Below are 57,671 nucleotides of genomic sequence, written 5' to 3'. Positions count from 1 at the left end.
ACGGCATGATGCGCCAGGTGATTTTTCGCAGCGCGCTGGCTTCGATGGCAGCGTCCTGGGAAGACCCGGTGTGGGCGGTCACACGCAACTCGGCTGACGGCGGGGCGGGGTTCATGGGCGCCTCATTCGACGATAGGTAACGCATGCACGCGGTAAGCGTGGCGCAGCGTGCGGTTCAGCACTGGGTCGTGCAGTTCGAGTTCGAGCGCGTCGCCGTCGACCATGCCGACGATGCCGCCTTCGACCGCAAGCGTGCCGCAGAACATGGCGGCACCCGCTGCGAGCGGGGCACGCTCGAGCAGGTCCGATGCCGCCAGCAACGAGGCGACGCTGCCTTGCTGATAGATCCTGCGCACACCGTTGGCAACCGCAAAGGCGCGCAATTGCAACTGGTCCCAATGGCCGGCGACGTCGTCGAAGCGCCACGCGTCGCGGGCGAGCGGCTTCGGACACACCTGCTTCGACACCGTCACGCCGTAGGCCTCGACCTCACGGTCGGTGTGATCCGAGCCGACGGTGACAAGGAGGCCGGCCGCCGACTGCACCAGCACGCACTCGGCCTCGCCGCTTGAACGGCTGCCAACCACGTCGATCTGTTCGGCCTGCGTCAGCAATTCCGCGCCGAGGCGGTAGAAGCAGGGCGTGGTCGAGGGCCGCTGCACGCCCAGTTCGGCGAGTTCGGCGATGTGATGTTCGATGGCCGCACGGTCGCGTCCCGCCCACCCGGCGATGGTCAAACGGTTCACCTCGATCATCAGCGGCGCGCTGGCTTCCACGCGGCCACCTATGTTGGATACGTTGAACGATAACTGCGTCATTACTGCACTCCGTCGTCTGAATATTCGACAAATATTATTGTGATATTTCACAGGAGTCCAGCATGTCAAAAACAATCCGCAGGGTTCTCGGGCAGCGCACAACAGGTGCGGTGTCGCCAAGCTGCGTTACTATCAGATTTTTCGACAGCTATTTGTAAGGAAATCTGTCCATGCACCACGGAATTGGCTTCATTCAGGACCTGGCGGTGATCATGGCGCTCGCGGGCGTCGTCACCGTGCTGTTCCATCGCCTGAAACAGCCGGTGGTGCTTGGGTATATCGCCGCGGGAGTGATCATCGGACCGTACACCCCGCCGTTCCAGTTGATCCACGACGAGCAGACCATCCAGACGCTCGGCGAGCTCGGCGTCGTGTTCCTGATGTTTTCGCTGGGACTGGAATTCAGCCTGCGCAAGCTGTTTCAGGTCGGCGCCACAGCGATTGTCGCGGCGCTCTCCGAGATCGTGCTGATGCTGTGGCTCGGTTACGAGATCGGCAGCGCGTTCGGCTGGAGTTCGATGGATTCGCTGTTTCTCGGCGCGATCCTCGCTATCTCGTCGACGACGATCATCGTCAAGGCGCTATCGGAACTCGGCCTCAAGCGTGAGCGCTTTGCACAACTCGTGTTCGGGATTCTGATCGTCGAGGACATCCTCGCCATCGCGATGCTCGTGTTGCTGTCGGGCATAGCGCAGACGGGCCAGTTGAGCGCGGGTATCGCACTCGTCACGCTAGGCAAACTGCTGCTGTTCATGACGGTATCGCTGGTGGTGGGGGTACTCGTCGTGCCGCGTGCGCTCAATTACGTGGCGCGCTCGGGGAGCGACGAGATGCTGCTTGTGTCCGTGCTCGGCTTCTGCTTTGGCTTTTGCCTTTTGGTCGTCAAGCTCGATTACAGCATCGCGCTCGGCGCGTTTCTGATCGGTGCAATCATGGCCGAGTCGCGCCATCTGCGTCGTATCGAGCATCTGATTGCACCGCTGCGCGATGCGTTTTCGGCCATCTTCTTCGTCACCATCGGGCTGATGCTCAACCCACATGTGCTGGTCGACTACGCGTGGCCGATTGCGGTCATTACGGTCGCGGTGATCGTCGGCAAGATCGTCTCCTGCGGCCTCGGCACGTTCCTCGCCGGCAAGGACGGACGCACCGCGATGCGGGTCGGCATGACGGTGTCGCAGATTGGCGAGTTCTCCTTCATCATTGCCTCGCTCGGTCTCACGCTGAAGGTGACGAGCGCGTTTCTTTATCCGATTGCGGTTGCCGTGTCGGCGCTGACCACCTTGTTCACACCGTACCTGATCCGCGCCGCCGATCCGCTGACGCAGCGCCTCGGACGTGCGATGCCACGTCCCGTCGCCAACGTGTTCGGCATGTACTCGCAATGGCTCGAGAGCCTGCGGCCGGCCGGCGGCGGGCCGACACCGTTCAGCATCACACGTCGGATCGTTCTGCAGATTGCGGTGAACCTCGCGCTGGTGGTGGCGATCTTTCTCGCGGTGACGTACGGCGCGTCCTACGCGAACCCGTTACTCGACCGTTGGCTGCCCTCTGAGCCACTGCAACGCGTGGTGCTTTGGAGCGCGGCGTTGCTTCTGTCGCTGCCGTTTCTGGTCGCCGTGTATCGCAAGACCAAATCGCTCGCGTTGCTGCTTGCCGAACTCAGCGTCCAGCCGGCGAAAGCCGGGCGTTTCACGCGTGCGATCCGCTCGGCGATTTCCGATCTTGTGCCGATCGTCTCGATGGTCGGCGTGTTTCTGCTGCTGGCGGCACTCTCAGGCGGCATCCTGCCGCCCACCGGGTTGCTGGTGGTGGTGCTGGTATGTGCAGCGCTTCTGGTCACGCTGCTCTGGCGCTGGTGCGTGAAGATCCACGCGGCCCTGCAGATCGCATTGCGCGAAACTTTCGACGAACAACCTGATCCATAAATAAGTGACGTTATCGGGCGCGACGATCTGTGTTGCGTAACAATGTGAGCAATTGTGTGCAGGTTTGCCGCACATCGCCCGGTAGCGGATAATCAGGTCATACTCATTCGTTCGCGTGGAAGGCGCCCGTCCGACAGTCATGAGCGAAAACAAGCCAGAGAATGCCGGTACGCCCGGCACCCCGTCCCCGTCCGGCACGCCGGCTGAGGTTTCGAAGCCCGGCGTTGCAAAGCCCGACGTGTCAACGGCCGAGACTGCGCCCGCATCCCCGAAGGTCAGCTTGCCCACCTCACACGAGGATGCGATCCAGTCGCCGCTCAAAGATTTGCCTGCTGATTCGACGGCTGGTGTGCCACCGGGATTGCCTCCGACGGGGTCACCGCCGAACATTTCTGCTGCGTCAGCCGAACCCTCCCTTGCGGCCGAAGAGGCCGCGGAGCGTTCTTCGACCGACGATCCGATCAGCGCGTCATCCGTGACCCCTGCCGACCCTGTCACTGCCCAGCAACGAGATGCCGCCGAAGCCCGCGCATCCGCTGCCGAGTCGACTGCGCAGCAGGAGGCCCAGGTGAAGCAGAAGCGCGATGCCGCCCAGGCCAAACACGGCACGCCGTCCAGTTCGCGTGCCCCGCAGCCTGCAGCGTCCTCGGAGACTGCCTCAGCGGATGCTGCGGATAGTGGGTCGTCAACGGCATCCGCTCCTCGCGGCGCCACCAGTTCCGTGCCGCCCGGTTTTGGCGCCGCCCCGGACTTCACCGCAACGAATCCTCCTCCGCCGAATGCATTGCCACCGGCACCACCGCGCTATCTGAAGCAGACTGATTCGGCGTGGTCGGTTTTTGGCCGCATCATCGCGGCGCGGGCTCGCCAGATCTTCGACAGGGCGGGTCAACGGATTACGCAACGGACGTTGCGCATTGGCGTGTCGGCCCGCATTTTCCATCCGGAGCCGGGCGCCAAAGGCCTGCGCGGGAAGACGCTGCAATATCTCGAAGAGTCTATTGCGCACTGGGTGATGTCGCGCGACGTGCTGGTGTTCATGATTCCAACCGTCGGCCATCAGGGCATGCTGCATCCGAGCAATATCCGTCTGCGCGATTACGCCAAGCACCTCGATGGCCTGTTGTTGCAAGGTGGCGCGGATGTCTCGCCGCAGTCCTATGCCGAACAGGCGACGAGCCCCGAGTGGCCCGGCGACCGTGTGCGCGATATGTATGAGCTGGAGCTGTTGCATGAATTCATCGAGTCCGGCAAGCCGGTGCTGGGCGTATGCCGCGGCTGTCAGCTGATCAACGTGGCGTTTGGCGGGACTCTTTATCAAGATATCGCCACAGATGTGCCGACCGCGGGCGTGCACGTCAACGAACACTACGACCAGCATCGCCATGGCATCCATTTTCCGGACGGCTCGACGCTCGCCAACATGTTTCCGGGCCGGCGCGACGCAATCGTCAATTCGATTCACCACCAGGCCGTGAAGACGATTGGGCGCGATCTCAATATCGAGGCGGTATCGGCCTCGGACGGCATCATCGAAGCGATTCGCTATCGACGCGCGCCGTTCGTGATGGGCGTGCAGTGGCATCCGGAGTTTCATCGCGCGGGTGGACCGGAGTTACTGGATTGCACGCCGCTGCTGGATACCTTTCTGCGCGTGGCCCGCGAAACGCGCTTCTAGGCGTGCGTTTTCTGTAAAGAATTGTTGGGCTCCGTGCGTGGGCCGAAGACGTGAAAAGCGGTTCCGTTTTCCAACGGAGCCGCTTTTTTTCGTCCGTTAAACAGGATGCTTTTTCGCGATGCGCGAGACAATTCGATGGAATCTTAAGATTACTATCTATCTCGATTTAAAGTGCCGTCGCGGCACATACGAACGCTTCGCTTGGGCACAAATACGCGCGATAATCCAAAGCTATTTTGAATCCGCATGGAGCATGCACGTATGAAGTACCTCTTGACTGTACGGCGCGCAATGCTGCTCGCGACCACGTGTGCGTTGCTGCAGCATGGTGGTTTCGCGCTGGCAGAAGAGGGCGCCGGTTCAATGGATTCGGTGCCGGTTGTCGGAACGCGTCCGGCGATGAATTCGTTGACGCCTCAACCCGTTTCCGCCGCGTTGCAGGCGGCCGTCGCCACGAGCGCGGACGCACGCGCTGCAGCGGGCGGCGATGCACAAGGCAATGTTGCGGAACTGATGCAGCTGATCCACGACTCCCAACTGACCGAGTTGCGCACCACCTACAACGGCAGCTACGGCGCGAGTCTGTTTTTCTATCCACAAGAAATGACGTACTACGTAGCGTTATTTCAAGACAAGCATTTCTGGCGGGTCATCAAATCGCAAGACGACACGCGCGCCGAGGCCGTCTACACCGGCTTTGTGCAGCAGACCGCGCAACTGGCCGACGTGGAAATTCGCCGCACGCAATTGCAGGCGCAGAAGGCATTCATTGAAGATGTGATTGCGCAGTCGGAAGATCGCGCGAAGCGCTTGCAGGCCGATCTGGATGTGGCCCGTACCCAGCAGGCCAGGGTCAACGACTATCAACGCCAGACGCAGACGGAAGCAGCCGCACTGCGCGCCCAGAAGGAACAGGCGCAGGCCGAGTTGCGCCAGGTGCAGAACCAGGTGCTGCAGTTGCAGCGCCAGAGCGAGTCGGGACTGCCAGAGTCCAGATAAGCGGGCGCCGGCAGCAGTGTTTAATCCAACTGGTACACGTAGCGCAACGCGGTGATGTCCACGCCGCCCATGTGATCGGGCTCCGCGCCCGCGAACTTCCAGCCTTGCCGCTCGTAAAAGCCGATGGCCGGCGTATTGCCCTCGAGCACATAGAGATACAGCCGGCTTTCGCCTTGAGCGCGTGTCCAGTCGACGGCGGCTTGCATCAGCAGTTTGCCGACACCGATTCCCTGATGGCCAGGCAGCGCATGCAGGTTATCGAGCAGCACGCCCCACGCCGAGTCGGGTTGGCGCTCGACGCACGCAAAACCGATCGGTTCGCCCGCGCGTTCTGCAATCACCACGTTGCGCCGTTCGGCGCCCGGCGCGTTCAGGCGCGCCTGCCAGTACGCCGCGCGTTCGCGCGTCACCTCGCCGTCGAGAAACGCATCGGGCAGCAGACCCCGGTAGGTGGCTTGCCAGCTGGCGGCATGAATCGACGCGATCAGATCGGCGTCGAGTGTGGTCGCGGGGCGCAAAGAAAGAGCGCTGGCGTTGGACATCAATGGGACGGTCATGTAAGGGCTGGAAAGCTCAAAGTGTACTGCGAGCAAGGCTAAGGGCGCGATCATTGCCCATCTTGACTGCAAGTTCGAGCGAGGAACGGTAACATTCGAATCAGCTTGCAGTGCGCCGGCAACCTAAGGTTTACCCTTATACCGTCGCAATGTATGCAGCATCAAAATGCAGCGCCCCTGGCGCGTTCGTTTATTCCAGAAAAGTCTCCCTCGCCAGTGGCATCTGCTCGCCGACGCGGTGAAGTGTTTGCAACTGCCCAATCATGCCGGATCGGCTCCGGCGCCGGGCTATTTTGAGAGTGTCATGTCAACTGCGTCTCATGCAACTTCCAGTGAATCGAAAGTCCGGACAGTTTTCCGCGTCGTCAGCGGCAACTTCCTGGAGATGTACGATTTCATGGTCTACGGCTATTACGCTTCGGCGATTGCCAAGACCTATTTCCCGGGTGGCAGCGACTTCGCGTCGCTGATGCTGTCTCTGTCGGTATTCGGCGCGGGCTTCCTGATGCGGCCGCTCGGCGCCATCGTGCTCGGCGCCTACATCGACCACCACGGCCGCCGCAAGGGTCTGATGTTGACGCTTGGCCTAATGGCGCTCGGCACACTGACGGTCGCGGCCATTCCGGGCTATGCGACGATCGGCATCCTCGCGCCAGTGCTCGTCCTGCTAGGACGCCTGTTGCAAGGCTTCTCTGCGGGCGTGGAACTGGGCGGCGTGTCGGTCTACCTCTCGGAAATCGCTACCAAGGGCAACAAGGGCTTCTACTGTTCGTGGCAATCGGGTAGCCAGCAGGTCGCTGTCGTGTTTGCGGCGCTGATCGGCGTGGTCCTGCACCAGATCCTGCCGGTCGAGCAGATGAGCGCATGGGGCTGGCGTGTGCCGTTCCTGATCGGCTGTCTGATCGTGCCGTTCCTGTTCCTGATCCGCCGTTCGCTGCAGGAAACCGAGGAATTTGCCGCGCGCAAGCATCGTCCGGGCATGGGCGAGATCATGAAGTCGATGCTCGAAAACTGGGGCGTCGTGCTCGCGGGCATGGGCATGGTGATCATGACGACGGTGTCGTTCTACATGATCACCGCTTATACGCCGACGTTCGGCAAGGAAGTGCTCAAGCTGTCGGCGATCGACGCACTGGTTGTCACGGTCTGTATCGGCCTGTCGAATCTCGTCTGGCTGCCGCTGGCGGGCGCGATATCGGACCGCATCGGGCGTCGTCCGGTGCTGCTGGTGTTCACGATTCTGACCATCCTCACAGCGTATCCGGCGGTGCAATGGCTGGTGGCGGATCCCTCGTTCGCGCGCCTGCTGGCTGTCGAACTGTGGCTCTCGTTCCTGTACGGCAGCTACAACGGCGCGATGGTGGTGGCGTTGACCGAAGTGATGCCGGTCGAAGTCCGTACCGCAGGGTTCTCGCTGGCGTACAGCCTTGCCACGACCATCGGCGGTTTCACGCCGGCGATCTCGACGTTGCTGATTCATTCGACGGGCAACAAGGCTGCGCCTGGCCTGTGGCTCGGTCTCGCTGCAATCTGCGGTTTGATCGCGACGCTGGTTCTGTATCGCACGCCTGAGTCGCGCAATCAGTACCGCGCGGCCTAGAGCGGCAGGGTTCTGAAAAGGAAAAACCCCACGCTTGCAAAAGCGTGGGGTTTTTCTTTGTAGACCCTTTGTCGACCTTGTTGAATCGTTACGCGTCGCGAAGCTCGCGTGCGACCTTGTCGACCACTTCCGCCCACGCACCCGGTTGCGGCTGACGGACCAGATGGACGCCCGGGTACCAGGGGCTGCGCGGTTCGTCGACGAACCAGCGCCAGTCGGCGGCAAACGGCAGCATCAGCCACAGCGGTTTGCGCAAGGCGCCGCTCAGGTGGGCGATCGACGTGTCGATCGAGACGACGGCGTCGAGCCGTTCGATGATCGCAGCCGTGTCGGCGAAATCGCCGATGCGCTGGTCGAAGCGATGAATGTTGCCGGCACGCGCATGGCTCTCCAGCGTAGCGCATTCCGCCGCGCTGAGATCGGGCTGCAGGATGATCCAGTCGATTCCTTCGAGCGCGAACAGCGGTTCGAGCGCCGCGAGCGGCATCGTGCGGTTTTCATGTTGCTGGATGCGGCCTGACCACGCGAGGCCGATTTTGCGTTTGGCGTGACCGCCGAGCGAACCGCGCCATTTGCGCCGGTACGAGGGGGGCACGCTGAGGTAGGGCGTGCGCGCTGGGATCGTCTCACGGCTGATGCCGAGCGCGAGGGGCAGACTCAACAGCGGACATTGCAGATCAGCAGGCGGGCGTGGTGTCCCTTGGGCGATCAGTTTCACACGCCATTCGAGCGCGGCCGGCGCGAGGATCGGCACGAGTTGGGGCTGAACTTCGAGCACGACGCGCGCCGCGCGCTGCGCAGCAATCGGCACGAAGCGCGCGAATTGCAGCGTGTCGCCGAAACCTTGTTCGGCGTGCACGAACAGCGTGCGCTCTTCGATCGGCTCGCCTTGCCAGCGGGGCAATGTCTGCGGCTCACGTTGCGCCATGGCCTTGAGGCGCCATTCGTATTCGGGCAGCCCGCGTTCGAAATCGCCGAGCGTGAGCCAGGCGACCGCGCGGTTCATATGAGCCGACGCCAGATCGGGCCGTAGCCGCAACGCCTGGTCGAAGGCGCGTACAGCCGCCGCATGACCCCCAAGCGCGTGATGCGTGGTGCCGAGGCTTAGCCAGGCGAGGGCAAACTTCGGATCGAGGCCCACGACCCGCTCGAAGCGCAACAGTGCCTCCTTGTGACGCCCTAATGCTGCGAGCGTATTGCCCAGGCCAAACAGCGCCGGCGGCAGTTGTGGCTCCAGTGCGAGCACGGCCTCGAACGCAACGAGCGCCTGTTCGTGCTGGCCAGTGGCGTCGAGCGTGTTGGCCAGATTGAAGTGCGCCGCGACGAAGCGTGGTTGCGCCGAGATTGCCTCACGAAATTGAAGCACGGCCTCGTTGGACTTTCCGAGTGCATTGAGCGCCATGCCCAGATTGTTGTGCGCTCCCGCGTGACCTGGGTGTAGTTCGAGCGCCCGCTGGAACGAAGCGATCGCTTCTTCGTGGTGTCCGAGCGCGTGCAGCGCGTTGCCCAGATTGTTGTGCGCCGACGCGTTGTCCGGCTGCAGGCGCAGCGACTTCTGGAACGCATCCGCCGCGTCCGCGTGACGCCCCGCCGCGGCATAGGCGTTGCCGAGGTTGTAGTGCGCCAGTGGAAAAGCGGGTGCGAGCGTGAGCGCGTTGCGAAAGCGCTCGATTGCCCCATCGATTTGCCCCAGTGCCTTCAGCGCGTTGCCGAGATTCAGCTGCAAGGCGGCATCTTGCGGACGCAGATGTGCCGCGCGGCCGACCAGGTCGGCCGCTTCGGCGTGCTGACCAAGCTGATGCCGTAGCACGCCGAGCAGGTGGAGTGCATCGACGTTCGCGGGATCGCTATCCAGCGCGGCGCGATAGCCGCGCTCGGCGTCATCGAGGCGGCCGTCACGATGCGCCGCGTAGGCGCTTTCAAACAGGGGTTCCATGACGGGGAAGGGCAGATCTTGTAAGGCAAATGTCGCATTTTCCCACACTCGTGACCCCGCACCGACGGTTTGACCTTTAAGAGATAAATCTATAACATATGAATACTTGTTCATATGTATGCGGACCATGTTGCCCCTATCCACTGACGACCGCGACGACCCTGTAGTGCCGCTTGCCGACCTGTTCCGTTTGCTCGGAGATCCAACGCGCTTGCGTATCGTGCTGGCGTGTGTCGACGAGCAGCGCGCGGTGGGGGCGATTGCGGAATCGCTGGGGCTGTCGCAATCGCTGGTAAGCCATCACCTGCGCCTGTTGCGCGCGGCGCGCATTGTGCGCGCGGAGCGCCAGGGCAAGCAGGTGTTCTACCTCGCGGCGGACCGTCACATTAGCGGCATGCTCGCGGGCATGCTCGAGCACGTGGCCGAACCGCTGAGCGAATTTTCCCTGGATCAGTCATGACGAAACCACCCGTCCCTGACAGGCCCGCAGAGGAGCGCGAGGATGATCACGCGCCGATGTGGCTTTATGGGTTAGATGCAGACGATGCGGACGCCGGTGAGCCGGCGCGTAAAGCCGCGCGTGGAGAACACGACGGACACGATCACGCAGGGCATGGCGACGTTGGTCACGATCACGCGCATGACCACGGCACAGACGACGATTGTTCCAACGCCAAGGGCCACTCTCACGCCCACAATCACAGCCACGGCGGCCACCACCATCATCACGCGCCGGCCGCGGGCAACGGGCGCGCCTTCGCCATCGCGGTCGCCCTGAACGTCCTGATCGTCCTTGTGCAGGCCATTTACGGCGTGATCGCTCACTCGACTGCGCTGCTCGCCGACGCCGGCCACAACCTGTCGGACGTGCTCGGCCTGTTGCTGGCCTGGGGCGCTATGTGGCTCACCACGCGACGGCCCTCGGCGCGCTACACCTTCGGCTATGGCAGCACGTCGATTCTCGCCTCGCTGGTGAATGCGGGCTTGCTGCTGTTCGCGTGCGGCGTGATCGTCGCGGAAGCGGTCAACCGCCTGCTGAACCCGGCACCGGTCGCGGGGCTGACGGTGTTTGTCGTCGCCACCGTCGGCATGCTCGTCAACGGTTTCTCGGCGTGGCTTTTCATGCGCGGCCAGAAGGAAGACCTCAATATTCGCGGTGCTTTCCTGCACATGGCGAGCGACGCATTGATCTCGGCTGCCGTCGCGGTGAGCGGCCTCATCATTATCGCTACCCGCTGGAGCTGGCTCGATCCCTTGATGAGCCTCGTCGTCGTCGCCGTAGTCGTGTACGGCACGTGGGGACTGCTGCGCGATTCCGTGCGGCTTGCGCTCGATGCCGTTCCGCCCGGCGTCGACCTGCCGGGCATCCGCGAGTACCTGGCCGGTCAACCGGGCGTCACGGATGTGCACGATCTGCACGTATGGGCCCTGTCCACCACCGGCAACGCGCTCAGTGCGCATCTGGTTATTCCAGCTGGCCACCCGGGCGACGCGGTCGTCGATGCCATCGTGATCACGCTGCGCGAAAAATTCGCGATGCAGCACGCCACGCTGCAAGTCGATCTCGGCACCAGCCATCACCATTGCGCCCTCGAACACCCGCACGCGCACTGACCGCGATTGACGCGCTGCACCGTCAGGCCGCGGGGCAGCGGCGTACACTAGGCGGCATGTTGGTCTCCGGAGATCCGCATGGCCGCCGCTTCATACGATGCGTCGCCGGTGCTGGTCGTTGGGGCGGGCCCAACCGGGCTCGCTGCAGCGATGAGCCTCGCGCGCGCACACGTTCCCGTGCGTCTGATCGACAAGGCGTCGCAGCCCAATCCGCACTCGCGCGCGATTGGCATCCAGGCGCGCACGCTCGAACTGCTTGAACAGCATCGTCTCGTCGAGCCGTTTCTCGCGTTGGGTCATCGGGCGCGCGCAGCGAATCTTTATTCCAATGGACAGCGCCTTGCACGCCTCGATTTCGATCCGTTGCAGACGCGTTATCCGTATGTGCTGTTCCTCGATCAGTCCATTACTGAACGCTTGCTGACCGCGCATCTCGTGACGCTCGGCGTGCTCGTCGAACGCGGCGTCGAGCTGACGGAGTTGGCGCAAGGTCCGGACGGGCTCAGCGCGACCTTGCAACGCGCGGATGGCAGCAGCGAAACGATGCATCCTTCGTATCTGATCGCAGCGGACGGCGCGCATAGCGCGATTCGTCGCCGGCTTGGGATGAGCTTCGCCGGCAAGCCTTTCGAGCAGACCTTTTTGCTGGCCGATCTGCATGCCGACACGGACTGGTCCGATGACGAGTTTCATATCTTCGCGTCGGGCGAAGGGCTCGCGGGATTGTTCCCGATGGGCGGGCAGCGTTACCGGCTGATTGCCGATCATCCCGCGATACCTGTCTCGCCGGAGTCCGGCGCGGCGCCGGTGCAGCCGGATTCGTCAGGCGGTCAAGACGCGGCAGGCGCGGCCAGTGGCGACGCCTCCGCGTCTTCTACCGGCTCTGCGGCAGCATCGGTTGCTTCCCCGGATCAGGCGCAGGGAGCCTCCGCCGCACCCGGATTCGCGCCTTCGCCCTCGCTCGAAGAATGCCGCCTGCTTGCGGCCCGGCGTATTCATCACCCGGTGAGATTCGAAGACCTGAAGTGGTCGGCACGTTTCCATCTGAACCGGCGCATGGTCGAACAATTGCGGGTCGACCGCGTGTTCCTCGCGGGCGACTCGGCGCATGTCCATAGTCCGGCGGGCGCCCAGGGGATGAACACGGGGATCCAGGAAGCATTCAACCTGGGCTGGAAACTGGCCCGCGTGATTCGCGGCGGTGCGCCGGACCGCCTGCTCGACTCTTATCATCTGGAGCGGCATCCGATCGAACGCGATGTGTTGCGGCAGACCAGCTTCGTCACGCAGCTGGCAGAGGCTGATCACGGGCCGCTCAAACTGTTGCGCGAACGTGTGATGCCCGCACTTGCCGCGCTGGGTCCGCTGCGCGATGCCGCGCGTCTCACGATCAGCGAACTGGCGATCCAGTACCGGCGCAGCCCCCTCACGCTCGAGCGGGTGCTCGACGGCGGTCCGCGCGCGGGCGAGCGTGCGCCGGACGCGCTCGTGCATGTGGTCGACGGACCGCTTGGGCGGGCGCCTGGTATCGGCTGCATTTTCGATCTGCACGATCCGGCGTTTTTCTCGCTGTTTCTGCTGCTGGAGCCGGAGAGTCCCGATGAAGCGCCGCTCGATCCACCCGCGAGCCGACACGCGACGCGTGATACGGATCTTGACCGGCTGAGCGCGGACATCGAGCGGTTGTTGCCTGGCGCCGTGCGTATCTGGCGGGTCAGCGATATGGAAGGCGAGGGTGCGCCGTCACTCTCAGAGTCCTACGGACGCACACGGCCGGCGTTCTATCTGGTGCGCCCGGATGGCTACATCTGCGCGCGCGGGCGGCCAGCGTCAGATGTGAACGGCCTGCTGCGCCACTGTGAAGCGTGGTTTGCAAAGAGCACGACGCAACATGACGCAGCAGCAGGCGACCAGCTGAGGCTGTGACAGCGCGCGGCGTGAAGATAGAAGCCGGAAAGCGTCTTCTCCCAGCACCTAAGCGGCCGAAGCCGCCGCTGGCGTCAACTGAACGCGATTCGCGAGCAAAGCCTCCTTGACGATCGGCGATATCGCCAATCCACCCGCATCCGGCCGGTCAACCGCCGCCAGCAGCGCGCGCCGCATCCGCGGTTCCCAGAAACGGCGAATGTGATCGGCGATGCCGGCGAGTGCCTCTTCACGGTCCGGCATCGAATCGAAAAAATCGCCGATCCGGTTGGCCATCTCGATCAGGTTCTGTTCATCCATGGCGCGCCCTCATTTGCCCGAGGTGACATTGGCCAGTTCGCGCTGGCGCAGCAAATCGAGCTGCTCCGTATTGAAACGCGAATAGTCCTTCTGCCACTGCGACGGCTGTTCCACTGGCATGACCTGCACGGCGGTCACCTTGTATTCGGGGCAATTGGTGGCCCAGTCGGAACTCTCGGTGGTGATCACGTTGGCGCCCGATTCGGGGAAGTGGAACGTCGTATAGACGACGCCCGGCTGCATCCGCTCGGTGACTTTCGCACGCAACACCGTCTGTCCCGCGCGCGATTCGATGCCAACCCAGTCGTCCATCTTGATGCCGCGCTCTTCGGCATCGTGCGGATGGATTTCCAGGCGGTCCTCGTCGTGCCAGCGCGAGTTCTCGGTACGACGTGTCTGCGCACCCACGTTGTATTGCGACAGGATGCGTCCGGTAGTGAGAATCAACGGGAATTTGCGCGTGACCTTTTCCGGCGAGGCAATGAACTTCGTGATCACGAATTTGCCCTTGCCGCGCACGAAAGTGTCGATGTGCATTGTCGGTGTGCCGTCCGGGGCGTTGTCATTGCATGGCCACTGGATGCTGCCGAGCTGGTCGAGCTTCGCATACGAGACGCCATGGAAGGTCGGCGTGAGACGCGCAATTTCGTCCATGATCTCGGACGGATGCGCGTAATCCATTTCATAGCCGAGCGCGCGGGCCAGCATCACGGTGACTTCCCAGTCCGCGTAGCCGGGAATCGGCGGCATCACCTTGCGCACGCGCGAAATACGGCGCTCGGCGTTCGTGAAGGTGCCGTCCTTTTCGAGGAATGATGAGCCAGGCAGCAACACATGGGCGTATTTCGCGGTTTCGTTCAGGAAGATGTCCTGCACGACGATGCATTCCATCGACGACAGCGCTGCCGACACATGATGCGTGTTCGGATCGGACTGCACGATGTCTTCGCCCTGGCAATAGAGTCCCTTGAAGCTGCCGTCGAGCGCGGCGTCGAACATGTTGGGAATGCGCAGGCCCGGTTCCGGTTGCAGGGTGACGTTCCAGGCCTCTTCGAAGAGGCTGCGCGTGGTGGTGTCGCTAATGTGGCGGTAGCCGGGCAGTTCGTGCGGGAACGAGCCCATGTCGCACGAACCCTGCACGTTGTTCTGGCCACGCAGCGGATTCACACCAACGCCTTCGCGGCCGATGTTGCCGGTGGCCATCGCGAGGTTGGCGATTCCCATCACCATGGTCGAGCCTTGCGCGTGCTCGGTGACGCCCAGGCCGTAGTAGATTGCGGCGTTGCCGCCGTTTGCGTAGATGCGGGCGGCTTCGCGCACGTTCTCGGCAGGCACGCCGGTAATCTCAGCGGTGGCCTCCGGCGCGTTTTCCGGCAGTGCGACAAACGCACGCCATTGATCGAACGCGCGCGTGTCGCAGCGCTCGGCGATAAACGCTTCGTTAAGCAAACCTTCCGTGACGATCACATGGGCGAGCGCGTTCACGACGGCGACGTTCGTGCCCGGCCGCAATTGCAGATGGTGCGACGCCTTGACGTGCGGCGTATCGACGATATCGATGCGGCGCGGATCGACCACGATCAGCTTCGCGCCTTCACGCACCCGGCGCTTCAGACGCGAGCCGAACACCGGGTGACCGTCGGTCGGATTCGCGCCGATCACCATGATGACGTCGGCCTTGTCCACGGACGCGAAGGTCTGCGTGCCGGCGGATTCGCCGAGCGTGGTCTTCAGGCCGTAACCTGTTGGCGAATGGCACACGCGTGCGCAGGTATCGACATTGTTATTGCCGAACGCAGCGCGTACGAGTTTTTGTACCAGGTACGTTTCTTCATTCGTGCAGCGCGACGAGGTGATGCCGCCGATCGAATCACGTCCGTGTTTCGCCTGGATGCGGCGGAACTCCGAGGCCGCATAGCTGAGCGCTTCTTCCCAACTCACTTCGCGCCACGGATCGGTGATCTTTGCGCGAATCATCGGTTTCGTAATGCGGTCCTTGTGGGTGGCATAGCCCCACGCAAAACGGCCCTTTACACAGGCGTGACCTTCGTTGGCCTGGCCGTTTTTGTTCGGCACCATGCGCACGACCTGGCTGCCCTTCATTTCCGCCTTGAACGAGCAGCCGACACCGCAATACGCACACGTAGTCACGACCGAGTGTTCGGCCTGGCCCAGCATCACGACGCTCTTTTCCTGCAGTGTCGCGGTCGGGCAGGCGGCCACGCAGGCGCCGCACGAGACGCATTCCGATTCCATGAACGGCGTGTTTTCGCTCGCGGCGACGCGCGATTCGAAACCGCGGCCGGCGATCGTCAGCGCGAATGTGCCTTGCGTTTCTTCGCAGGCACGCACGCAGCGATTGCAGACGATGCACTTCGACGGATCGTAGGTGAAGTACGGATTCGATTCGTCCTTCTTGTCTTGCAGATGGTTCGCGCCGTCAAAGCCGTAACGCACTTCGCGCAAGCCCGTCACGCCCGCCATGTCCTGCAGTTCGCAATCGCCGTTGGCGGGACAGGTCAGACAGTCGAGCGGGTGATCGGAGATGTACAGCTCCATCACATTGCGGCGCAGCGACTGCAGGCGGTCCGTCTGCGTGCGAACTTTCATGCCTGCTTCGACAGGTGTCGTGCACGAGGCCGGATAGCCGCGTTTGCCTTCGATCTCGACGAGGCACAGGCGGCACGAGCCGAATGGTTCGAGTGAATCGGTGGCGCATAGCTTTGGCACGTTAACGCCAGCTTCGATCGCGGCCCGCATGACGGAGGTGCCGGCCGGCACGGTGACAGCCTGGCCGTCGATTTCCAGCGTCACGTCTATATCGGCGTGGCGCAGCGGCGTGCCGTAATCGGTGTCGTCGAAGGGCGAGCGGGGTTGCGTGCTTCGTTGCGCCTGCGCTTGAGTCTTGCATGCGCAGTTGCCGGAGCCGCAACCGCCGGCAGTGGATTTGAGCGCGTCGGACATGGTGGGCTCCATGATCAGGCCGCCGCCGCGTTGGGCTGGACGGCGTCGAGACCGAAGTCTTCGGGGAAATGGTCGAGTGCGGACAGCACCGGGTAGGGCGTCATACCGCCCATCGCGCAGAGCGAGCCCGACACCATCGTGTCGCAGAGGTCACGCAGCAATTGCACCTGGCGCGTCGCCGTATCGCCGTTGCGAATTCGTGCGATTACTTCGACGCCGCGCGTCGAGCCGATCCGGCACGGTGTGCATTTGCCGCACGATTCGAGCGCGCAGAAGTGCATGGCATATTGCGCCAGTTCCGCGAGATTCGAGGTATCGTCGTGCACCACGATGCCGCCGTGACCGACGACCGCGCCGACCGCGGCGTACGCTTCGTAATCGAGCGGAATGCCCCACTGGCTCTCAGGCAGATAAGTGCCGAGCGGGCCGCCTACTTGCACGGCGCGGGCGGGCCGACCGCTTGCGGTACCGCCGCCGTAGTCGTAGATCAATTCGCGCAGCGTCACGCCGAACGCGAGTTCCACGAGGCCGCCCTGTCTGATGTTGCCAGCGAGCTGGAACGGCAGCGTGCCGCGCGAGCGGCCCATGCCGAAGTTTTTATAGAACGCCGCGCCGCGGGCGAAGATAATCGGTACGGTGGCGAGCGTGATGACGTTGTTGATGACCGTTGGCTGTCCGAACAGACCCACCAGGGCCGGCACGGGCGGCTTGGCCCTTACGATGCCGCGCTTGCCTTCGAGCGATTCGAGCAGCGCGGTTTCTTCGCCGCAGACGTAAGCGCCGGCGCCTTTGGCGACCTGGAGTTCGAAGCGGTGAGCGGAGCCGAGCACACTGTCGCCGAGCCAGCCGGCGTCGCGCGCGCGTTCGATAGCGGCTTCGAGCGTCGCGATCGCATGCGGATACTCGCTGCGTACGTAGATGTAGCCTAGCGTCGCACCCGTCACGATCCCCGCGATGATCATGCCTTCGATCAATACATACGGATCGCTCTCCATGATGAGGCGGTCGGAGAACGTGCCGGAATCGCCTTCGTCTGCGTTGCAGACGATGTACTTCTGGGCCGCTTTCGCACCGCGCACCGTGCGCCATTTGATGCCGGCGGGAAACGCCGCGCCGCCGCGGCCGCGCAGACCTGATTCGATCAGCGCTTCGCAGGCGGCGTCGCCATCGGCGGCGAGGGCCTGCTTCAAACCTTCGAGGCCGCCATGCGCGAGGTAGTCGTCGGTCGACAATGGATCAGTGATGCCGATGCGCGCGAAGGTCAAACGCTGCTGCTTCTGCAGATACGGAATCTCGTCGACGATGCCGACATGGCGCGGATGAGCGCTGCCGTCGAAGCTCGCATCAACGAATCCCGCGTCGAACAACGATACGACATCAGCTGCGTCGACGTTGGCATAGCCGACCCGTCCGCGCGGTGTGGCGACTTCGACAAGTGGCTCGAGCCACAGCAAGCCGCGCGAGCCGTTGCGGATCAGTTCGATGGCGATACCGCGCTGTGCTGCTTCACGTGCAATCGCATCGGCGAGCGCATCGGCGCCGAGTGCAAGCGCGGCTGAATCGCGAGGAACGTAGATGCGCGTCATGCCGTTTCCTCCGCGCGTTTCACCTCAGCGGCAAGCAGTGCGTCGAACTTCGACGATGTGAGCTTTGCGTGCAACGTGCCGTTGATCGTCAACGCCGGCGACAGCGCGCATTGACCGAGGCAATACACCGATTCGAGTTCGACGACCGCAGGCTCGCCATGCCGCGGTTCGGCGTCGAAGCGGCACCCGGTGCGCGCTTCGATGTGCTGCGCCAGCGCCTCGGTGCCCATGCTGCGGCAAGCCTCGGCGCGGCACAGTTGTACGGTGACCGGCGCGGCCGCGCGAGTACGGAAGTGGTGGTAGTAGGTGAGCACGCCATGCACTTCCGCCCGCGACAGGTTCATCGCCCGCGCGAGCGGCGCGACGGTAGCGGGAGGCACAAAGCCAAGCTCGTCCTGGATGGCGTGCAGCACGGCCAGCAGAGAGCGGCCGGGGAGTGCGTGACGCTGCACCAGTTGCTCAGGTGCGATTGCGTTGGAATCGTCCAAAGTGGGGGGCTCCTCCGAAGTCTAATATGCACTTGTATTTCATAAAGTGTGCACGTATGCTTCATTCGTTTCGTGTGTATACGTCGAACGATAGGCGGGTGAAGGGCCTTTCGCAATAGGAAGCAGAACGACATATATGATCAGGATTGAATGTCATGCACAGCTGGTCGTCCGCGACCCGGACGGCCGCGAAGCCAGCCTGACGGATGTCGTGCAGCTATTGGCGCTCGTCGACGAAGCAGGCAGCATTGCCCAGGCTGCGACGCTTAAGGGTTTGTCCTACCGTCACGCCTGGGGTTTGCTGCGCAGTATCGAAGAACGCCTGGGCGGTCCGCTGATCGCCAAGGAGCGCGGGCGTGGCTCGGTGCTATCGGAACTCGGCCAGGCCGTGTTGCGGGCGCAGCGTCTCTGTAGCGAACGGCTCGACGGCAATATGCGCGCGCTGGCAAGCGAGGTGGCGAGCGATCTGAACCGTTGGCTCGCACCCCCCGCCGACGATGTGCGGATACATGCTTCGCACGGCTACGCGGTGGCGGCGCTTGTCACTGCGCTTGTTGCGGACGAAGTGCCCGTCGAAATCAAGTATCGCGACAGTGCCGACGCAGTCACCGCGCTGGCGCGAGGCGAGTGCGATCTGGCTGGCTTTCACCTTCCTCGCGGCGAATTCCGTGCGGTGTGCGCGAATACCTACCGGCGCTGGCTTGATCCCGAGCGCCATGTGCTGGTTCATCTGACACAGCGGAAACAGGGGCTGTTTCTGTCGAAGGGCAACCCGAAACGGATCAGCGGATTACGCGATCTTGCGCGTGACGACATCCGCTTCGTGAACCGGCAGCCGGGCTCCGGCACACGTATGCTGCTCGATCTGGCGTTACGTCGCGTGGGCGTGGACCCCGATCGGGTCAACGGCTATGCATCGACCGAGCTGACGCATTCCGCGATCGCCGCCTTTGTGGCCAGCGGTATGGCCGATGTGGGCTTCGGCGTCGAGCCGGCGGCCCATCACTTCGGGCTGGAGTTCGTGCCGATCGTCGACGAGGACTATTACTTCGCGTGCAACCGGGCGCAACTGGAACGTGCGCCGCTTGCGACCGTGATTGAAATGCTGCGCAGCGCTGCCTTCAAAAGCGGTGTGGCCCGGCTGGAAGGATACGATCCGCAGGACTGTGGTGCGCTGCTGAATCTCGATGACGGACTCGGTCCGGTTCCAGCGTAAGCGGCAGTAACAAGGTGAAACCGGGGCACCGCTGCGCGGCCGTGGCGTATGCGATACTCTTGGGCCTTACGGTTTAGCCTCAACTGCGCGGCCCGCCGCGCTGGATCGATATGAACGTTCTACTCAAAGTTTGTGCTGTGGCGGCTACGGTCGGCGCGCTGTTTGCCACTGTCTCGATCTCTTTTGCACAGAATTCGCCGGGCGTGCCGGGTGGCATTCTGAGCGATGAATTCCATCTGCAGGAGCATCCGCAGATGCCGTTTGCCGCTTCGGCGCCGACCAAGAAATTTCAGTCTGACAAGAAATCGGAGATGCGTAAAAAGGGCGACCTGGGTGATCCGGACGGCTGCAATCTGCAGTGCCCGGACGACTGATAGCTTAGGCTGTCGTGGCCTCGACGCTCTAGTGTGCGGCGGGCGGATCGAGGCCGGTGCTGGCGACGTCGGGCGCAGCCTCGGGCGAGGCGAGAAAATCGAGAAACTGTCTGGCTTCGCGTGGATGGGTTGCACCCACCGGGATACCGGCTGCGTAACGCGTGACCGACTGCAGCGACTCCGGAATCTTGCCGACGAACTCGGTACCGGGCCCGGCAGTAACTCGCTCACCTGCTGAAAGCCGAGTTGATAGTCGCCCTTGGCGACGACCGAGCCTACCGGGATCTTGGGGATCATCGTGGCCTTCGGTTTCATCTGGGCCTCGATGCCCATCTTCTCGAAGAGCTCATTCCCGATATAGACGCCGCTCGCGCTATCCGAATACGCCACTGACTTTGCATCCAGCAAGGTCTCTTTGAACGCTTCCACGCTGCCGATATCCGGCTTGGGTTCTCCGGCGCGAACTACCATGCCGATGCGCGAATCGGCCAGTTCGACCCGCGAACCGGGCATCACTTTGCCCTCGGCGATCAGCTTGTCGAGCGCGTAAGCCACCATGATGATGACATCCGCTGGCTCCTTGCGAGCGAGGCGGTTGGGGATCGCTTCGGGCGCATTTGCCATGGATGGGCCGTAAGCCAACGTAGCAACCAGCGGGGAAACGGATCTGGTGTCTGTGTTTGACTTCGCCAGGAATGCATTTCTAATAGCGGGCTTTTTCCCGGCAATTGTCAGAAATGCAGTCCACTTTATAGGATTATTTATTTGGAGGTCGTTGAATTTTCCATTTTTGGAGATGGAAAATTCTGAAACCAACGTCAAATACTTTGATGGGGTTGCCCGGGCTTTCTGCGTGCGTCTCAATCGATTAATTTGTAAGTAATTGATTTTTATAAGTGTATCTAATTTCATAGAAAGCCTTTTTTAAGAAAAGGCACGACTGGCTAATATTGATGCCAGTTTGTTAAAATGTATTTGTATCGATCAATACCCCCGAAATTTTATGCTAGGATTCGCCTCGCTCAAAAAATGAGTAGTAATCGTCTTGGGCAATTTTAATAACTTTATTTACAGAGGTTTTCCATGCAAAAAATCGATCGTTCCGCGCTCGCCAAGTCCGCTGTTGCTGGTGGTTGCTGCAAGTGCTGCTGCCAGTCCTCGTCGTCGAAGCCGGCAGCCCCGGTTAGCAATGGCCGCGGCGTGTAATTGATGGTGTGGCGGGAGGTCGTCCTGATCGGGCGCTCTCCCGCCTTTCGCATGAACATCGATTTCGCAAGACTTTCAAGATGGTCGGCGTTGCTGGGAAATTTCGCCTCGCGCCAGTTCTTTCGGGTGAAGGGTGCGTTGATTGCCCAACTCCCCCTGGTTGCTATTGCGCCTGTGACTGCAACGGCCTGGCGTGTCCAGGCACTCTTTGATTCGGGTGCTCGCTGGCGCGGTGCAGAGCGTTGTGAGTTTGCCCGTGGCATTGCCGGCAGCGCGCCCCTTGATACGGGTAGCGTCGCCACGACAGGCGAGCGCGAGCGGCTGATCGACCAACGGATTTACTTCGGCAGGCTTCTGCGAGGCACCGAAGCGTGGCCGGACCTCCAGGCTGTCGCAAACGAACTGGCGAACCAGATCCGGCGATTACAGGCTGCCAGCCCAGGGAAGCCGATCTTCGTGTCCCCGTTTCATTACGTATCGCAGTACGCCAACATTTACGTGATCGACGAAATGCGGGAGCTTCTCGGGTTAGCGTCGATCGCCGTGGTGTCGGGCGTGCCGCGCAACATCTACGGCGAAGACCACGCGCAGATACCTGGCGTCCAGGTGCTCTACACGTACGGCGAAGACAATCGGAACGGGCTCGGCTTACGCCTCGCGCGGGCGCTCAAGCGCAGCGGTGTGGCAGTGTTGTTTGCCGATGTGCCGCCATATGCGCTTCATCGCTTTCCGATGGAGACTGTCGGCGTATCGATGTTCGGACACGCTGCCCGGATTCACAACGGTGTGTTTCGTCTCGGCACGCAATTCGAAGCGTTATTGCTCCCGTTCTATCTTCGGTTTGAACGTGGACGCTTCAGGGGCGAACTACTGCCGCCGGTATCGTTGACTCATCCGGACGCGCCGCAACAGTTGGCCGGATACATCGAAAAAGCGTTGACAGATAACTGCGAGCATTCGCTCGTGGTGGGGCACCCGTCAATGTATGGGTTCGCGGCGAGCAAGTAACACGCATCTTCGGCTGTGCGCACATTCTGCGGCGCACGGCATGCGGATGACATCGAGACACGTAGAGTTGGCTCGGGTCGACAAGAACAGTTTATGGAACCTATCAATCTACCGCAATTCAGGGACATTTCGTCCCGCTGGATTGGCTATATAACGTCGGCGATTCTCATTGCGGCGATTGCTTTCTCCTTTGTGTACGAAGTGGAACTCAAGCAGGACGCGCGCGCCGAAATCGTCTCGCCTTCTGACGTCAAGGTTCAGGGAATGAGTGGGCTCGTTGCGGACGTTTATGTGCACAACAACGATCATGTGGTTCCGGGTACGCCGTTATTCCGGCTCGAGCGCGATCTCACACTGGCGAGCGACGGTCAGCGGCGCCCGCTATTCGATGCCGCCATGCGCGACGAGCAGACTCATGCAGTTGAAGCGCAATATAGCCAACGCAGGGCTGCACTCACGGTGCAACTCGACAATGCAAGGCTAACGGAGCAAAGCCGTAGCGCCGAACTGGGTGCAATCGACGAGCAGATCGCGCAGAACCGGGAACTGGTGGAAGAGTCCGGCCGCAAGCTGACGCGACTCGAATCGGTATCGGACTACGTCACCGCAGACCGGATAGAGCAGGCGCGGGCAGACACGCATCAGGCACGCGTGGTGGTTGCACAGGGCGCCGCCCGGCGTCAGCAGTTGCTTGCGGAGCGGGCCACCGCGAAGACCACGCAAACAGAACTCGAGGCGCAGTTGAACGAACTGGACGCGCGGCAGGCTCGCGACATTCAGGACATCCGCATTCGCTTCGAGGAGAACCGCCAGAACACTACGATTTCTGCGCCGGAAGCGGGTGTCGTCACGTATTCCGATCTCGTGCCCGGTCGTACGCTGACTCCGTCGGACGTCGCGCTCGTGATCACGACACGCAAAGGCGGCGGCCTGCGTGCCGCGCTACGTATTCCATCACGGCGGCGCGGCTTCGTACGCGAGGGCCAGATAGTCCGGCTCAAGCTCGATGCATTTCCGTATGCCCGCTTCGGCAGTTACGAGGCCCGCATCGATTCAATCTCCCGCACGACGGTGCATTCAACCATGTCGCCGACCGGTGCATCCGAAGCGAGTGCGCCGGACGGCGACTACATGGCGTGGGCCACCCTCGCCGGCAACCAGTTCGAATTCGGCCGGCAACGTTTCGACATCCTTCCGGGCATGACTGGCACAGCAAGCATCGTCGTCGAACGTCGGACGATCGCGGAGTGGGTACTCGAGCCGCTTTTCCGCATTCTGCGAGGCTAAGGTGCGCGCAATCTATCAAAACGAAGTGGCCGAATGCGGCTACGCCTGTCTCGCGATGGTGTTATCGCATTTTGGTCGCGCAACCGAAGTTCGTGAGTTGCAAGCGCATAGGCCCATCTCCGCCAACGGGCTGACGTTGATGGACCTATACGATGTGGCGACCGAGTTCGGTCTGGCGGTGCAGCCGTACCAGTTCGACGCCTCCCACCTGAAAGAGATCAAGCGGGGGTCAATCCTTCACTTTGGCGGGGCCCACTTTGTCGTCTTCGAAAAGCTGGGACGTGGTTATGTGCAGGTGATCGATCCGGCGAGCGGCCGGCGTCGCGTGTCGATGCAAACCTTCGTCAACAACGTTTCCGGCTACATGCTGGAATGCTCGCCGACGCCGGCCCTGCCGCGGCTGCGCGAACGGTCGCGCGTTCCGGCAGCGCTCGAGCGGGTGCGCTTGCTGAACCCGCAATTGCGGGCGCAGATCCTCAAGGTGATGTTCATCGCGCTCGGCAGTCAGAGCGCGATCCTCGCCATGCCCTATCTGGGCAACCTCGTGCTCGACAACGTCGTCGCCGCGGATAACCTGAATCTGCTGAATGTGCTCATCGTCACGTTCAGCGTGATTTTTATGGTGGGCGCCTTGAGTCAGTACACCCAGGGTTACCTGGTTGAACTGGCGCACGGACTTGTGCAGATGAACATGGCCGAAGGTCTGATGGCGCATCTTTTGCGTAATCCGCTTTCTTACTTTGAAAAGCGGCACGTTGGGGATCTTTTCGCGCGCATCAAGGCACAGGACGAAATCAGCGCTTTCTGTACGCGAACATTCATCTCGCTGGGCATCGATATCGCCGTTGGCATGCTCGCGCTTGCATTGATGCTGATACAAAGCCGGCTGCTGACCGCGATCGCCGTCGGGCTTTTCCTGCTTTACGCCGCGATTTCCCTCTTGCTCTTTTCCCGCATGCGCGACACGCATGCGCTCGTGCTCGAAGAAACGGCGCGCTGCGATGACACGATCTTTGAGACCATACGGGCCGCCTCGCTCATCAAGCTATCGCAAGGCGAAGTGCGACGCACGGCCATGTTCATGGCAAAGTACCGCGCGTTTATTGCAGCAACGGTCCACAGCAGCCGGCTCTCCAGCGTACGCGACGCGATCCTGAAGCTCGTCAGCTATGTGGAAACGCTGGCCATTACGTGGTTTGCCGCACGGCTCATGCTGGGTGGTGTTATATCGGTAGGCGTTTTTTATTCTTTCCTGATTTACAAGTCGTTGCTCTCGGAGCGATTTGCACGCTCGATCAATGCGGCGTTTGAATATTTCATGCTCAGCGTGCCAGTGTCGCGGGTTGGCGATATCGTCGACTGCGAACCGGAGCGCTATACGCCCGCGAGCGATACTCTTAAAACGGTAGAGGTTCAGACCTTCCAGCAGATCGACGTGCGAGACGTCACGTTCCGCTATGGCATATCGGATCAGCCGGTGCTGATGCGCGCGAACATCACGATTCGCAAGGGCGACAAGATCGTCATTACCGGGCCGTCGGGCAGCGGCAAGTCCACGCTGTTCAAGTTGCTTGCCGCCGCTGAGCCGATTCAGGAGGGCGAGATCACGCTGAATGGCATTGCGTGGCCAAATCTTACCGTCGACGAGATTCGCCGGCATGCGGTGCACATGCGTCAAGGCGACCTCATCCTGCACGGTTCGATTGCAGACAATATTTCACTCTTCGCTGGCAGCGCGGATGAGGCGCGCATTCACGCGCTGCTCGACGAAGTTGGGCTACTCGCCGACGTCATGCGATTGCCGATGCGCACGCGCACCATCGTCAGCGACACTATTGCAAATATCTCTGCCGGTCAGCGGCAACGTCTCTTGTTGGCACGCGCGCTATATCAACAGCGCGAACTGTTACTGCTTGACGAACCGACCTCAAATCTCGACCCGGCGTCTGTACAGCGGGTTGTCGCGCTTTTGCAGCGGCTCAACCGGACCGTGGTCGTTATCACCCATGACATGTCGTTGGCAGCGGCCTTCGACACGTGCTACCGGCTGGTCGATGGCGAACTGCTGCGCGAAGTGCGCCAGCCGGAGACGTACCGAGGCGTGCTGAACGATCACGTGGTAGACCATGAATAGGCGGACGTTGTTGGCGGCGTCGATTGCCGCCATGGCAGCACTGTTGGGGCATGTTAACCCCGCTTGCGCGGTCGACCTGTTGTCGGTCGTCGAACAGGCTAGCGACCATGACGCGGACCTTGCCGCGATGCGTGCGGCTTCAAGAGCCGCGCAGCAGGCGGTGCCCAAGGCGCGGGCCGGTTTGCTGCCGCAGGTGGGCGGCGGCTGGGGGCGTGCCTATAACAGCACGGCAATCGACGGCTTGCCTCGCACCGCTTACTGGCAGAACGGGTGGACCGTCAGCTTGACGCAGCCAATCTTCGACTGGAGCCGTTGGACCACTTACCGGCAGGCCAGTTTTGTCGAAGCGCGCGGCGTAGTCGAAGTTGCGCGTGCGCAGCAAGTGCTGATTTTGCGAGCCGCGCGCGCGTATTTCGACGAACTGGCAGCAGAAGACGAAGTTGCCAGAGCGGTTGACTATAACGCGGCGCTCGACGCACATATGCATCAGTTGCAGCGCAGGCAGTCAGCGGGGGAGGCGACGGTGATCGACTTGCAGGAGGCAGAGGCCGGGACGGAGCAGGCACAACTGCAACTGGCGGATGCGCGTAACGATTTGCTGTTAAAGCGTATCGCGATTGAGCAACTCACTGGCCAACCGTTTTCGGCACTATCGCGACTGTCGGACGAAGCAAGATTGCCGCGTCTGGAGCCGGACAACGGCGAAGCATGGGCCGCGCAAGCGGAAGCGCACGATTACGCAGTGCAACTCAAGCAGATTGATCGTCGGATTGCCGAACTCGATGTAGAGAAGGCGCGTGCCGCCTATTATCCGACGGTTAATCTCACTGCTACGCATTCTCCAGCCGGGGCCGCGGCCGGCTACAGCGGACCAACCACGACTTCCACAGCGATGCTCTCGATCTCCATTCCGATCTTCGAAGGCGGCGAGACGGAAGCGAAGCTCGATGAATCGGCAGCGCTTGAGGATAAGGCACAAAACGAACTGCTGTCGGCGACCCGTCAGGCGGGCGGGACCGCCCGCGAGAACTGCGCGCGATTTCTCGCGGGCGCGGCTCGGATCGAATCGCTGTCGCGGCTCTTGCAGACGTCTCGCGCCGCTGTTGCTGCTACGCAAATGGGTTATAGGGTTGGGAGCCGGACGAGTTCCGATGTGCTGCGGACCGTTGACGTTTTCTATGCGACCCGCCGCGATCTGATTCATGCGCGCTACGACATCCTGCTGGCGCTGTTGCAGTTGAAGGGCGTTACCGCTTCGCTGACAACAGACGAAGTGGCGCAGGTGAACTCGCTCTTATTGCCGGCTGACGTGCCGCAAGCTTCGCCGAGCGTACGTTGATTGTGCGCAAAACGAAAAAACCCGCGAAAGCCAAGGCTGTTCGCGGGTTATTCGTACGGCTTGATGCTTGATACAGGTGTTCTGGTGGAGGCGGCGGGAATCGAACCCGCGTCCAGAAGCACTCTACGACCAGTTCTACATACTTAGTTCTGTCATTTGATTTAACCGCAGCGACGCGGACGAACACGCTGCACTACGGCGATTCACTAGATTTTCGACCCGGACGTCGTGACACCGCCAAGGCTTAACTGACGTATATGACCTCTGTCGGTATTGCTACCGGTCTTGCGACTCTAGCCCGTCAGTGAACTAGGCAGAGGACGGCGGCCCTTAGGCTGCCAGTGCGAACGTATCGTCGTTTGCAGTTACGTTTTTCCCATTGATTAACGAGGTGACGGGTCCTCGGTATGCCCTAGCCGCTTCGCAACCCCTGTCGAAACCAGGTCGCCCCCGCGGTTTGTTGCCCCAAAATTGCTGGGCCAAAGTAGATTTTACAATAGAATGACAGCCCTGTCCCGACTGTCTTTGGATCGGACAATGTTCCGGCGCCTTGGTCAGCTGATCTCTCGCAGCAGTTTTTGCAGTTCTGCCGTCGACCGGACCACGTGTTGGGCATGCCATTGGGTCGGAGGAATGTCGTTACCGCAGTAGCCGTATGCAGCCGCCACGGTCACCATACCTGCTGCGAAGCCCGCCTGGACGTCACGCAAGTCGTCGCCCACGTAGACGATCCGCTCCGGCGCGAGATCCAGTTCGCGCGCCGCGTGCAGCAACGGCGCTGGATGCGGTTTCGAGTGCGGCGTCGTATCGCCGCTCACCACGCATCCCGCACGCAGATCGAGTCCCAGCAACGCCACCAGCGGCTCCGTCAGGCGCGCAACCTTATTCGTCACGATGCCCCAGCGCACGCCGCGTGCATCCAGTTCGTCGAGCACGGCGTCGATGCCCTGGAAGAGTGTCGTTTCGATGCAAAGGTCAGCCTCATAGTTGGCGAGAAATTCGTCGCGCATTGCCGCGTAATCGGGATGCTCCGGCCCTATGCCAAAAGCGCCGCCAATCAGCCCGCGCGCACCGGCCGACGCCAGCGGGCGCAGGTCGTCGAGCGGCACCATCTCGAGGCCGCGTTCGTGGCGCATCTTGTTGACGGCGGCGGCCAGATCGGGCGCTGTGTCGGCGAGTGTGCCGTCGAGGTCGAACAGGACCGCCTGGCAAAGGCCGATGGAGGCGTCTTCGTCTTCGCGTTGCGGCAGAGGAGTGGCGTCGCTCATGGATGCGTTCGTTGGAGTCGTTGCGCGTCAGGCGTCGCGGCGGCAGGCGAGCATATAGTTGATGCTCGTGTCGTCCGACAGCGCGAAATGCTTGCTGAGCGGGTTATATACGATGCCTTTGATGTCCGCGGTGTGCAGGTCCGCGGCGCGGACAAAGCCCGCCAGTTCCGACGGACGGATGAAGCGCGCGTAGTCGTGAGTGCCCTTGGGTAGCATCCGCGCAATGTATTCCGCGCCGATCACCGCAAACAGGTAGGACTTCACGTTCCGGTTGAGCGTCGAGAAGAACACCCAGCCGCCCGGTTTCACGAGCGTCTTGCAGGCAGCGACGATGGCCGCTGGTTCGGGTACGTGCTCGAGCATTTCCATGCAGGTCACGACGTCGTAGGTGCCGGGCTCGCGGGCCGCCAGGGCCTCGGCGGCGATTTCTTCGTAATCGACGGTTACACCGCTTTCAAGGCTGTGAAGATCTGCGACCCCGAGCGCCTGACTCGCGAGGTCGATTCCCTTTACGTGGGCACCCAATCCAGCCATCGATTCCGACAGAATGCCGCCGCCGCAACCGATATCGAGCACCCGCTTGCCGGCAAGGCTTACATGGGTGTTGATCCAGCTCAGCCGGACCGGATTCAATTCGTGCAGCGGTTTGAATTCGGCGTTCGGGTCCCACCAGCGATGTGCGAGATCGCTGAATTTCTGAAGTTCGTGGGGATCGGCATTGGTCATGGCGGATACGGGCCTTGATGAGAGCGGGTGGGCGGGTGTCGAGGATAAAGCCTGAGTATATAGGCCGAGGCACAGGGCGGCAAAATGCCCGGGCAGGTCGGCCGCTCGACGCTGACCTGAGACCGAATCTGCCGTGGCCTGCGCAAATTCAACGCCTCAGACGCGCTTGGACATAAAAAAAGCCCCGCCGAAGCGGGGCTTTGATACTGCGGTAATTTGGAGCTTACTGCTTCGAAGTACCCACAACTTCGACTTCCACGCGACGATCCGGTGCGAGGCAGGCGATGAGAGCCTTGCGGTTCTTCTGGTTGCAGCCGGTCGTAACCGGGTTGCGCTTGCCCTTGCCTTCCGTATAGATACGGTTGGCTTCGATGCCCTTGCTGACCAGGTATGCCTTGACAGCTTGAGCACGGCGCAGCGACAGGCGGTCGTTGTACTTGTCCGAACCGATACGGTCCGTGTAACCCGTTGCAACCACGACTTCGAGGTTCAGGCCACCGATCTTCGATGCGAGATCATCCAGCTTTTCCTTGCCGCCCGGCTTCAGGATAGCCTTGTCAAAGTCGAACAAAGCGTCAGCTTGGTACGTAATCTTCTGGCTCGAGATAACCGGAGCCGGTGCCGGCGGTGCCGGCGGGGTCGGTGCCTGAGCAACCAGCGCGCCATCGCACTTTGCGTTAGCGGTTGCCGGCGTCCAGAATGCATCGCGCCAGCAGAGTTCGTTCGTGCCGTTCATCCACACGTACTCGCCCGTGCCGTTCACCCAGTTGTCGTTCGTAGCTTGTCGCGACGCCGGCACCGACTGTGCCATTGCGGATGCAGCCACAACTGCGGTAGCTGCAATGAACGCGAGCTTTGAAAGTTTATTCATATTTCTCCTCTCGAAATTGAGATTACCGCAGGTTTACTGCGAGCTTGTTGACGATGACAAGTCATACATTGCTCGAAGTATAACATTGGTGCGGAACAAAAAACGCGCTGTGTAGACTTCGAGCAGTGTCTAACTCTTTGTGCGTTGGCATTTTGCCATATCGTTCCCTTCCCACGTAAAAAAATCTGCCCCCTTTCCATACCCCTGTCCGATTGTGGTGCGTCCGCAACAGGAGCTTTGGTGGAGAGCAGTCTGCCCCGCCAGTCATGGCTGCGAGCTGAATAGGGGCCAGCATAAATCGGACCTGCTCCTGCTTCGCGCCAGAAAGTTCCCTGATTTGTTAACGGATTTGCGTCCCGAGTTGTTCCCGCGTCTGCCGGGCTTTTCTTTGGAGCCTCTCTGGCGCCCCTGGCGCACTCCCCACTAATAGGTATACGTGCCCCAGCCGGGGATGGATGCCTCGCGTGTTAGAATCGCGTGATGCGTTGCGTCTGCAGCGCCTACGCGAAGGCATGGTCCCGCCATCGTCTTCGCACGTAAAAGATACGGATAATGGATCAATTCGCCAAAGAGACTCTGCCAATCTCCCTAGAGGAGGAAATGCGCCGTTCGTATCTCGATTACGCGATGAGCGTGATTGTAGGGCGTGCGCTTCCCGATGTTCGCGATGGCCTGAAGCCGGTGCACCGGCGAGTGCTGTACGCGATGCACGAGCTGAACAACGACTGGAACCGAGCTTACAAGAAGTCGGCGCGTATTGTCGGCGACGTGATCGGTAAATATCACCCGCACGGCGACACGGCTGTCTACGACACGATTGTCCGGATGGCGCAGGACTTCTCCCTGCGCTATATGCTGGTGGACGGTCAGGGCAATTTCGGTTCGGTCGACGGCGACAACGCCGCGGCGATGCGTTACACCGAAATCCGCATGTCCAAGATCGGCCATGAGCTGCTCGCCGACATCGACAAGGAAACGGTCGATTTCACGCCGAACTACGACGGCAGCGAAAACGAGCCGGCCATCCTCCCGGCGCGCATCCCCAATCTGCTGATCAATGGCTCGTCCGGGATCGCGGTGGGGATGGCAACCAACATCCCGCCGCACAATCTGAACGAGATTGTCGACGCCTGTCAGCATCTGCTGAAGAATCCGGAAGCGAGCATCGACGAACTGATCGAGATCGTCCCGGCGCCCGACTTCCCGACGGCCGGCATTATCTACGGCGTCGCCGGCGTGCGCGACGGCTATCACACCGGTCGTGGCCGCGTCGTGATGCGCGCGCTCACGCACTTCGAGGAAATCGACCGCGGCCAGCGTATGTCGATCATCGTCGACGAGTTGCCGTACCAGGTGAACAAGCGCTCGCTGTTGGAGCGGATCGCCGAACTCGTCAACGAGAAGAAGCTGGAAGGCATCTCGGACATCCGCGACGAGTCGGACAAGAGCGGCATGCGGGTCGTGATCGAGCTGAAGCGCGGCGAAGTGCCTGAGGTCATCCTCAACAATCTGTATAAGGCGACCCAGCTTCAGGATACGTTCGGCATGAACATGGTCGCGCTGGTCGACGGCCAGCCGAAGCTGCTGAACCTGAAGGAAATGTTGAGTTGCTTCCTGTCGCACCGGCGGGAAGTGCTGACGCGGCGCACAGTATACGAACTGCGCAAGGCGCGCGAACGCGGTCACGTGCTGGAAGGCCTGGCTGTGGCGCTCGCCAACATCGACGATTTCATCGCAATCATCAAGGCGGCGCCGACTCCGCCGATCGCGAAGCAGGAATTGATGAACCGTCCGTGGGACTCGTCGCTGGTTCGCGAAATGTTGGCGCGCGCCGAGACGGAAAACGCTTCGGCTGGTGGTCGGGAAGCGTATCGTCCTGAAGGACTGAACCCCGCGTTCGGCATGCAAGCAGACGGTCTCTACCGTCTGTCCGACACCCAGGCGCAGGAAATCTTGCAGATGCGTCTGCAACGCCTGACGGGTCTGGAGCAGGACAAGATCATCGGCGAGTACCGCGAAGTGATGGCCCAGATTGCCGACCTGCTCGACATCCTGGCGCGTCCGGAGCGCATTACGGCGATCATCGTCGACGAACTCACCTCGATCAAGGCCGAATTCGGCGACGCCCGCCGTTCGAAGATCGAGCTGAACGCCACCGAGCTGAATACCGAAGACCTGATCACGCCGCAGGACATGGTCGTGACCATGTCGCATGCCGGTTATGTGAAATCGCAGCCGTTGTCGGAATATCGCGCCCAGAAGCGCGGAGGTCGCGGCAAACAGGCGACTTCCATGAAGGAAGACGACTGGATCGACACGCTCTTTATTGCCAACACGCACGACCACATCCTGTGCTTCTCGAACCGCGGCCGCGTGTACTGGGTTAAGGTCTACGAGGTGCCGCAGGGCTCGCGGAACTCGCGCGGCCGGCCGATCGTCAACATGTTCCCGCTGCAGGACGGCGAGAAGATCACGGTGGTGCTGCCGGTCAAGGAATTCTCGGCCGACAAATATGTGTTCATGGCCACCGCGTTAGGAACGGTAAAAAAGACGCCGCTAGAAGCCTTTAGTCGGCCGCTGCGCAAGGGTATTATTGCGGTCGGTCTAGACGATGGTGATTATCTGATCGGCGCCGCTATCACCGACGGTCAGCATGACGTCATGCTGTTCTCGGATTCGGGCAAGGCAGTGCGCTTCGACGAGAACGACGTGCGGCCGATGGGACGGGAAGCGCGTGGCGTTCGCGGCATGCAGCTTGACGATGGGCAGCAGGTGATTGCGCTGCTGGTCGCGGGCGACGAGCAGCAGTCAGTGCTCACTGCCACGGAAAACGGCTTCGGCAAACGCACACCGATCTCCGAGTACACCCGCCACGGGCGTGGTACGAAGGGGATGATCGCGATCCAGACGTCGGAACGCAATGGCAAGGTGGTGGCGGCGACGCTGGTGGATTCCGAAGCCCAGATCATGCTGATTACCAATACGGGCGTGCTGATCCGCACGCGCGTGTCGGAAATCCGTGAAATGGGCCGCGCAACCCAAGGTGTTACACTCATCAGTCTTGATGAAGGAACGAAGCTTTCCGGTTTGCAGCAGGTTGCTGAGGCCGAAGCTGATGTGGAAGGTGACGCCGAAGGTCCCGCTGACGGTGACGAAGGCGGTGAAGAGGGCGGAGCAGCCTGATTCGCACCGGCAATCATGTACAGGGTGAACGCTGCGGGGACGCAGACTGGCGCATCGGGCCGATGCGCAGTCCACGCAGCATGCAGTTCGACTAATTTCTCTTAGGGAGTAATGATGCAAATAGGATTCAAACAGTTGATGTTGCTGGCTGCTTTCGTGCCGACCTTTGCAATGGCGCAGGCGCTTCAAAGTCAAACGCCGGCTCCGGCAGACAACAGCACCGCTGCTGCAGCTCCGGTTGATCCGGCCAAGCAGGCTGCGATCAAGGATCTGCTGGACGCGATCGACGCGCAAAAGCTCGTCGGCGCAATCGGTAACAGCGCGCAAATGCAAGCGAAGCAACTGGTTCCCGCTATCCTGTCGGACGCTTTGAGCGAAAACAAGACGATGTCGGACAAGCAGAAGCAGGCTTCCGTTCCGACGCTGCAGAAGAATGCTGTGCCGAAGCTGGTTGACTCGGCAGGGCAGGTCTTCGCAACGGATTCGTTCCGTCAGGACGCAATGCAAGCTCAGTACGACGCTTACGCGAAGTACTACACGACGTCGGAAATCAAAGATCTGACGGCGTTCTACAAGAGCCCGACGGGCCGCAAGTTCATCCAGGTTCAAGACCAGGTTGGCCGCGACGTCGTGAACGGTCTGATGCAGAAGTACATGCCGCAATCGATCAAGGCAACGCGCGCTCAAGCCGATTCGGAAGTTGCTTCGGTCAAGCCGCCGGTTACCAAGTAAGCAGGTCGCTCGGGCTTCGCGGGTTTGGTTGATACCGCTGGCGCTCGCGTCGCTATCCGACGAGTAAGCGGCTTGCCACAGGCGCCTCACGGCGCCGGGTTTTGGCGGCTGGGTTTGGCGGGGTAGCGGCGTCAATGCGATAATGGCCGTTTGCGCACACGCGCAGACGGCCATTTTCTTTTCAGGCGCGAAATTGCACGGTTTGCTCACCGCGCGCCTGCTTCAGGGATTTCACGATGCGCGTCTTTAATTTCTCGGCCGGACCTGCGGCCATGCCCGAAGAAGTGCTGCGTCACGCAGCCGACGAGATGCTCGACTGGCATGGCAGCGGCATGAGCGTGATGGAAATGAGCCATCGCGGCAAAGAGTTCATGTCGATCCACGAGGAAGCGCTAACCGACCTGCGCGAGTTGCTGGACGTGCCGGCGAGCCATCGTATCCTGTTCCTGCAGGGCGGCGGGCTGGGCGAAAACGCCATCGTGCCGATGAACCTGTTCGGCTCGAAGCCGCGCGCGGATTTCGTGGTGACGGGCTCGTGGTCGCAGAAGTCGCTGAAGGAAGCGCAGAAGTACGGCACCGTGCATGTTGCCGCGAGCGGCGAGACGGCTGACGGTTTTACCCGTGCTCCGGCGTACGCCGAGTGGCAATTGTCTGACGATCCGGCCTACGTCCATCTGTGCACGAACGAGACGATTCACGGCGTCGAACGGTTCGAGATTCCCGACCTGGGCGATATCCCGCTGGTCGCCGACGCGTCGTCGCATATCCTGTCGCGTCCCATGGACATCGCCAAATATGGCGTATTGTTTGGCGGGGCGCAGAAGAATATCGGCATGGCTGGTGTCACCGTGGTGATCGTGCGCGAAGACATGCTTGACCGGGCAATGAGCATTTGCCCGTCGGCGTTCGAGTGGAAAACCGTCGCCGCCAACAATTCCATGTACAACACGCCGCCCACCTATGCGATCTACGTCGCCGGGCTGGTGTTCAAGTGGTTGAAAAAGCAGGGCGGCCTCGCCGCCATGGAAGCGCGCAATATCGAGAAGTCGAAGCTCCTCTACGACACCATCGACGCCAGCTCCTTCTATCTGAACAAGGTTGAACGCGCTTCGCGCTCGCGGATGAACGTGCCGTTCTTTCTCGCGGACGAAACGCGTAACGAAGATTTCCTGGCCGGCGCGAAAGCGCGCGGGCTAGTGCAGCTGAAGGGCCACAAGTCCGTCGGCGGCATGCGGGCGTCGATTTACAACGCGGTGCCGCTCGAAGGCGTCAAAGCGCTAGTCGAGTACATGAAGGAATTCGAACAGCGTAGTGCTTGAGCTGAAGCTCAGGCGCGCGCATCCCTTCACGCAGTTTTCCGGCAGAGCCGTTTTACGCATGGACGACGAACTTAATACACGACTCAAACCGCTGCGCGAGCGCATCGATGCGCTCGACGCGCAACTGATCGCCCTGCTCAACCAGCGGGCGGCGGTGGCGCTCGAAGTCGGCGAGGTCAAGAAGCATTTCAACGCGCCGGTGTTCCGGCCGGAGCGTGAGCAGCAGGTCATCGCGCGTCTGCAGGACATGAGCGACGGGCCGCTTGCCAGCGAGCACATCAGCGCCATCTGGCGCGAGATCATGGCGGCGAGCCGCGATCTCGAGAAAACCATCAAGGCCGCTTATCTCGGGCCGGTGGGCACCTATAGCGAACAGGCTATGCACGAGTACTTCGGTCAGTCGATCGAAGGGGTGCCGTGTCCGTCGATTGACGAAGTGTTTCGCTCGGTCGAGGCAGGTGCCGCCGAATTCGGCGTCGTGCCGATCGAGAATTCGACCGAAGGCGCGGTGTCGCGCACGCTCGACCTGCTGTTGCAAACGCAATTGCTGATCGGCGGCGAACTCGCTTTGCCGATCCATCACAATCTTCTGACGTTAAACGGTGACCTGACCGGCGTGACGCGGGTGTGCGCGCATCCGCAGGCGCTCGCGCAATGCCAGGGTTGGCTCGCGTCGAATGCGCCGCATCTGGAGCGTCAGGCGGTGTCGAGCAACGCTGAAGGAGCGCGGCTCGCTGCTGACGATCCGAGCGTTGCGGCTATCGCCGGAGATCGCGCGGCGACGCGCTATGGCCTGCAGGTCGTGCACGCACTGATTCAAGACGATCCGCACAACCGCACCCGCTTCGTGATGATCGGCAAAGAGCCGACCGGCGTGAGCGGCAGCGACCGGACCTCGCTGATCGTTTCGGTCGCCAATGAGCCAGGGGCGATGTTCAAACTGCTGGAGCCGCTCGCCCGTCACGGCGTTTCGATGACGCGCTTCGAGTCGAGGCCGGCGCGTGTCGGCACGTGGGAGTACTACTTCTACATCGACGTCGAAGGTCATCGCGACGATGCTCCGGTTGCCGCAGCCCTTGCCGAGCTAGGCGAGATGGCCGAATTCCTGAAGATTCTCGGCTCGTACCCGCAAGCGCGTTGAGATCCAGGCCGCACTTCTCGCCGAACCTTATTCAATACGTCAAATAGTCGATCCGGAGATACTCATGACAACCCCTTTCGGTCCTTCCTATGTGCGCGCGATTGCGCCTTATATCGCCGGCAAGCCGATTTCGGAAGTAGCCCGCGAATTCGGTCTCGATGAGGCGAACATCGTGAAGCTCGCGTCGAACGAGAATCCGCTCGGCATGCCGGAATCCGCGCAACGTGCGATGGTGCAGGCCGCGAGTGAACTGGGCCGCTATCCGGATGCGAACGCGTTCGAGCTGAAGGCGGCATTGAGCGGCCGTTACGATGTTCCGGCTGACTGGATCACGCTCGGCAATGGCAGCAACGACATCCTCGAAATCGCGGCGCACGCGTTTGTCGAAAAGGGGCAGTCGATCGTCTACGCGCAGTACTCGTTCGCGGTCTATGCGCTGGCTACCCAGGGTCTGGGTGCGCGTGCGATCGTCGTGCCGGCGGTCAAGCACGGCCACGACCTCGACGCCATGCTGGCCGCGATCACGGATGACACCCGTCTGATCTTCGTCGCCAATCCGAACAACCCGACCGGTACCTTTATCGAAGGCGCGGCGCTCGAAGCATTCCTCGCCAAGGTGCCGCGCAATGTCGTGGTGGTGCTCGACGAGGCGTACACCGAATATCTGGCGCCGGAAAAGCGCTACGACTCGATCGCCTGGGTGCGTCGTTATCCGAACCTGCTGGTGTCGCGCACATTTTCGAAGGCCTACGGCCTGGCGGGTCTGCGCGTCGGCTTCGCGATTGCACAACCGGAACTGACCGATCTGCTTAACCGTCTGCGTCAGCCGTTCAACGTGAACACGCTGGCGCAGGCCGCGGCAATCGCAGCCTTGAACGACGCGGCGTTCCTCGAAAAGAGTGCGGCGCTCAATGCCCAGGGCTATCGTCGTCTGACGGAAGGGTTCGACAAGCTCGGTCTCGAGTATGTGCCGTCGTCGGGCAATTTCGTGCTGGTGCGTGTCGGCAATGACGACGACGCCGGCAACCGCGTCAACCTCGCGCTGCTGAAGCAGGGCGTGATCGTGCGTCCGGTTGGCAACTACGGTTTGCCGCAATGGCTGCGCATCACGATCGGCCTGCCGGAAGAAAACGAAGCGTTTCTCAAGGCGCTCGAAAAGACGCTTGCGCCCGCGTGAGTGGTGGCGCAAGGCGTTAAAACCGAGCGTCAGATTTTGACCCGCGCGCCGGCGTTTCACGCTATGGCGCGCTTTTCTGTGTGATCGACGTGGCTGGGTTTTCTTTTAACAAGCTGGTGATTTTTGGTGTCGGCCTGATCGGCGGCTCGCTTGCGCGCGCGCTACGCGAGCGCGGCGATGCGGCAGGCTCGCGTACCGTGATTGGCGTGGGCCGCTCGTCCGCATCGACTGCGCGGGCGCTCGAACTCGGCGTGATCGACGCTACGGCCTCGCTTTCGGATGACGCAGCGCTGCGTGCCGCGCTGTCCGGCGCGGATTTTGTGCTACTGGCGGCGCCCGTGGCACAGACCCAGCCGCTGCTCGAACGGATCGCGCCGTTTCTCGACCCGGCTACCATCGTCACCGACGCAGGCAGCACCAAGTCCGATGTCGTTGCCGCGGCGCGCGCCGCGCTGGGCGAACGGATTAGCCAGTTCGTGCCGGGCCATCCGATTGCCGGACGCGAGTCGAGCGGAGTGGACGCCGCTTTGCCTGATCTGTACGTCGGCCGCAACGTGGTTCTGTGCGCGTTGCCGGAGAATCCGCCTGAGGCGGTGGAGCGCGTCGCCGCCATGTGGCGCACGACCGGCGCAGCGGTGCATGCGATGACGCCGGCGCAGCACGACCGTGTCTTCGCTTCGGTGAGCCACTTGCCGCATCTGTTGTCGTTTGCGCTGGTCGAGCAGATTCTCAATTCGCCCGACGCGGCGCTGAAGTTTTCTTTCGCTGCAGGCGGCTTCCGCGATTTCACGCGGATTGCCGCATCGAGCCCGGAAATGTGGCGCGACATCTGCGTAGCGAACCGTATAGCGCTGCTCGACGAACTGGACGGCTACACGGCGGTGCTTGCGCAGTTGCGCGCGGCCGTCGAGGCCGCGGACGGCGCCGCGCTCGAGGCCGTATTCGCCCGCTCGCGCGAGGCGCGCACCGAATGGCAGGAACAGCGCGCGGCGCTAGCCGCTGCCCCCGACGCCGCGAAATAACCGGAACTGGACTCAATCATGGAATACCTCGATCTCGGACCGTTTTCCCGTGCGTCCGGCACGATTCGCCTGCCAGGTTCGAAGAGCATTTCGAACCGCGTGTTGTTGCTCTCGGCGCTTGCTGAAGGCGAAACGACGATCACCAACCTGCTCGATTCCGACGACACGCGGGTGATGCTCGACGCGCTCGAAAAGCTCGGCGTCAAGCTCAAGCGCGAAGGCGACGAGTGCGTCGTGACGGGCACGCGCGGCGCGTTTACCGCGAAGACCGCCGACCTGTTTCTCGGCAACGCCGGCACGGCGGTGCGCTCGCTGACGGCGGCGCTGGCGGTCAACGGCGGCAGCTATCGCATCCACGGCGTGCCGCGGATGCACGAGCGGCCGATCGGCGACCTCGTCGACGGCCTGCGGCAGATCGGAGCCCGGATCGATTACGAGGGCAACGAAGGCTTTCCGCCGCTGCGGATTCGCGAAGGCCAGATCGCCGTCGATGCACCGATCCGCGTGCGCGGCGACGTATCGAGCCAGTTCCTGACCGGGCTGCTGATGACCTTGCCGCTGCTGCGCACGGAAAGCGGCGTGACGGTGATCCAGGTGGACGGCGAACTGATCTCCAAGCCCTATGTCGAGATCACTCTCAAGCTGATGGAGCGCTTCGGCATCAAGGTCGAGCGTCACGGCTGGCATCAGTTCACGGTGCCGGCGGGGCAGCGCTATCAGTCGCCGGGCAAGATCATGGTGGAGGGCGATGCGTCGTCCGCCTCGTATTTTCTCGCGGCGGGCGCGCTCGGCGGCGGTCCGCTGCGCGTGGAAGGTGTTGGGCGGGCCAGTATCCAGGGCGATGTGGGCTTCGCCGACGCGCTGATCCGCATGGGCGCGAACGTGTCGATGGGTGACGACTGGATCGAGGTGCGCGGCGTCGGTCATGACCACGGCAAGCTGGAACCGATCGACATGGATTGCAACCTGATCCCGGACGCAGCCATGACGATTGCCGTCGCGGCGCTGTTCGCCGACGGCACGACCACGTTGCGCAACATCGCCAGCTGGCGCGTCAAGGAAACCGACCGGTTGGCCGCCATGGCGGCCGAACTGCGCAAGGTCGGCGCCAAGGTGGTCGAGGGCGAAGACTACATCGCCGTCACGCCGCCGGAGCAACTGACGCCGAACGCCGCCATCGACACCTACGACGACCACCGCATGGCGATGTGCTTCTCGCTGGTGAGCCTCGGCGGCGTGCCGGTGCGTATCAACGATCCGAAGTGCGTCGCCAAGACTGTCCCGGACTATTTCGAGCGCTTCACGGCGTTGGCCCAACCTTGATTCACCCGAATCGACCTGACGCGCGACTTTTTCGATGAAACCGACCCGTCCCTTTCACCAGACGCCCGTCATTACGATCGACGGCCCGACCGCCTCCGGCAAAGGCACCGTGGCCGCGCTGGTCGCCGCCAATCTCGGCTTCCATCTGCTGGATAGCGGCGCTCTTTACCGGCTCGCCGCGCTGGCCAGCCAGCGCTACAACATCGCGGCGGACGATCCCGACGCCCTTGCCAAACTGATCGACGACCTCCATATCACGTTCCGCGAGGGGCTCGCGCAACTCGACGGCGTCGACGTTTCAAGCGAGATTCGCGCCGAAGAAGTCGGCAAACGGGCCTCGGCAATTGCCGTCCACGCGCCCGTGAGAGCCGCGCTGGTGGCCCGTCAGCGGGCTTTTCGCAAGGAGCCGGGGCTGGTTGCGGACGGCCGCGATATGGGCACTGTGATCTTCCAGGATGCTGCGCTCAAAGTGTTTCTGACCGCCAGCGCCGAGGCCCGCGCCGCTCGCCGGCATAAGCAATTGATCCAAAAAGGTTTTTCTGCTAATATAGACGACTTGCTCCGGGATTTGCGTGAACGCGACGCGCGCGATAGTCAGCGCGTAGCCGCGCCACTCAAGCCTGCAGCGGATGCAAAGCTGCTCGACACTTCCACGTTGTCGGTCGACCAGGCGGTCGATCAGGTGGTGCAGTGGTATCGGGCGCTTTTGCCCATCGCTTGAAAATGCAGTCAGGAATTTCGTTGTAAAGCAGTAGATGCAAGAAGCAGTCCGTTGTCGTGTAGGTGCTCTACGCATGGGCGTGGAGCGTGTTTTAACCCCTTAACCCCGCGTGGCATTCGCACTCTAGCCGTCATTGCTTGACCATCCGGTCAGCCGGGCACCGCGAAAACCATGCAAATTTCGATTTTTATGTCCGACCTGCAAACCTCTACCCCGAATACCGAATCTTTTGCGGCTCTGTTCGAAGAGTCGCTGACCAAGCAAGACATGCGCGCTGGCGAAGTGATCTCCGCCGAAGTCGTGCGCGTTGACCACAACTTCGTGGTCGTCAACGCTGGTCTCAAGTCCGAAGCCTACATCCCGCTCGAAGAGTTCCTGAACGACGCGGGCGAGGTAGAAGTGCAGGCGGGCGACTTCGTTTCCGTCGCGATCGACGCGCTGGAAAACGGCTATGGCGACACCATCCTGTCGCGCGACAAGGCGAAGCGTCTGGCTTCGTGGCTGTCGCTGGAAAAGGCCCTCGACAACAACGAACTCGTGACCGGCACGATCACGGGCAAGGTCAAGGGCGGCATGACCGTCATGGTCAACGGCATCCGCGCGTTCCTGCCGGGTTCGCTGGTTGATACGCGTCCGGTCAAGGACACGACCCCGTACGAAGGCAAGACGCTGGAATTCCGCGTCATCAAGCTCGACCGCAAGCGTAACAACGTCGTGCTGTCGCGCCGTGCTGTGATCGAAGCCACCCAGGGCGAAGAGCGCGCAAAGCTGCTCGAAACGCTGAAGGAAGGCGCGATTGTGGAAGGCGTGGTGAAGAACATCACGGACTACGGCGCATTCGTGGACCTCGGCGGTATCGACGGCCTGCTGCACATCACCGACATCGCATGGCGTCGTGTGCGTCACCCGAGCGAAGTGCTGTCGGTTGGCCAGGAAGTCACCGCGAAGATCCTCAAGTTCGATCAGGAAAAGAACCGCGTTTCGCTGGGCATCAAGCAACTCGGCGACGACCCGTGGGAAGGCATTTCCCGCCGTTACCCGTCGGGCACGCGCCTGTTCGGTAAAGTCACCAACATCACCGACTACGGCGCATTCGTCGAAGTGGAATCGGGCATCGAAGGCCTCGTCCACGTGTCGGAAATGGACTGGACGAACAAGAACGTTGCACCGTCGAAGGTTGTTCAGCTGGGCGACGAAGTCGAAGTCATGGTTCTGGAAATCGACGAAGACCGCCGCCGTATCAGCCTCGGCATGAAGCAATGCAAGCCGAATCCGTGGGATGACTTCAGCCGCAACTTCAAGAAGGGCGACAAGCTGCAAGGCGCAATCAAGTCGATCACCGACTTCGGCGTCTTCATCGGTCTGCCTGGCGGCATCGACGGTCTGGTTCACCTGTCGGACCTGTCGTGGAGCGAAACGGGCGAAGAAGCCGTTCGCAAGTACAAGAAGGGCGACGAAGTGGAAGCGATCGTTCTCGGCATCGACGTCGAGAAGGAACGTATTTCGCTGGGTATCAAGCAACTCGAAGGCGACCCGTTCAGCAACTTCGTTGCAATGAACGACAAGGGTTCGATCGTCGACGGCGTGGTCAAGACGGTAGATGCGAAGGGTGCAGTGGTTCAGCTGTCGGCGGAAGTCGAAGGCTACCTGCGTGCTTCGGAAATCGCCCAGGACCGCGTGGAAGATGCTCGCAACGTGCTGAAGGAAGGCGACAAGGTCAACGCGATGATCATCAACATCGATCGCAAGTCGCGTGGTATCAACCTGTCGATCAAGGCCAAGGACTCGGCTGAGCAACAGGAAGCGATCCGCGGCCTGGCTTCGTCGGATTCGAGCGCGGCTGCAACCGGCACGACGAACCTCGGCGCGCTGTTGAAGGCCAAGCTCGACGGCCAGAACCAGTAAGCCTTGAGTTTTCTTGAGAGGTCTGCTGCAGTATGACCAAATCGGAATTGGTCGCCCAGCTGGCTACGCGATTTCCGCAGCTTGTACTTAAAGATGCGGATTTCGCGGTGAAGACGATGCTTGATGCGATGTCGGAGGCGCTTGCCAACGGCCATCGCATCGAAATTCGCGGCTTCGGCAGCTTCGGCCTCAACCGCCGTCCCTCCCGTGTGGGGCGCAATCCGAAATCGGGCGAAAAGGTGCTGGTACCTGAGAAGTTCGTGCCGCATTTCAAGCCCGGCAAGGAACTGCGCGAGCGGGTAGACCGCCGCGCGGGCGAGCCATTGAAGGACGAAGAGCCGGACGACGATCTGTAAGCGGCTGCGCGCGGTAAGCGGCGCGTAGTGCTAATAGCGTCAGCGGCCAACGCCAGACGGCAAAAGACCAAAAAAGCGCCTTCGGGCGCTTTTTTTTCGTCTGCGCCCGGATTGCGCAAGGTCCGCGTCCGATACGGGGCCAGTGTTGGGCAGGCTTCGTCCCTTCGATTCAAGAGGTAAACCACAAGTAAGCGCGTGCAAACTGCTTGTTACTGCCCACTCGCAGGGCCTTCAATTACAATACGGGTCACTTCGGCGCGGGCAAGACCGTGGCGCGACGCGCGTCATCAAGCCGGCGTTCGACCCGCAACTGCCGTCAAGAGACCTTATTCATGAAATTTATCGTCTGGCTGATCCGCGTTCTGGTGTTCGTGCTCCTGCTGGTGCTCGCACTCTCCAACACGCAAACCGCTACGCTGAATTTCCTGGCCGGTTACGCGTGGTCCGCTCCGCTTATCCTGATCGGCCTCGCGTTCTTTGTGGTCGGCCTTCTGGCGGGGCTCGTGTCGGCGGTACCGGCGCTGGTCCGGTTGCGGCTCGAGAACGGCCGTCTCAAGCGCGAGTTGCGCGTGGCACGCGAGGCGCCTGTGGTGGTCGAAACGCCGCCGCTGCCGCCGCTGATCTAGGCTTTCCCATGCCGTGCGCCCGTGGCGCGCGGCTTTTGTTTCTGTACTCCCGACCAATCGCATGGATCTAGACTTCTGGTGGCTGCTCGTCATACCTGTCGCTTTCGCGTTCGGCTGGATGGCCGCGCGTTACGACCTCAAGACGCTGTTGTCCGAGAGCGCCAACCTGCCGCGTTCATACTTCCGTGGCCTCAATTTTCTCCTTAACGAACAGCCGGACCAGGCCATCGATGCGTTCATCGAGGTCGTCAAGCTCGATCCAGAAACCATCGAACTGCATTTCGCGCTTGGTAACCTGTTCCGTCGTCGCGGCGAGACTGATCGCGCGATTCGCGTGCATCAAAATCTGCTGAGCCGCGCCGACCTGCCCGTCACCGAGCGCGATCACGCGCTCTACGAGTTGGGCCAGGATTTTCTGAAGGCAGGTCTGCTCGACCGGGCGGAAGAGACGTTCCGCTCGCTCGAAACCGGCGATTACGCGCTGGGTGCGCAGCGTGCGCTGCTCACCATCTACGAAATCGAGAAGGACTGGAACAAGTCGATCGACACCGCGCGCCACCTCGAAACGATGGGCGCCGAATCGCTGGACAAGGAAATCGGCCAATTCCACTGCGAGCTGGCGCAGGAAGCGTTGCAGCAAAAGAACCCCGCAGAGTCCCGGCGCCAGTTGCATCTGGCGTTGAAGGCGAACCCGCACAGCGTGCGCGCCACCATTCTGTTTGGCGACGTGGATATGGCAGGCGGCGCGCAGGAAGCGGCGATCGCGCAGTGGCGCAAGGTGGAGGAGCAGAATTCTTCGTATCTGCCGCTCGTCGCGGAGAAGCTGATGAAGGCCTACGAGGCGCTCGGACGTCCGGAGGACGGGGCGGACCTGCTGACGGCGTGGGTCGACCGCTATCCCACGAACGATCTGCTCGATGTCGCCTATCAGTACGTCGCGGCCCTGCGCGGGCAGGACGCGGCGCACACGCTCGCGCGCTCGCAGATGCAGAAGTCGCCCAATCTGGCGGGCATGACGCGCCTCCTCGAAGCGCAGCAGGCCACGGCGGAAGAACCGCGGCGCAGCGAACTCGAACTGATGCGCACGCTGATCAGGCAGCGCACCAAAAATCTGCCACGGTATACGTGCCAGAATTGCGGTTTCCGGGCACGCCTTTTCTACTGGCAGTGTCCGGGTTGCAGCGGGTGGGAAACCTATGCGCCGCGCCGGGTCGAACCGATCACGGCGTCGAGCTGACCCGGAAACCATCACCGGTAACATAACCGGAACCCATAACCGGAACGCGTATGAAAATCACCATCATCGGCACGGGCTATGTCGGGCTTGTCACTGGCGCGTGTCTTGCCGAAATCGGTCACGACGTTTTCTGCCTGGATGTCGATCCGCGCAAGATCGAAATCCTCAACAACGGTGGCGTCCCCATCCACGAACCGGGCCTGCAGGAAATCATCGCCCGTACCCGGGCCGCACGGCGCATCACGTTTTCGACGGACGTCGAAGCGAGCGTGGCGCACGGTGAAGTGCAGTTCATCGCGGTCGGCACGCCGCCCGATGAAGACGGCTCGGCTGACCTGCAGTACGTCCTTGAAGCGGCGCGCAATATCGGCCGCACCATGAACGGCTTCAAAGTGATTGTCGACAAGTCGACGGTCCCGGTCGGCACCGCGCAACGCGTGCGCGCGGTCGTGCAGGAGGAACTGGCGAAGCGCGGTTTGGCCGGCAGCGACCAGCATCGCTTCTCGGTCGTCTCGAATCCGGAATTCCTCAAGGAGGGTGCTGCAGTCGATGACTTCATGCGCCCCGACCGTATCGTGCTAGGCCACGACGAAGACGAAGCCGGCCAACGTGCCCGCGAACTCATGAAGCGCCTGTATGCGCCGTTCAACCGCAATCACGAACGCACGCTCTACATGGATGTGCGCTCGGCGGAATTCACGAAGTACGCCGCCAATGCGATGCTTGCCACGCGCATCTCGTTCATGAACGAGATGGCGAACCTGGCTGACCGCGTTGGCGCCGATATCGAAGCGGTCCGTCGCGGCATCGGTTCGGACCCGCGCATCGGCTATCACTTCCTGTATGCCGGATGCGGCTACGGCGGCTCATGCTTCCCGAAGGACGTGCAGGCGCTGGTGCGTACTGCCAGTGAAAGCGGCCACAATCTGCGCATTCTCGAAGCCGTCGAAGCAGTGAACAACGAGCAGAAAGAAGTGCTCGTGCGCAAGATCACCGGCACGCTCGGCGAAGACCTGAGCGGCTGCACGTTTGCCGTGTGGGGTCTCGCGTTCAAGCCGAACACCGACGACATGCGTGAAGCGCCGAGCCGGCGCATCATTGCTGAACTTCTGGCTCGCGGCGCCAACGTGCGCGCGTACGATCCTGTTGCGCTCAACGAAGCGCGCCGGGTGTTCGCGATCGACCTGCACGACGCGCCCGAGCAACTGGCCCGTGTGCATTTCGCGAGCACGCAGGACGAAACGCTCACAGGCGCGGACGCACTGGTGATCGTCACCGAATGGAAGGAGTTCAAGAGCCCCGACTTCCTGCACCTGAAATCGGTGCTGAAGACGCCGCTCATTTTCGACGGCCGTAACCTTTACGAACCGGAAGCGATGACCGAACTGGGCATCGATTACCACTCGATTGGACGTCCTTATGCCCAACCCTCCGAACTCCCAGCCGATGTCTGAGTCCGTCAACGAAACCACCGTGTCCACTTCTGCACCCATCTCGGTACCGCGCGAGAGGCTCGGCGGTGCACGTGTGCTGGTGGTGGGCGACGTCATGCTCGACCGTTACTGGTTTGGCGACGTCAACCGTATTTCACCTGAGGCACCGGTACCTGTCGTGCATGTGCAGAAGCAGGAAGATCGCCTCGGCGGCGCGGCCAACGTGGCGCGCAATGCCGTCGCCCTCGGCGCGCAGGCGGGATTGCTGTGCGTGGTCGGTCATGACGAGCCGGGTGAGCGAATCATCCAGTTGCTCGGTGACAGCGGCGTGGTACCGCATCTGGAACGCGATCCTGCTCTGCTGACCACCATCAAGCTGCGTGTCCTGTCACGCCAGCAGCAGTTGCTGCGGGTCGACTTCGAGAATACGCCCGCGCATGAAGTACTGCTCGCGAGCCTGGCGCGCTTTGACGAACTGCTGTCCTCCCATGACGTGATCCTGATGTCGGACTACGCCAAGGGCGGCCTGACACACGTCACGAAGATGATTGCGAAGGCGCACGCGGCCGGCAAGCCAGTGCTCGTCGACCCGAAGGGTGACGATTGGGAACGCTATCGCGGCGCCACGCTGATCACGCCGAATCGCGCGGAGTTGCGCGAGGTGGTCGGTCAATGGAAGTCGGAAGACGATCTGATCGCGCGCGTGACGAAGCTGCGCGCGGAACTCGAGTTCAAGGCGCTGCTGCTGACGCGCTCGGAAGAGGGCATGACGCTCTTCTCCGACGACGGCATCCTGCACGCCTCGGCCGTTGCGCGTGAAGTGTATGATGTCTCGGGTGCGGGCGACACCGTGATCGCCACGCTGGCCGTGATGCTCGGCGCGGGCCTGTCGCTCGTCGACGCTGTTGCGCTTGCGAACCGCGCGGCCGGCATTGTGGTCGGCAAGCTGGGCACCGCTACCGTCGACTACGACGAACTCTTTCTCTAATACCGCACGCCGCCTCGCGCCTGCTTGCGGCGCGAGCGCCGGGTGTGATTGAAACTGTCGGTTGGAGTTGGCGCCTCAGCGCTCACTTTAACCCTATGTAAAGCTCAATTCCGCAGGACGACCATGACCCTTATCGTCACCGGCGCGGCCGGCTTTATCGGCAGCAATATCGTAAAAGCGCTCAACGAGCGCGGCGAACAACGCATCATCGCCGTCGACAATCTCACGCGCGCCGACAAGTTCAAAAACCTGGTCGATTGCGAGATCGACGACTATCTCGACAAGACCGAATTCGTCGAACGCTTTGCGCGCGGCGATTTCGGCAAGGTCCGCGCGATCTTCCACGAAGGCGCCTGTTCGGACACGATGGAAACCGACGGCCGCTACATGATGGACAACAACTTCCGCTACAGCCGCGCGGTACTCGATGCGTGTCTCGCGCAGGGCGTGCAGTTTCTGTACGCATCGTCCGCGGCGACGTATGGCGGCTCGAGCCGCTTCGTGGAAGAACGCGAAGTGGAGCAACCGCTCAACGTCTACGGATATTCGAAGTTCCTGTTCGATCAGGTGATTCGCCGCGTGCTGCCCACCGCGAAAAGCCAGATTGCCGGCTTTCGTTACTTCAACGTCTACGGCCAGCGCGAAACGCACAAGGCGCGGATGGCGTCGGTTGCGTTCCACAACTTCAACCAGTTCCGCGCCGAGGGCAAGGTCAAGCTGTTCGGCGAATACAACGGCTATGCTGCCGGCGAGCAGACGCGCGATTTCGTTTCGGTGGAAGACGTGACGAAGGTCAATCTGCACTTCTTCGATCACCCGGAGAGGTCGGGCATCTTCAATCTCGGCAGCGGCCGTGCACAGCCGTTCAACGACATTGCGACGACCGTCGTCAACACGTTGCGCGCGCTCAACAACGAGCCGCCGCTCTCGCTTGCCGAGCAGGTGCAGCGCGGCTTGATCGAGTACATTCCGTTTCCCGATGCGCTGCGCGGCAAGTACCAGTGCTTCACGCAGGCCGATCTCACGAAGCTGCGCGCAGCTGGTTACGATGAGCCGTTCCTTAGCGTGCAGGAAGGCGTCGATCGTTACGTACGTTGGCTATTCGGCCAGCTATAAATCATTCGCAGACCTCTCTAAACTTGGAATCTCCTGGACGGTGATCGTCACCGGCCAGGTTGTAAGAGGGAGATTCCATATGTTGCGAAAAATCATGGTTACGGCGGCAATGCTCGCCGCATTCGGTCACGCCTACGCGTCGGTCGACATCAATACGGCCAACGAGGCTGGGCTGCGTGGCATCAAGGGCATTGGCCCCGCCAAGGCGAAAGCCATTCTCGAAGAGCGCGACGCGCACGGTCCGTTCAAGGATCCCACGGATCTCAGCAAGCGTGTCAAAGGCATGGGCGGGCATACCGTCGAGCGCCTGCAGGCGGAAGGTCTCGCTGTCGGTCCGGCTGGTGCTGCTGCTGGGGTACAGGCTGCGGCGCCTGCGCAGGGCAACGCCGCGACCGCTGCGACCGCAGTGTCTCAGCCGGCTACGGCAACGGGTGCGCAGAAGGGTAGCGCGGCAGTGGTGGTGAAGAAATAGACCCATGCGGCGGCGCGTGGGTTATGCGCGCGCCGCCGTATCGTTTAGCGTTCCTTCAGGTTGGAGTGAAGCCGGCATACAACACTCCTTCAGCTGTCACTCAGATGACTGGCTCCCGCGGTACTCGGCCGCGGGCTTTTTGCGTTGCACACCGTTTATACATATACGTTATATCGGCATACCTTTGCGACGATGCATCCATGCCGTTACAAGGGCCGCACGGCAGGGCGACGCACGGTGGTTTAGAATCGTCGGATTCAATACTCCGCGCAGCGACAGCACCCCATATGGCTTACAAAACGATTGAAGACACGATCGGCAATACGCCGCTCGTCCAGCTTGTCCGCTTGCCTGACGATGAGATCCGCAGCCGCAACAACGTGATCCTCGGCAAGCTCGAGGGTAACAATCCGGCGGGCTCGGTGAAGGACCGCCCGGCATTGTCGATGATCAAGAAGGCCGAAGCGCGCGGGCGCATCAAGCCGGGCGACACGCTGATCGAAGCCACCAGCGGCAACACCGGTATCGCGCTGGCGATGGCGGCTGCTGTTCGTGGCTACAAGATGGTGCTGATCATGCCGGAAGACCTGTCCGTCGAGCGTCGTCAGAGCATGGCTGCGTACGGCGCGCAGATCGTGCTTACGCCGGTGACGGGTGGCATGGAATACGCACGCGATCTCGCCGAGCAGATGCAGCGCGAAGGCAAGGGCATCATCCTCGACCAGTTTGCGAATCCGGATAATCCGATCGCTCACTACGAATCGACCGGTCCGGAAATCTGGCAGGAAACCGAAGGGCGTATCACGCATTTCGTTTCGGCCATGGGCACTACCGGCACGATCATGGGCGTGTCGCAGTATCTGAAGGAACAGAATCAGGCCATCGAGATTATCGGTGCGCAGCCGGAAGAGGGCTCGCGCATCCCGGGTATCCGCAAATGGCCGGAAGCGTATCTGCCGAAGATTTTCGACCGCAGCCGTGTGGATCGCGTCGAGAATGTGAGCCAGGCGGCGTCCGAAGCGATGGCGCGCAAGATGGCGGCTGTGGAAGGGATTTTTTGCGGTATTTCCTCGGCGGGGGCTTGCGAGGTGGCGTTGCGCATTGCGCGGCAGGTCGAGAACGCGACCATTGTGTTCGTGGTATGCGATCGCGGTGACCGGTATCTTTCGACGGGCGTGTTCCCGGCGTGATGGAGCTCAATTAAACGCGGCGGATGCGCTTGACGGGTCATCGCCAAACAAAAAAAGCGCCGGCTATGACCGGCGCTTTTTTTGTTCAGGCCGTGCTTCGAACACGGTAAGCCGGTTGCGAGCGCTTATTGCGAGTCTGACGAGTCCGGCGCCGGCGCAGGCATACCCATCGGCGGAGGCATCGGGCTAGCCGAAGGAGGCACAGCCATCGTCGCGGGCGCGGAAGAGGGCGGCAACGAACCCGCTGGCATCGAAGACGGCGGCATTGAATTCCGAGTGACGGAGTTTGGCGGCATCGCACCCTGCGGCAGCGCCCCTGGCGCCATCGAACCAGGCGGCACCGCACCCTGTGGCAACAACCCCGGCGGCGTCGACCCAGGTGCGCCGTTGTTATCCAGATCGCCGGACGCCTCCAGTTGCGCCTTGATTCTCTCGCCGAGCTGATACACCGACAGCGCATAGAAGAAGCTACGGTTATAGCGCGTCAGCACGTAGAAATTCTTCAACCCCAGCTTGTATTCGGTAGGCATCCCGGGCGTGGGCAAGTCGATGATGGTCACCGGCGTGGCGGCCTCGGCGTTCATATCGAGGCCCGGCTGATCGAGCAGCATGCCGGCGTGCAGCAATTGCTCGAGCGGCCAGTGCGGTTCGGGTTGACCATCCGCGCCAGCTTGCGCGATACCCTGGCTGCCGGCATCCGAGCCGATGTTCCACACCACCGGTCGACCGTTTTCCCAGCCGTTCTGTTTCAGATAATTTGCCACACTGCCGATTGCGTCAGCCTGACTGTTGCGCAAATCGATCTGCTTGTTGCCGTCATACGAGATCGCATACTGCACGATGCTGCTCGGCAGAAATTGCGGAATACCGATGGCCCCGGTGTACGAGCCGAGCACCGAGGTCGGATCGATTTGCGAGTCGCGGGTCCAGACCAGATAGTCCTCGAGATTCTTGCGGAAGGTCTGCTCGCGATCGGCGCGGTTCGGGGTGTTCGGGTAATCGAAAGCGAGGGTCGTCAGCGCGTCGAGCACGCGGAAGTTGCCCATGAAGCGCCCGTAGATGGTTTCCACGCCGAGAATGCCGACAATCACTTCCGGCGGCACACCGAATTGCTCATAGGCACGCTGCAGTGTGGCCTGGTTGTTACGCCAGAAGCGCACACCCGCGTTGATGCGGACCGGATCGAGGAAGCGCGCCTGATAGGAGCGCCAGTTCTTCACGGACGGCGCGGTCGACGGCGCCGGTGTGACGAGCTTGACCGCGGTCGCCGAGTAGCTGACGCCGGCAAACAGCGCGTGCAACGCGGTGGGATCGAAGTCATAGCGCGCCACCATGTCGTTGATAAAGCCGTCGACATCCGGATTGTTTGCGTAGCGCTGCGGAATGATCTCTTCTTCAAAGGTCTGCCCTTGCGGTACCGCCTGCTGGGGCTGACTTTGCGCGACCAGCAACGGAGGTCTGGCGACGCTGGTCTGTGCCTCGGCCGGACTGGCTGCCGCGAACGCGCACCATGCAACGGATAGCGCAGCGGCCATGTTCTGGATGCATAGCCGGTTTCGTGCGGACAGAGCAAGCTTAACGGTCATAGTGAACTGGGAGCGCAGTGCGAAGGGGTCGGAGGGCGGCAGAAGATTACGGGGCAGTATACCCGAGGCCCATTGCAGAACTGTGCAGAACCGTTGCTACAGTCCGAAGCGTGCAGAGGGTGTGGTAACTTGATGGTGTTGGGCGCGCCGCACGTGCGCGCCTTTGGACGGAGACACGCGGTTCGCGTTCGCGCGACGCGTCGCAGAAGAGAATCATGGCAACAGCCTTTTATTCCCACGCAGACTGCCTGCTGCACGAGATGGGCGCATGGCATCCGGAATGTCCAGCGCGCCTGCAGGCAATCGAAGATCAACTGATCGCAAGCCGGATCGACGCGCTGATCGAACGCGAGTCGCCGCCGCTTGCCGATGAAGCCGCGCTCCTGCGCGTGCATACCCAGGCGCACGTCGACTATGTCCGTAGCCGTTCACCAGACGCAGGCTACGCGGAGATCGACCCGGACACGTCGATGAATCCGCACACCTGGCAAGCCGCGCTGCGTGCCGCGGGTGCGGCGGTGGCCGCGACCGATGCCGTCATCGAGGGACGCTACGACAACGCCTTCTGCAGCGTGCGCCCACCGGGTCACCACGCCGAGCCGGCCCGTGCGATGGGCTTCTGCTTCTTCAACAACGTTGCGATCGCGGCGCGTCATGCGCTGGCAGTGCATGGTCTGGAGCGGGTGGCGATTATCGATTTCGACGTCCACCACGGCAACGGCACCGAGGCCGCTTTTTCCGGCGACTCGCGGGTGCTGATGTGCAGCTTCTTCCAGCATCCGTTTTATCCCTACACCGGGGCCGACAATCAGGCGCCCAACATGGTCAACGTGCCGATGCCGGCCCGTTCGAAGGGCATGGAAGTGCGCGAGGCGGTGGACATGCTGTGGCTGCCGCGCCTGCATGCGTTCAAGCCGGAGATGGTGTTCGTGTCGGCGGGTTTCGACGCGCATCGCGAGGACGATCTCGGCAATATGGGCCTCGTCGAGGCCGACTATGTGTGGCTGACCGAGCAGGTTCGCGAGATCGCCAACCGCTATGCGAACGGGCGGATCGTGAGCTGTCTGGAGGGTGGGTATAACCTGTCGGCGCTTGGGCGCAGCGTGGTCGCGCACTTGAAGGCGCTGGCGGAGATCTGATTGCGTCGATGCGCCTCTGAGCGGTGTTCGCGGACTTCTTCGCGAGGTCGGAGCGCCGGGTGAGCTGGGCGAACCAAAGCGAGGGTGGATGATGAATTCGGATAATCAAACCTCTGGCATGGCTGGCACAAGCGCTTCGGGAGCCGGCAGGGGAGGAGCAGGCGCTGCAGAATCCTGCGTCGCCAAAACTCCTGAGGCGGCAAACGGCGCAGCACTCGTCGAGGTTACGCATGATGCCTATGGCGTCCTCGGTGTCGTGCGTTTGACGATGAACCGGCCCGAGGCGTTTAACGCGTTGTCCGAGGCCTTGCTCGACGCGTTGCAGGACGCGCTCGCGTCCATCGCGCAAACGGATGCGCGCGTTGTGGTGATCGAAGGCGCGGGTCGCGCCTTTTGCGCGGGACACGATCTGAAAGAGATGCGTTCGAAGCCATCGCTTGCCTACTATCAGGCGCTGTTCAGCCGCTGCACGAAGCTGATGTTGGCGATCCAGCGCTTGCCGCAACCGGTGATTGCGCGTGTACACGGGATTGCGACCGCCGCCGGTTGCCAGCTGGTCGCGATGTGCGATCTGGCTGTTGCGGCCGACACGGCGCGCTTTGCGGTATCCGGGGTCAATCTGGGGCTGTTTTGCGCGACGCCTGCGGTGCCGTTGTCACGCAATCTGTCGCGGAAGGCGGCGCTCGAAATGTTGCTGACCGGCGACTTCATCGATGCGCACGAGGCCCGTCAGCAAGGCCTCGTCAACCGCGTTGCAGCAGCGGATGAACTCGATGCGGCAGTCGCCGCGCTAGCGTCGAGCATTTGCGCGAAGCCCGTCGAGGCGGTACGCGCCGGCAAGGGCCTCTTTTACCGCCAACTCGAGATGGGCGTCGAGGCAGCCTATCAGCTCGCTGGCCAGACGATGGCTTGCAACATGATGGACGAGTCCGCGCTCGAAGGCGTCCAGGCCTTCATCGACAAGCGGGCCCCGGACTGGGACCGCTGAGTTTGAGAGCGCCCAGCGTGCTGGCGCCAAGCACGGGTCATCCCTCACTGCGTACCGGTTATACGAGGCTCAACCGCAATGCGCCTCAATCCATCCAATCAGTTCACCGATCACCCGCTCGCGGTCGAGGTCGTTCATCGTTTCGTGATAGCTCGCTTCGTGCAGCGTGAGTGTTTTATCGGGCGAACCGGCATGCTTGCCGAAAACGCGGCTACCTTCGGGTTCGGTGAGTTTGTCAGCGGTGCCGTGGTACACCAGCAATGGCACACGCAAACCCGCACGGCCGCGCTCGATACGCTGCATTGCCAGCAGAATCTCCGCGCCGGTGCGCGCGGGAATCGAACCGTGGTGCACCAACGGATCGTTGCGATTCGCCTCGACCACTGCGGGGTCGCGCGAGAGCAGCGCCGCGTCTATCTTCATGGCCGGAAAGCCTGGCCAGACGCGGCTGATGATCTGACTCATGGTCAGCATCCAGCGCGGCACGTCGCGCCCTGGGGCGAGTGCAGGGCTCGACAGGATAAGACCCGCCAACTTATGACCGCTGCCCGGCAGACGCTCGATGGCATATAGCGCGGCAATTGCCCCGCCCATGCTGTGGCCCATCAGAAACAACGGAGCATTGTCATGCGCGGCGACGCTGAGCAGGGCCTCGGCGTCGAGCAGGTAGTCGTCGAAGCGCTCGATGCGGACCCGCTTGCCGGGCGCGCTGCCATGGCCGCGCAGGTCGATGGCGAGCAGTTCGATGCCGGCGGCGTTCAGCCGGCCGGCGAGCGCCGCGTAGCGTCCTGCATGTTCCGCTAGCCCGTGAACCAGTGCGACCGTCGCTCGCCGGCCGCCGACGGCGGGCCAACGGTACAGCGGCAACTCGGTTCCGTCGCGGGTCGTGACAGTCGACAACGCGGCCGCACCGCCTCGTTTCACGGCGTCCACACCGGACGCACCGCTTGCATCGCCCGCTGCTCCTGCCGCACCCGCAGGCGACGGCCGAGCATTGTTGTCCTGAGTAGTCTCCATATCCGCCGTGTTTATTCATTGTGGTTCTGATGCGCCCGATCATAGCCGCACGCTCGTGACACGGGCGAGCACCGCGCGCGGGACTCGCCTCTAATTCCTCCCAGTTATGAAAAGATCGGAATTGATTATTAAAGGGAATGTCGACGCTGCGGTAGAATCGCGGCTCAAATCCCAAATAAAAGTCACGGCGGCCGCTTGCCGGGAGCGCATCCATGCTCGCGGGCAGTTCCGCCGTTTCGTTTTTTCATGATCGAAATACGTAATATTTCCCAGCGCTTCGCTGGGCCCCGGGGCTGGGTTGAGGCGTTGCACAACGTCAACCTGTCGATTCCGGCGGGCGAGGTGTTCGGCATCATCGGCCGCAGCGGCGCGGGCAAGAGCACGCTGGTTCGCACCATCAACCTGCTGACGCGCCCCTCCGAAGGCAATATCGTCGTCAACGGTCGCGATCTCACGACGCTCTCCGCCGCGCAACTGCGCGAGGCGCGTCGCGAGATCGGCATGATCTTCCAGCATTTCAACCTGCTCTCATCGCGCACCGTGTACGAGAACGTCGCGTTGCCGCTCGAACTCGCCGGCATGAAGCGCGACGAGATCGACGCGAACGTGTTGCCGCTGCTGGAACTGGTTGGCCTCACCGCGCAGAAAGACCGTTATCCGGCGCAGATCAGCGGTGGCCAGAAACAGCGTGTGGGGATTGCCCGGGCGCTTGCCAGCAAGCCGAAGGTGTTGCTGTCCGACGAGGCCACCTCGGCGCTCGATCCGGAAACCACCCGCTCGATTCTCGAACTGCTCAAGCGCATCAATCGCGAGCTCGGCCTGACCATCGTGCTGATCACCCATCAGATGGATGTGATCAAGCAGGTTTGCGACCGCGTCGCGGTGCTCGATGCGGGCAAGGTCGTCGAACACGGCAAGGTCATCGATGTCTTCCTGCAGCCGCATCACGAAGTGACACGCGCGCTGATCGGCGACGTGATCGCCCAGGAGCTGCCGCCTGCGCTGAAGGCGCGCGTAGCCGAGCGTTTAAAGACTGGCCGCGGCCATCTGCTGCGGCTCGCATTCACCGGCACGGGTGTCGATCAGCCGATCCTCTCCGAAACGATTCGTCGCTACGAGCTCGATTTCAACATCCTGCACGGCCAGATCGACGAGATCCAGGGGCAGGCATTCGGCTCGCTCGCGGTGCTCGCCGGTGGCGAACCGGAGAAGGTCGCGCAGGCGCTGACGTATCTGCGCGAGCAAGGCGTGGTGGTGGAGGATATGTCCTATGTTGAGTGAAATGCTGGATATGTTCGTCCAGTCGTTCTGGGAGACGCTCATCATGGTGGGTATCTCCGGACTGGTGGGCGCTGCGGTGGGCCTGCCGCTCGGCGTGCTGCTGTATCTGACGGACCGTCAGGGCGTGTTGCAGAACGTCGCGCTGAATCGCTCGATGGGTGTCGTCATCAATGCGGTGCGTTCGACACCGTTCATCATCCTGCTGGTCGCTGTGATTCCGTTCACGCGCATCGTGGTCGGTTCGTCGATTGGTACCGCTGCGGCCGTCGTGCCGTTGACGATCGCCGCGGCGCCGTTCATCGCGCGTCTGGTGGAAACGGCGCTGCGTGAAGTAGACCGCGGTCTGATCGAAGCCGCTCAGGCGATGGGTGCTACCACGAGTCAGATCGTCTTCAAGGTGCTGTTGCCGGAATCGTGGCCGGGCGTGGTCGCCGGTCTGACGATTACGTTCGTGTCGCTGGTGGGCTACTCGGCGATGGCCGGCGCAATCGGCGGCGGCGGCCTTGGCGATCTGGGCATCCGTTATGGCTATCAGCGTTACGAGCCGGACGTGATGTGGACGGTGGTGCTGATCCTGATCGTGTTTGTCCAGTTGGTGCAGTCTTTCGGGGATTGGCTCGTGCGGCGTCTGAGCCATAAATAAAACAAGGGTTGGCGAAACCCGTTTGAAGGGATTGGAGAAGGTCAGTCATGCAACGTCGTTTTATTCTGAAGGTCGCGGCCGCTCTCGGCGCGGCAACATTATTCGCCGCTAACACTGAGGCTTACGCTGACGACACGATCAAGGTCGGCGTCACGGGCGGTCCGCACGCGGAGTTGATGGACGTGGTGAAGAACGTCGCCGCGAAGAACGGTCTGAACATCAAGATCGTCGAATTCGCGGACTACGTGCAGCCGAACGCCGCGCTCGCCAGTGGCGATCTCGACGCCAACAGTTATCAGCACGACCCCTACCTCGAAGTGCAAGTGAAGGATCGCGGCTACAAACTGATCCGCATTGCCGATACGGTGACCTTCCCGATGGGCATCTACTCGAAGAAGATCAAGTCGCTCGCTGAACTGCAGCCGGGCGCGAAGATCGCCGTGCCGAACGATCCGACCAACGGTGGCCGCGCGCTGCTGCTGTTGCAAAAGCAAGGACTGCTGAAGCTGCGGACTGATGCCGGCCTGAAGGCCACGCCGCTGGACATCGTCGACAATCCCAGGAAGCTGAAGATCGTCGAACTCGACGCGGCGCAGATTCCGCGCTCGCTCGGCGACGTGGATGCGGCGGCGATCAACACCAACTACGCGATGCAGGCGGGGCTGAAGCCGAAACAGGATGCGATCGCGATCGAAGATCCCAAAGGGCCGTATGTGAACATCATCGCAATTCGCGAGGTTGACCGGAACAAGCCTTGGGTCGCGAAGCTGGTCGCGGCGTATCACTCGCCGGAAGTGAAGCAGTACATCGACACGAAGTATGGCGGCGCGGTGATCGCCTCCTGGTAAGGCCTACCATCAGATACCGCATGAGTTCTATCGACGGCAAACGATGAATTAGAGTCGCGAATCGGAACCCGGGGTTGTCACCCGGGTTTTTTCGGGATTAAAATAGAACGACCGTTCGTTATTGCTGTCACGCCGCTGAGGAGCGCTATCCTCGATGTAAACCAGCCTGCGGCACGGCTGTCGCCGAGAGCCAGTCGTTATAATGTCCGTTGGGTTGACGTATTCGTAACTTTGGAGCGTGTGCATGAAAATCCTGGTGCCAGTGAAGAGAGTGGTCGACTACAACGTGAAAGTCCGGGTGAAATCGGATGGCACGGGCGTCGACATTGCGAATGTAAAGATGTCGATGAATCCGTTCGACGAGATCGCCGTGGAAGAGGCGGTGCGTCTGCGGGAAGCGGGCGT

At 61.8% G+C, this 57,671-nt stretch carries 47 protein-coding genes, 1 other RNA gene and 3 pseudogenes (1 of these 51 running past the window's edge); 36 read left to right on the top strand and 15 right to left on the bottom strand.

Annotated features, from left to right (window positions below; genetic code table 11):
* Both P3T17_RS24255 and P3T17_RS24250 read right to left on the bottom strand, forming a co-directional pair.
* On the bottom strand, positions 1-115 hold the 5' end (the start) of the coding sequence (locus tag P3T17_RS24255) for an MFS transporter (protein WP_429409177.1). The gene continues 1,247 nt to the left of window position 1, outside the view; only the first 115 of its 1,362 coding nucleotides appear in the window; the start codon lies at positions 113-115; the stop codon falls past the left edge of the window.
* Between the two features lie 7 nt (positions 116-122).
* Positions 123-818, bottom strand: coding sequence for a DUF2848 domain-containing protein (locus tag P3T17_RS24250; RefSeq protein ID WP_429409176.1), 696 nt, complete (start codon positions 816-818; stop codon positions 123-125).
* A gap of 170 nt (positions 819-988) precedes the next feature.
* Between P3T17_RS24250 and P3T17_RS24245 the strand changes: the two genes are divergently transcribed.
* The 3 genes from P3T17_RS24245 to P3T17_RS24235 all read left to right on the top strand — a co-directional run bounded on the left by P3T17_RS24245 (position 989) and on the right by P3T17_RS24235 (position 5,423).
* Positions 989-2,746 carry a cation:proton antiporter gene (locus P3T17_RS24245; RefSeq protein WP_429409175.1) on the top strand — a complete coding sequence of 586 codons (1,758 nt, stop codon included), beginning with the start codon at positions 989-991 and terminating at the stop codon, positions 2,744-2,746.
* Between the two features lie 139 nt (positions 2,747-2,885).
* The gene (locus P3T17_RS24240) at positions 2,886-4,424 is read left to right on the top strand and encodes a gamma-glutamyl-gamma-aminobutyrate hydrolase family protein (RefSeq protein ID WP_429409174.1); all 1,539 of its coding nucleotides are present in this window, start codon (positions 2,886-2,888) and stop codon (positions 4,422-4,424) included.
* A 261-nt stretch (positions 4,425-4,685) separates the two neighbouring features.
* Complete coding sequence (locus P3T17_RS24235) at positions 4,686-5,423, top strand: DUF2968 domain-containing protein (protein WP_429409173.1); 738 nt, start codon at positions 4,686-4,688, stop codon at positions 5,421-5,423.
* 20 nt (positions 5,424-5,443) lie between these two features.
* Here P3T17_RS24235 and P3T17_RS24230 read toward each other — a convergent pair whose 3' ends face one another.
* Positions 5,444-5,965 (bottom strand): GNAT family N-acetyltransferase, encoded by a 522-nt coding sequence (locus P3T17_RS24230; protein ID WP_074263698.1) that lies wholly within the window; start codon positions 5,963-5,965, stop codon positions 5,444-5,446.
* 319 nt (positions 5,966-6,284) lie between these two features.
* On the opposite strand from P3T17_RS24230, the gene P3T17_RS24225 reads away from it, so the two are divergent.
* Positions 6,285-7,580, top strand: coding sequence for an MFS transporter (locus P3T17_RS24225; protein WP_074265956.1), 1,296 nt, complete (start codon positions 6,285-6,287; stop codon positions 7,578-7,580).
* Positions 7,581-7,668: 88 nt separating this feature from the next.
* On the opposite strand, the gene P3T17_RS24220 is transcribed toward P3T17_RS24225, so the two are convergent.
* Positions 7,669-9,516, bottom strand: a complete 1,848-nt coding sequence (locus P3T17_RS24220; RefSeq protein ID WP_429409172.1) for a tetratricopeptide repeat protein — start codon at positions 9,514-9,516, stop codon at positions 7,669-7,671.
* Between the two features lie 118 nt (positions 9,517-9,634).
* Here P3T17_RS24220 and P3T17_RS24215 point away from each other — a divergent pair, with 118 nt between their 5' ends.
* The 3 genes from P3T17_RS24215 to P3T17_RS24205 all read left to right on the top strand — a co-directional run bounded on the left by P3T17_RS24215 (position 9,635) and on the right by P3T17_RS24205 (position 13,056).
* On the top strand, positions 9,635-9,976 hold the full coding sequence (locus tag P3T17_RS24215) for an ArsR/SmtB family transcription factor (RefSeq protein WP_429409171.1): 342 nt from the start codon (positions 9,635-9,637) through the stop codon (positions 9,974-9,976).
* A 56-nt stretch (positions 9,977-10,032) separates the two neighbouring features.
* Positions 10,033-11,130: a cation diffusion facilitator family transporter gene (locus P3T17_RS24210; protein WP_429409365.1), complete on the top strand. Its 1,098-nt coding sequence runs from the start codon at positions 10,033-10,035 to the stop codon at positions 11,128-11,130.
* Between the two features lie 78 nt (positions 11,131-11,208).
* The gene (locus tag P3T17_RS24205; RefSeq protein WP_429409170.1) at positions 11,209-13,056 is read left to right on the top strand and encodes an FAD-dependent monooxygenase; all 1,848 of its coding nucleotides are present in this window, start codon (positions 11,209-11,211) and stop codon (positions 13,054-13,056) included.
* A gap of 48 nt (positions 13,057-13,104) precedes the next feature.
* Here the strand turns inward: P3T17_RS24205 and P3T17_RS24200 are convergent, their stop codons facing one another.
* The 4 genes from P3T17_RS24200 to P3T17_RS24185 are packed head-to-tail and all read right to left on the bottom strand — an operon-like array spanning position 13,105 to position 18,394.
* The gene (locus tag P3T17_RS24200) at positions 13,105-13,356 is read right to left on the bottom strand and encodes a formate dehydrogenase subunit delta (protein ID WP_429286959.1); all 252 of its coding nucleotides are present in this window, start codon (positions 13,354-13,356) and stop codon (positions 13,105-13,107) included.
* Positions 13,357-13,365: 9 nt separating this feature from the next.
* Positions 13,366-16,320 (bottom strand): formate dehydrogenase subunit alpha, encoded by a 2,955-nt coding sequence (gene fdhF / locus P3T17_RS24195; RefSeq protein ID WP_429409169.1) that lies wholly within the window; start codon positions 16,318-16,320, stop codon positions 13,366-13,368.
* Between the two features lie 14 nt (positions 16,321-16,334).
* Positions 16,335-17,906 (bottom strand): formate dehydrogenase beta subunit, encoded by a 1,572-nt coding sequence (locus P3T17_RS24190; RefSeq protein WP_429409168.1) that lies wholly within the window; start codon positions 17,904-17,906, stop codon positions 16,335-16,337.
* Positions 17,903-18,394: an NAD(P)H-dependent oxidoreductase subunit E gene (locus tag P3T17_RS24185; protein WP_429409167.1), complete on the bottom strand. Its 492-nt coding sequence runs from the start codon at positions 18,392-18,394 to the stop codon at positions 17,903-17,905. Before P3T17_RS24185 ends, P3T17_RS24190 begins: the two co-directional genes overlap by 4 nt.
* A gap of 136 nt (positions 18,395-18,530) precedes the next feature.
* On the opposite strand from P3T17_RS24185, the gene P3T17_RS24180 reads away from it, so the two are divergent.
* Both P3T17_RS24180 and P3T17_RS24175 read left to right on the top strand, forming a co-directional pair.
* A complete protein-coding gene (locus tag P3T17_RS24180; RefSeq protein ID WP_429409166.1) occupies positions 18,531-19,610 on the top strand; it encodes a substrate-binding domain-containing protein in 1,080 nt (359 codons plus the stop codon).
* A 110-nt stretch (positions 19,611-19,720) separates the two neighbouring features.
* Positions 19,721-19,984 carry a hypothetical protein gene (locus P3T17_RS24175; RefSeq protein ID WP_074263708.1) on the top strand — a complete coding sequence of 88 codons (264 nt, stop codon included), beginning with the start codon at positions 19,721-19,723 and terminating at the stop codon, positions 19,982-19,984.
* A 28-nt stretch (positions 19,985-20,012) separates the two neighbouring features.
* Here P3T17_RS24175 and P3T17_RS24170 read toward each other — a convergent pair.
* A pseudogene (locus P3T17_RS24170) lies at positions 20,013-20,626 on the bottom strand (substrate-binding domain-containing protein); the annotation flags it as partial.
* 615 nt (positions 20,627-21,241) lie between these two features.
* Here P3T17_RS24170 and P3T17_RS24165 point away from each other — a divergent pair.
* From P3T17_RS24165 to P3T17_RS24150, 4 genes are all read left to right on the top strand, one after another.
* Entirely contained in the window at positions 21,242-22,198 is a 957-nt protein-coding gene (locus P3T17_RS24165) for a hypothetical protein (protein ID WP_429409165.1), read from the top strand.
* Positions 22,199-22,291: 93 nt separating this feature from the next.
* Positions 22,292-23,485 (top strand): HlyD family secretion protein, encoded by a 1,194-nt coding sequence (locus tag P3T17_RS24160; protein WP_429409164.1) that lies wholly within the window; start codon positions 22,292-22,294, stop codon positions 23,483-23,485.
* A 1-nt stretch (position 23,486) separates the two neighbouring features.
* Entirely contained in the window at positions 23,487-25,619 is a 2,133-nt protein-coding gene (locus P3T17_RS24155) for a peptidase domain-containing ABC transporter (RefSeq protein WP_429409163.1), read from the top strand.
* The gene (locus P3T17_RS24150; RefSeq protein ID WP_429409162.1) at positions 25,612-26,958 is read left to right on the top strand and encodes a TolC family outer membrane protein; all 1,347 of its coding nucleotides are present in this window, start codon (positions 25,612-25,614) and stop codon (positions 26,956-26,958) included. Before P3T17_RS24155 ends, P3T17_RS24150 begins: the two co-directional genes overlap by 8 nt.
* An 82-nt stretch (positions 26,959-27,040) precedes the next feature.
* Here P3T17_RS24150 and ssrA read toward each other — a convergent pair.
* The 4 genes from ssrA to ompA all read right to left on the bottom strand — a co-directional run bounded on the left by ssrA (position 27,041) and on the right by ompA (position 29,823).
* Positions 27,041-27,410, bottom strand: a transfer-messenger RNA (tmRNA) gene (ssrA, locus tag P3T17_RS24145).
* A 102-nt stretch (positions 27,411-27,512) separates the two neighbouring features.
* Positions 27,513-28,226 carry an HAD family hydrolase gene (locus P3T17_RS24140; protein ID WP_429409161.1) on the bottom strand — a complete coding sequence of 238 codons (714 nt, stop codon included), beginning with the start codon at positions 28,224-28,226 and terminating at the stop codon, positions 27,513-27,515.
* 27 nt (positions 28,227-28,253) lie between these two features.
* Positions 28,254-28,952, bottom strand: a complete 699-nt coding sequence (ubiG, locus tag P3T17_RS24135; protein ID WP_074263715.1) for a bifunctional 2-polyprenyl-6-hydroxyphenol methylase/3-demethylubiquinol 3-O-methyltransferase UbiG — start codon at positions 28,950-28,952, stop codon at positions 28,254-28,256.
* 223 nt (positions 28,953-29,175) lie between these two features.
* Positions 29,176-29,823 (bottom strand): outer membrane protein OmpA, encoded by a 648-nt coding sequence (gene ompA, locus P3T17_RS24130; protein ID WP_074263716.1) that lies wholly within the window; start codon positions 29,821-29,823, stop codon positions 29,176-29,178.
* 552 nt (positions 29,824-30,375) lie between these two features.
* Between ompA and gyrA the strand changes: the two genes are divergently transcribed.
* From gyrA to cysM, 17 genes are all read left to right on the top strand, one after another.
* Complete coding sequence (gyrA, locus tag P3T17_RS24125; RefSeq protein WP_429286968.1) at positions 30,376-33,006, top strand: DNA gyrase subunit A; 2,631 nt, start codon at positions 30,376-30,378, stop codon at positions 33,004-33,006.
* A 114-nt stretch (positions 33,007-33,120) separates the two neighbouring features.
* Entirely contained in the window at positions 33,121-33,738 is a 618-nt protein-coding gene (locus tag P3T17_RS24120) for a DUF2059 domain-containing protein (RefSeq protein ID WP_074263718.1), read from the top strand.
* A gap of 236 nt (positions 33,739-33,974) precedes the next feature.
* Positions 33,975-35,057: a 3-phosphoserine/phosphohydroxythreonine transaminase gene (gene serC, locus P3T17_RS24115; protein WP_074263719.1), complete on the top strand. Its 1,083-nt coding sequence runs from the start codon at positions 33,975-33,977 to the stop codon at positions 35,055-35,057.
* A gap of 58 nt (positions 35,058-35,115) precedes the next feature.
* The gene (gene pheA, locus P3T17_RS24110) at positions 35,116-36,198 is read left to right on the top strand and encodes a prephenate dehydratase (RefSeq protein WP_074263720.1); all 1,083 of its coding nucleotides are present in this window, start codon (positions 35,116-35,118) and stop codon (positions 36,196-36,198) included.
* A 64-nt stretch (positions 36,199-36,262) separates the two neighbouring features.
* Entirely contained in the window at positions 36,263-37,375 is a 1,113-nt protein-coding gene (hisC, locus tag P3T17_RS24105) for a histidinol-phosphate transaminase (RefSeq protein WP_074263721.1), read from the top strand.
* 80 nt (positions 37,376-37,455) lie between these two features.
* The gene (locus tag P3T17_RS24100) at positions 37,456-38,397 is read left to right on the top strand and encodes a prephenate dehydrogenase (protein WP_429409160.1); all 942 of its coding nucleotides are present in this window, start codon (positions 37,456-37,458) and stop codon (positions 38,395-38,397) included.
* Between the two features lie 18 nt (positions 38,398-38,415).
* Complete coding sequence (aroA, locus tag P3T17_RS24095; protein ID WP_429409159.1) at positions 38,416-39,720, top strand: 3-phosphoshikimate 1-carboxyvinyltransferase; 1,305 nt, start codon at positions 38,416-38,418, stop codon at positions 39,718-39,720.
* A gap of 34 nt (positions 39,721-39,754) precedes the next feature.
* Entirely contained in the window at positions 39,755-40,441 is a 687-nt protein-coding gene (gene cmk, locus P3T17_RS24090; RefSeq protein WP_429409158.1) for a (d)CMP kinase, read from the top strand.
* A 171-nt stretch (positions 40,442-40,612) separates the two neighbouring features.
* Positions 40,613-42,346 carry a 30S ribosomal protein S1 gene (rpsA, locus tag P3T17_RS24085; RefSeq protein WP_020068971.1) on the top strand — a complete coding sequence of 578 codons (1,734 nt, stop codon included), beginning with the start codon at positions 40,613-40,615 and terminating at the stop codon, positions 42,344-42,346.
* 32 nt (positions 42,347-42,378) lie between these two features.
* The gene (locus tag P3T17_RS24080) at positions 42,379-42,702 is read left to right on the top strand and encodes an integration host factor subunit beta (RefSeq protein ID WP_074263725.1); all 324 of its coding nucleotides are present in this window, start codon (positions 42,379-42,381) and stop codon (positions 42,700-42,702) included.
* A 332-nt stretch (positions 42,703-43,034) separates the two neighbouring features.
* Complete coding sequence (locus P3T17_RS24075; RefSeq protein WP_074263726.1) at positions 43,035-43,328, top strand: lipopolysaccharide assembly protein LapA domain-containing protein; 294 nt, start codon at positions 43,035-43,037, stop codon at positions 43,326-43,328.
* A 61-nt stretch (positions 43,329-43,389) separates the two neighbouring features.
* Complete coding sequence (gene lapB, locus P3T17_RS24070; protein ID WP_429409157.1) at positions 43,390-44,565, top strand: lipopolysaccharide assembly protein LapB; 1,176 nt, start codon at positions 43,390-43,392, stop codon at positions 44,563-44,565.
* Positions 44,566-44,615: 50 nt separating this feature from the next.
* Positions 44,616-46,019: a UDP-glucose dehydrogenase family protein gene (locus P3T17_RS24065; protein WP_429409156.1), complete on the top strand. Its 1,404-nt coding sequence runs from the start codon at positions 44,616-44,618 to the stop codon at positions 46,017-46,019.
* Complete coding sequence (gene rfaE1, locus P3T17_RS24060) at positions 45,985-46,986, top strand: D-glycero-beta-D-manno-heptose-7-phosphate kinase (protein WP_074263729.1); 1,002 nt, start codon at positions 45,985-45,987, stop codon at positions 46,984-46,986. The genes P3T17_RS24065 and rfaE1 overlap by 35 nt, the downstream gene beginning before the upstream one ends.
* A gap of 123 nt (positions 46,987-47,109) precedes the next feature.
* Complete coding sequence (rfaD, locus tag P3T17_RS24055) at positions 47,110-48,102, top strand: ADP-glyceromanno-heptose 6-epimerase (protein ID WP_074263730.1); 993 nt, start codon at positions 47,110-47,112, stop codon at positions 48,100-48,102.
* Between the two features lie 79 nt (positions 48,103-48,181).
* Positions 48,182-48,574 carry a ComEA family DNA-binding protein gene (locus tag P3T17_RS24050; RefSeq protein WP_074263731.1) on the top strand — a complete coding sequence of 131 codons (393 nt, stop codon included), beginning with the start codon at positions 48,182-48,184 and terminating at the stop codon, positions 48,572-48,574.
* A 287-nt stretch (positions 48,575-48,861) separates the two neighbouring features.
* Positions 48,862-49,764, top strand: coding sequence for a cysteine synthase CysM (gene cysM, locus P3T17_RS24045; protein ID WP_074263732.1), 903 nt, complete (start codon positions 48,862-48,864; stop codon positions 49,762-49,764).
* 362 nt (positions 49,765-50,126) lie between these two features.
* On the opposite strand, the pseudogene mltB reads toward cysM, so the two are convergent.
* Positions 50,127-51,299: pseudogene (gene mltB, locus P3T17_RS24040) on the bottom strand (lytic murein transglycosylase B); the annotation flags it as partial.
* Between the two features lie 266 nt (positions 51,300-51,565).
* On the opposite strand from mltB, the gene P3T17_RS24035 reads away from it, so the two are divergent.
* Positions 51,566-52,489: a histone deacetylase family protein gene (locus tag P3T17_RS24035; protein ID WP_429409155.1), complete on the top strand. Its 924-nt coding sequence runs from the start codon at positions 51,566-51,568 to the stop codon at positions 52,487-52,489.
* An 88-nt stretch (positions 52,490-52,577) separates the two neighbouring features.
* Complete coding sequence (locus P3T17_RS24030; RefSeq protein ID WP_429409154.1) at positions 52,578-53,477, top strand: enoyl-CoA hydratase; 900 nt, start codon at positions 52,578-52,580, stop codon at positions 53,475-53,477.
* Between the two features lie 69 nt (positions 53,478-53,546).
* Here the strand turns inward: P3T17_RS24030 and P3T17_RS24025 are convergent, their stop codons facing one another.
* Positions 53,547-54,494: a lysophospholipase gene (locus P3T17_RS24025; RefSeq protein ID WP_429409153.1), complete on the bottom strand. Its 948-nt coding sequence runs from the start codon at positions 54,492-54,494 to the stop codon at positions 53,547-53,549.
* A 246-nt stretch (positions 54,495-54,740) separates the two neighbouring features.
* Between P3T17_RS24025 and P3T17_RS24020 the strand changes: the two genes are divergently transcribed.
* The 4 genes and pseudogenes from P3T17_RS24020 to P3T17_RS24005 all read left to right on the top strand — a co-directional run.
* Positions 54,741-55,775, top strand: coding sequence for a methionine ABC transporter ATP-binding protein (locus P3T17_RS24020; protein WP_429409152.1), 1,035 nt, complete (start codon positions 54,741-54,743; stop codon positions 55,773-55,775).
* Positions 55,765-56,418 carry a methionine ABC transporter permease gene (locus P3T17_RS24015; protein WP_074263735.1) on the top strand — a complete coding sequence of 218 codons (654 nt, stop codon included), beginning with the start codon at positions 55,765-55,767 and terminating at the stop codon, positions 56,416-56,418. The genes P3T17_RS24020 and P3T17_RS24015 overlap by 11 nt, the downstream gene beginning before the upstream one ends.
* Before the next feature lie 47 nt (positions 56,419-56,465).
* Complete coding sequence (locus P3T17_RS24010; RefSeq protein ID WP_429409151.1) at positions 56,466-57,266, top strand: MetQ/NlpA family ABC transporter substrate-binding protein; 801 nt, start codon at positions 56,466-56,468, stop codon at positions 57,264-57,266.
* Between the two features lie 244 nt (positions 57,267-57,510).
* Positions 57,511-57,671: pseudogene (locus P3T17_RS24005) on the top strand (electron transfer flavoprotein subunit beta/FixA family protein); the annotation flags it as partial.

This window comes from Paraburkholderia sp. GAS82 (assembly GCF_050436285.1).
GTDB classification, from domain to species: domain Bacteria; phylum Pseudomonadota; class Gammaproteobacteria; order Burkholderiales; family Burkholderiaceae; genus Paraburkholderia; species Paraburkholderia phenazinium_B.
Note: the sequence above shows the minus strand (reverse complement) of the source record. Positions and strands in the feature narration are given on the sequence as shown.

Excerpts from the sequence above, each read along its gene's own strand:
- P3T17_RS24240 (WP_429409174.1), top strand. The coding sequence starts at position 2,886 with ATGAGCGAAAACAAGCCAGAGAATGCCGGTACGCCCGGCACCCCGTCC.
- P3T17_RS24140 (WP_429409161.1), bottom strand. The coding sequence starts at position 28,226 with ATGAGCGACGCCACTCCTCTGCCGCAACGCGAAGACGAAGACGCCTCC.
- P3T17_RS24025 (WP_429409153.1), bottom strand. The coding sequence starts at position 54,494 with ATGGAGACTACTCAGGACAACAATGCTCGGCCGTCGCCTGCGGGTGCG.
- P3T17_RS24015 (WP_074263735.1), top strand. The coding sequence starts at position 55,765 with ATGTTGAGTGAAATGCTGGATATGTTCGTCCAGTCGTTCTGGGAGACG.
- ubiG (WP_074263715.1), bottom strand. The coding sequence starts at position 28,952 with ATGACCAATGCCGATCCCCACGAACTTCAGAAATTCAGCGATCTCGCA.
- cysM (WP_074263732.1), top strand. The coding sequence starts at position 48,862 with ATGGCTTACAAAACGATTGAAGACACGATCGGCAATACGCCGCTCGTC.
- P3T17_RS24250 (WP_429409176.1), bottom strand. The coding sequence starts at position 818 with ATGACGCAGTTATCGTTCAACGTATCCAACATAGGTGGCCGCGTGGAA.
- P3T17_RS24010 (WP_429409151.1), top strand. The coding sequence starts at position 56,466 with ATGCAACGTCGTTTTATTCTGAAGGTCGCGGCCGCTCTCGGCGCGGCA.
- P3T17_RS24205 (WP_429409170.1), top strand. The coding sequence starts at position 11,209 with ATGGCCGCCGCTTCATACGATGCGTCGCCGGTGCTGGTCGTTGGGGCG.
- pheA (WP_074263720.1), top strand. The coding sequence starts at position 35,116 with ATGGACGACGAACTTAATACACGACTCAAACCGCTGCGCGAGCGCATC.
- aroA (WP_429409159.1), top strand. The coding sequence starts at position 38,416 with ATGGAATACCTCGATCTCGGACCGTTTTCCCGTGCGTCCGGCACGATT.
- P3T17_RS24210 (WP_429409365.1), top strand. The coding sequence starts at position 10,033 with ATGTGGCTTTATGGGTTAGATGCAGACGATGCGGACGCCGGTGAGCCG.
- P3T17_RS24165 (WP_429409165.1), top strand. The coding sequence starts at position 21,242 with ATGAACATCGATTTCGCAAGACTTTCAAGATGGTCGGCGTTGCTGGGA.
- P3T17_RS24030 (WP_429409154.1), top strand. The coding sequence starts at position 52,578 with ATGATGAATTCGGATAATCAAACCTCTGGCATGGCTGGCACAAGCGCT.
- P3T17_RS24245 (WP_429409175.1), top strand. The coding sequence starts at position 989 with ATGCACCACGGAATTGGCTTCATTCAGGACCTGGCGGTGATCATGGCG.
- P3T17_RS24180 (WP_429409166.1), top strand. The coding sequence starts at position 18,531 with ATGATCAGGATTGAATGTCATGCACAGCTGGTCGTCCGCGACCCGGAC.
- P3T17_RS24190 (WP_429409168.1), bottom strand. The coding sequence starts at position 17,906 with ATGACGCGCATCTACGTTCCTCGCGATTCAGCCGCGCTTGCACTCGGC.
- hisC (WP_074263721.1), top strand. The coding sequence starts at position 36,263 with ATGACAACCCCTTTCGGTCCTTCCTATGTGCGCGCGATTGCGCCTTAT.
- fdhF (WP_429409169.1), bottom strand. The coding sequence starts at position 16,320 with ATGTCCGACGCGCTCAAATCCACTGCCGGCGGTTGCGGCTCCGGCAAC.
- P3T17_RS24235 (WP_429409173.1), top strand. The coding sequence starts at position 4,686 with ATGAAGTACCTCTTGACTGTACGGCGCGCAATGCTGCTCGCGACCACG.
- gyrA (WP_429286968.1), top strand. The coding sequence starts at position 30,376 with ATGGATCAATTCGCCAAAGAGACTCTGCCAATCTCCCTAGAGGAGGAA.
- P3T17_RS24150 (WP_429409162.1), top strand. The coding sequence starts at position 25,612 with ATGAATAGGCGGACGTTGTTGGCGGCGTCGATTGCCGCCATGGCAGCA.
- P3T17_RS24220 (WP_429409172.1), bottom strand. The coding sequence starts at position 9,516 with ATGGAACCCCTGTTTGAAAGCGCCTACGCGGCGCATCGTGACGGCCGC.
- P3T17_RS24020 (WP_429409152.1), top strand. The coding sequence starts at position 54,741 with ATGATCGAAATACGTAATATTTCCCAGCGCTTCGCTGGGCCCCGGGGC.
- lapB (WP_429409157.1), top strand. The coding sequence starts at position 43,390 with ATGGATCTAGACTTCTGGTGGCTGCTCGTCATACCTGTCGCTTTCGCG.
- P3T17_RS24175 (WP_074263708.1), top strand. The coding sequence starts at position 19,721 with ATGAACGTTCTACTCAAAGTTTGTGCTGTGGCGGCTACGGTCGGCGCG.
- P3T17_RS24075 (WP_074263726.1), top strand. The coding sequence starts at position 43,035 with ATGAAATTTATCGTCTGGCTGATCCGCGTTCTGGTGTTCGTGCTCCTG.
- ompA (WP_074263716.1), bottom strand. The coding sequence starts at position 29,823 with ATGAATAAACTTTCAAAGCTCGCGTTCATTGCAGCTACCGCAGTTGTG.
- P3T17_RS24230 (WP_074263698.1), bottom strand. The coding sequence starts at position 5,965 with ATGTCCAACGCCAGCGCTCTTTCTTTGCGCCCCGCGACCACACTCGAC.
- rfaD (WP_074263730.1), top strand. The coding sequence starts at position 47,110 with ATGACCCTTATCGTCACCGGCGCGGCCGGCTTTATCGGCAGCAATATC.
- cmk (WP_429409158.1), top strand. The coding sequence starts at position 39,755 with ATGAAACCGACCCGTCCCTTTCACCAGACGCCCGTCATTACGATCGAC.
- P3T17_RS24065 (WP_429409156.1), top strand. The coding sequence starts at position 44,616 with ATGAAAATCACCATCATCGGCACGGGCTATGTCGGGCTTGTCACTGGC.
- P3T17_RS24120 (WP_074263718.1), top strand. The coding sequence starts at position 33,121 with ATGCAAATAGGATTCAAACAGTTGATGTTGCTGGCTGCTTTCGTGCCG.
- rpsA (WP_020068971.1), top strand. The coding sequence starts at position 40,613 with ATGCAAATTTCGATTTTTATGTCCGACCTGCAAACCTCTACCCCGAAT.
- rfaE1 (WP_074263729.1), top strand. The coding sequence starts at position 45,985 with ATGCCCAACCCTCCGAACTCCCAGCCGATGTCTGAGTCCGTCAACGAA.
- P3T17_RS24050 (WP_074263731.1), top strand. The coding sequence starts at position 48,182 with ATGTTGCGAAAAATCATGGTTACGGCGGCAATGCTCGCCGCATTCGGT.
- P3T17_RS24035 (WP_429409155.1), top strand. The coding sequence starts at position 51,566 with ATGGCAACAGCCTTTTATTCCCACGCAGACTGCCTGCTGCACGAGATG.
- P3T17_RS24200 (WP_429286959.1), bottom strand. The coding sequence starts at position 13,356 with ATGGATGAACAGAACCTGATCGAGATGGCCAACCGGATCGGCGATTTT.
- P3T17_RS24080 (WP_074263725.1), top strand. The coding sequence starts at position 42,379 with ATGACCAAATCGGAATTGGTCGCCCAGCTGGCTACGCGATTTCCGCAG.
- P3T17_RS24225 (WP_074265956.1), top strand. The coding sequence starts at position 6,285 with ATGTCAACTGCGTCTCATGCAACTTCCAGTGAATCGAAAGTCCGGACA.
- serC (WP_074263719.1), top strand. The coding sequence starts at position 33,975 with ATGCGCGTCTTTAATTTCTCGGCCGGACCTGCGGCCATGCCCGAAGAA.
- P3T17_RS24160 (WP_429409164.1), top strand. The coding sequence starts at position 22,292 with ATGGAACCTATCAATCTACCGCAATTCAGGGACATTTCGTCCCGCTGG.
- P3T17_RS24215 (WP_429409171.1), top strand. The coding sequence starts at position 9,635 with ATGCGGACCATGTTGCCCCTATCCACTGACGACCGCGACGACCCTGTA.